Source organism: Vibrio sp. Vb1018 (assembly GCF_033338775.1).
GTDB classification, from domain to species: Bacteria; Pseudomonadota; Gammaproteobacteria; order Enterobacterales; family Vibrionaceae; genus Vibrio; species Vibrio alginolyticus.
Map to the genome: position 1 here is coordinate 1 of NZ_JAWOTI010000025.1, position 57671 is coordinate 57671.

50 protein-coding genes and 1 tRNA gene are annotated in these 57671 nt (G+C 46.2%); 32 read left to right on the plus strand and 19 right to left on the minus strand.

Going from position 1 to position 57671, the window contains the following annotated elements:
* Positions 1-2: 2 nt before the first annotated feature.
* Positions 3-75, minus strand: a tRNA-Gly gene (locus tag R7Z10_RS20385).
* Positions 76-231: 156 nt separating this feature from the next.
* Entirely contained in the window at positions 232-777 is a 546-nt protein-coding gene (orn, locus tag R7Z10_RS20390; RefSeq protein WP_017635574.1) for an oligoribonuclease, read from the minus strand.
* Between the two features lie 129 nt (positions 778-906).
* Between orn and rsgA the strand changes: the two genes are divergently transcribed.
* From rsgA to R7Z10_RS20410, 4 genes are all read left to right on the plus strand, one after another.
* Positions 907-1971, plus strand: coding sequence for a small ribosomal subunit biogenesis GTPase RsgA (gene rsgA / locus R7Z10_RS20395; RefSeq protein ID WP_005386419.1), 1065 nt, complete (start codon positions 907-909; stop codon positions 1969-1971).
* 116 nt (positions 1972-2087) lie between these two features.
* A complete protein-coding gene (gene asd, locus R7Z10_RS20400; RefSeq protein ID WP_318105792.1) occupies positions 2088-2945 on the plus strand; it encodes an archaetidylserine decarboxylase in 858 nt (285 codons plus the stop codon).
* 166 nt (positions 2946-3111) lie between these two features.
* Positions 3112-4527 carry an SLC13 family permease gene (locus R7Z10_RS20405; protein WP_318105798.1) on the plus strand — a complete coding sequence of 472 codons (1416 nt, stop codon included), beginning with the start codon at positions 3112-3114 and terminating at the stop codon, positions 4525-4527.
* Between the two features lie 132 nt (positions 4528-4659).
* Entirely contained in the window at positions 4660-5547 is an 888-nt protein-coding gene (locus R7Z10_RS20410; protein WP_005381469.1) for a DMT family transporter, read from the plus strand.
* An 82-nt stretch (positions 5548-5629) separates the two neighbouring features.
* On the opposite strand, the gene gpmM is transcribed toward R7Z10_RS20410, so the two are convergent.
* Positions 5630-7162, minus strand: a complete 1533-nt coding sequence (gene gpmM, locus R7Z10_RS20415) for a 2,3-bisphosphoglycerate-independent phosphoglycerate mutase (protein ID WP_318105801.1) — start codon at positions 7160-7162, stop codon at positions 5630-5632.
* Between the two features lie 547 nt (positions 7163-7709).
* On the opposite strand from gpmM, the gene R7Z10_RS20420 reads away from it, so the two are divergent.
* The 5 genes from R7Z10_RS20420 to R7Z10_RS20440 all read left to right on the plus strand — a co-directional run bounded on the left by R7Z10_RS20420 (position 7710) and on the right by R7Z10_RS20440 (position 12140).
* Positions 7710-8144, plus strand: coding sequence for a rhodanese-like domain-containing protein (locus R7Z10_RS20420; protein ID WP_005386415.1), 435 nt, complete (start codon positions 7710-7712; stop codon positions 8142-8144).
* A 225-nt stretch (positions 8145-8369) separates the two neighbouring features.
* Entirely contained in the window at positions 8370-8834 is a 465-nt protein-coding gene (gene secB / locus R7Z10_RS20425; RefSeq protein WP_005386410.1) for a protein-export chaperone SecB, read from the plus strand.
* A 195-nt stretch (positions 8835-9029) separates the two neighbouring features.
* Positions 9030-10067, plus strand: a complete 1038-nt coding sequence (gene gpsA, locus R7Z10_RS20430; RefSeq protein ID WP_005381474.1) for an NAD(P)H-dependent glycerol-3-phosphate dehydrogenase — start codon at positions 9030-9032, stop codon at positions 10065-10067.
* A gap of 78 nt (positions 10068-10145) precedes the next feature.
* Positions 10146-10967 carry a serine O-acetyltransferase gene (cysE, locus tag R7Z10_RS20435; RefSeq protein ID WP_005381475.1) on the plus strand — a complete coding sequence of 274 codons (822 nt, stop codon included), beginning with the start codon at positions 10146-10148 and terminating at the stop codon, positions 10965-10967.
* Positions 10968-10994: 27 nt separating this feature from the next.
* The gene (locus tag R7Z10_RS20440) at positions 10995-12140 is read left to right on the plus strand and encodes a murein hydrolase activator EnvC (RefSeq protein ID WP_213870376.1); all 1146 of its coding nucleotides are present in this window, start codon (positions 10995-10997) and stop codon (positions 12138-12140) included.
* Positions 12141-12215: 75 nt separating this feature from the next.
* Here R7Z10_RS20440 and R7Z10_RS20445 read toward each other — a convergent pair whose 3' ends face one another.
* The 4 genes from R7Z10_RS20445 to epmA all read right to left on the minus strand — a co-directional run bounded on the left by R7Z10_RS20445 (position 12216) and on the right by epmA (position 15329).
* Complete coding sequence (locus R7Z10_RS20445; RefSeq protein WP_213971900.1) at positions 12216-13172, minus strand: DHH family phosphoesterase; 957 nt, start codon at positions 13170-13172, stop codon at positions 12216-12218.
* 144 nt (positions 13173-13316) lie between these two features.
* Positions 13317-13952 carry a TetR/AcrR family transcriptional regulator gene (locus tag R7Z10_RS20450; protein WP_005381480.1) on the minus strand — a complete coding sequence of 212 codons (636 nt, stop codon included), beginning with the start codon at positions 13950-13952 and terminating at the stop codon, positions 13317-13319.
* A 21-nt stretch (positions 13953-13973) separates the two neighbouring features.
* On the minus strand, positions 13974-14348 hold the full coding sequence (locus R7Z10_RS20455; protein ID WP_017635567.1) for a VanZ family protein: 375 nt from the start codon (positions 14346-14348) through the stop codon (positions 13974-13976).
* Positions 14349-14357: 9 nt separating this feature from the next.
* The gene (gene epmA, locus R7Z10_RS20460; RefSeq protein WP_213971899.1) at positions 14358-15329 is read right to left on the minus strand and encodes an elongation factor P--(R)-beta-lysine ligase; all 972 of its coding nucleotides are present in this window, start codon (positions 15327-15329) and stop codon (positions 14358-14360) included.
* A 435-nt stretch (positions 15330-15764) separates the two neighbouring features.
* Between epmA and frdA the strand changes: the two genes are divergently transcribed.
* The 4 genes from frdA to frdD are packed head-to-tail and all read left to right on the plus strand — an operon-like array spanning position 15765 to position 19097.
* The gene (gene frdA, locus R7Z10_RS20465; RefSeq protein ID WP_005381487.1) at positions 15765-17564 is read left to right on the plus strand and encodes a fumarate reductase (quinol) flavoprotein subunit; all 1800 of its coding nucleotides are present in this window, start codon (positions 15765-15767) and stop codon (positions 17562-17564) included.
* Entirely contained in the window at positions 17564-18322 is a 759-nt protein-coding gene (locus R7Z10_RS20470; RefSeq protein ID WP_318105808.1) for a succinate dehydrogenase/fumarate reductase iron-sulfur subunit, read from the plus strand. Before frdA ends, R7Z10_RS20470 begins: the two co-directional genes overlap by 1 nt.
* Before the next feature lie 2 nt (positions 18323-18324).
* On the plus strand, positions 18325-18708 hold the full coding sequence (gene frdC, locus R7Z10_RS20475) for a fumarate reductase subunit FrdC (RefSeq protein ID WP_005381491.1): 384 nt from the start codon (positions 18325-18327) through the stop codon (positions 18706-18708).
* Between the two features lie 11 nt (positions 18709-18719).
* The gene (gene frdD, locus R7Z10_RS20480) at positions 18720-19097 is read left to right on the plus strand and encodes a fumarate reductase subunit FrdD (RefSeq protein WP_005381493.1); all 378 of its coding nucleotides are present in this window, start codon (positions 18720-18722) and stop codon (positions 19095-19097) included.
* Between the two features lie 102 nt (positions 19098-19199).
* On the opposite strand, the gene R7Z10_RS20485 is transcribed toward frdD, so the two are convergent.
* Together R7Z10_RS20485 and efp are read right to left on the minus strand one after the other, a co-directional pair.
* Positions 19200-20603 (minus strand): SPFH domain-containing protein, encoded by a 1404-nt coding sequence (locus R7Z10_RS20485; RefSeq protein ID WP_042523712.1) that lies wholly within the window; start codon positions 20601-20603, stop codon positions 19200-19202.
* A gap of 267 nt (positions 20604-20870) precedes the next feature.
* The gene (efp, locus tag R7Z10_RS20490) at positions 20871-21437 is read right to left on the minus strand and encodes an elongation factor P (protein WP_005381500.1); all 567 of its coding nucleotides are present in this window, start codon (positions 21435-21437) and stop codon (positions 20871-20873) included.
* 32 nt (positions 21438-21469) lie between these two features.
* Between efp and epmB the strand changes: the two genes are divergently transcribed.
* Together epmB and R7Z10_RS20500 are read left to right on the plus strand one after the other, a co-directional pair.
* The gene (epmB, locus tag R7Z10_RS20495; RefSeq protein ID WP_053307395.1) at positions 21470-22492 is read left to right on the plus strand and encodes an EF-P beta-lysylation protein EpmB; all 1023 of its coding nucleotides are present in this window, start codon (positions 21470-21472) and stop codon (positions 22490-22492) included.
* A 95-nt stretch (positions 22493-22587) separates the two neighbouring features.
* A complete protein-coding gene (locus tag R7Z10_RS20500) occupies positions 22588-23085 on the plus strand; it encodes an MgtC/SapB family protein (protein WP_005381504.1) in 498 nt (165 codons plus the stop codon).
* A gap of 100 nt (positions 23086-23185) precedes the next feature.
* On the opposite strand, the gene R7Z10_RS20505 is transcribed toward R7Z10_RS20500, so the two are convergent.
* The 3 genes from R7Z10_RS20505 to R7Z10_RS20515 form a co-directional block, all read right to left on the minus strand.
* Positions 23186-23749: a hypothetical protein gene (locus R7Z10_RS20505; protein WP_005381507.1), complete on the minus strand. Its 564-nt coding sequence runs from the start codon at positions 23747-23749 to the stop codon at positions 23186-23188.
* 313 nt (positions 23750-24062) lie between these two features.
* Complete coding sequence (groL, locus tag R7Z10_RS20510) at positions 24063-25709, minus strand: chaperonin GroEL (protein ID WP_005381509.1); 1647 nt, start codon at positions 25707-25709, stop codon at positions 24063-24065.
* A gap of 77 nt (positions 25710-25786) precedes the next feature.
* Positions 25787-26077: a co-chaperone GroES gene (locus R7Z10_RS20515; protein ID WP_005381516.1), complete on the minus strand. Its 291-nt coding sequence runs from the start codon at positions 26075-26077 to the stop codon at positions 25787-25789.
* Positions 26078-26317: 240 nt separating this feature from the next.
* On the opposite strand from R7Z10_RS20515, the gene R7Z10_RS20520 reads away from it, so the two are divergent.
* Positions 26318-27700, plus strand: a complete 1383-nt coding sequence (locus R7Z10_RS20520; protein WP_017821828.1) for an MATE family efflux transporter — start codon at positions 26318-26320, stop codon at positions 27698-27700.
* 90 nt (positions 27701-27790) lie between these two features.
* Here R7Z10_RS20520 and pfkA read toward each other — a convergent pair whose 3' ends face one another.
* The 3 genes from pfkA to R7Z10_RS20535 form a co-directional block, all read right to left on the minus strand.
* On the minus strand, positions 27791-28753 hold the full coding sequence (pfkA, locus tag R7Z10_RS20525; protein WP_005381521.1) for a 6-phosphofructokinase: 963 nt from the start codon (positions 28751-28753) through the stop codon (positions 27791-27793).
* Between the two features lie 283 nt (positions 28754-29036).
* Positions 29037-29945 (minus strand): CDF family cation-efflux transporter FieF, encoded by a 909-nt coding sequence (gene fieF / locus R7Z10_RS20530; protein ID WP_031781038.1) that lies wholly within the window; start codon positions 29943-29945, stop codon positions 29037-29039.
* Positions 29946-30056: 111 nt separating this feature from the next.
* Positions 30057-30569, minus strand: coding sequence for a CpxP family protein (locus R7Z10_RS20535; RefSeq protein ID WP_005386388.1), 513 nt, complete (start codon positions 30567-30569; stop codon positions 30057-30059).
* A gap of 190 nt (positions 30570-30759) precedes the next feature.
* Between R7Z10_RS20535 and R7Z10_RS20540 the strand changes: the two genes are divergently transcribed.
* The 4 genes from R7Z10_RS20540 (at position 30760) to trmL (ending at position 34242) form a co-directional block, all read left to right on the plus strand.
* Positions 30760-31449: a response regulator gene (locus R7Z10_RS20540; RefSeq protein WP_042523708.1), complete on the plus strand. Its 690-nt coding sequence runs from the start codon at positions 30760-30762 to the stop codon at positions 31447-31449.
* Positions 31449-32843, plus strand: coding sequence for an envelope stress sensor histidine kinase CpxA (cpxA, locus tag R7Z10_RS20545; protein WP_318105811.1), 1395 nt, complete (start codon positions 31449-31451; stop codon positions 32841-32843). Before R7Z10_RS20540 ends, cpxA begins: the two co-directional genes overlap by 1 nt.
* A 174-nt stretch (positions 32844-33017) precedes the next feature.
* Entirely contained in the window at positions 33018-33626 is a 609-nt protein-coding gene (locus R7Z10_RS20550; protein WP_005382382.1) for a superoxide dismutase, read from the plus strand.
* A 136-nt stretch (positions 33627-33762) separates the two neighbouring features.
* Positions 33763-34242: a tRNA (uridine(34)/cytosine(34)/5-carboxymethylaminomethyluridine(34)-2'-O)-methyltransferase TrmL gene (gene trmL, locus R7Z10_RS20555; RefSeq protein WP_025768811.1), complete on the plus strand. Its 480-nt coding sequence runs from the start codon at positions 33763-33765 to the stop codon at positions 34240-34242.
* Positions 34243-34312: 70 nt separating this feature from the next.
* Here trmL and R7Z10_RS20560 read toward each other — a convergent pair whose 3' ends face one another.
* Positions 34313-34831, minus strand: coding sequence for an FxsA family protein (locus R7Z10_RS20560; protein ID WP_005386383.1), 519 nt, complete (start codon positions 34829-34831; stop codon positions 34313-34315).
* Between the two features lie 431 nt (positions 34832-35262).
* On the opposite strand from R7Z10_RS20560, the gene aspA reads away from it, so the two are divergent.
* The 4 genes from aspA (at position 35263) to R7Z10_RS20580 (ending at position 41015) form a co-directional block, all read left to right on the plus strand.
* On the plus strand, positions 35263-36714 hold the full coding sequence (aspA, locus tag R7Z10_RS20565) for an aspartate ammonia-lyase (RefSeq protein WP_005382379.1): 1452 nt from the start codon (positions 35263-35265) through the stop codon (positions 36712-36714).
* 176 nt (positions 36715-36890) lie between these two features.
* Complete coding sequence (locus R7Z10_RS20570) at positions 36891-38198, plus strand: anaerobic C4-dicarboxylate transporter (RefSeq protein ID WP_005382378.1); 1308 nt, start codon at positions 36891-36893, stop codon at positions 38196-38198.
* Positions 38199-38358: 160 nt separating this feature from the next.
* Complete coding sequence (locus R7Z10_RS20575) at positions 38359-40191, plus strand: protein-disulfide reductase DsbD (protein WP_318105814.1); 1833 nt, start codon at positions 38359-38361, stop codon at positions 40189-40191.
* Between the two features lie 194 nt (positions 40192-40385).
* A complete protein-coding gene (locus tag R7Z10_RS20580; RefSeq protein WP_005382375.1) occupies positions 40386-41015 on the plus strand; it encodes a response regulator transcription factor in 630 nt (209 codons plus the stop codon).
* Here the strand turns inward: R7Z10_RS20580 and R7Z10_RS20585 are convergent.
* Positions 41012-42763 (minus strand): potassium/proton antiporter, encoded by a 1752-nt coding sequence (locus R7Z10_RS20585; RefSeq protein WP_005382374.1) that lies wholly within the window; start codon positions 42761-42763, stop codon positions 41012-41014. The two genes, R7Z10_RS20580 and R7Z10_RS20585, sit on opposite strands and share 4 nt — an antisense overlap.
* 520 nt (positions 42764-43283) lie before the next feature.
* Here R7Z10_RS20585 and R7Z10_RS20590 point away from each other — a divergent pair.
* The 5 genes from R7Z10_RS20590 to R7Z10_RS20610 all read left to right on the plus strand — a co-directional run bounded on the left by R7Z10_RS20590 (position 43284) and on the right by R7Z10_RS20610 (position 47859).
* Positions 43284-43547: a DUF4212 domain-containing protein gene (locus R7Z10_RS20590; RefSeq protein ID WP_005382373.1), complete on the plus strand. Its 264-nt coding sequence runs from the start codon at positions 43284-43286 to the stop codon at positions 43545-43547.
* A 12-nt stretch (positions 43548-43559) separates the two neighbouring features.
* On the plus strand, positions 43560-45287 hold the full coding sequence (locus R7Z10_RS20595; RefSeq protein ID WP_005382372.1) for a sodium:solute symporter family protein: 1728 nt from the start codon (positions 43560-43562) through the stop codon (positions 45285-45287).
* Positions 45288-45396: 109 nt separating this feature from the next.
* Positions 45397-45879, plus strand: coding sequence for a hypothetical protein (locus R7Z10_RS20600; RefSeq protein ID WP_005382371.1), 483 nt, complete (start codon positions 45397-45399; stop codon positions 45877-45879).
* A 199-nt stretch (positions 45880-46078) separates the two neighbouring features.
* Positions 46079-46456, plus strand: a complete 378-nt coding sequence (locus R7Z10_RS20605) for a hypothetical protein (protein WP_318105817.1) — start codon at positions 46079-46081, stop codon at positions 46454-46456.
* A gap of 17 nt (positions 46457-46473) precedes the next feature.
* Positions 46474-47859 (plus strand): lyase family protein, encoded by a 1386-nt coding sequence (locus R7Z10_RS20610; protein WP_005382369.1) that lies wholly within the window; start codon positions 46474-46476, stop codon positions 47857-47859.
* Positions 47860-47950: 91 nt separating this feature from the next.
* Here R7Z10_RS20610 and R7Z10_RS20615 read toward each other — a convergent pair whose 3' ends face one another.
* Positions 47951-51382 carry a PAS-domain containing protein gene (locus R7Z10_RS20615; RefSeq protein WP_042523702.1) on the minus strand — a complete coding sequence of 1144 codons (3432 nt, stop codon included), beginning with the start codon at positions 51380-51382 and terminating at the stop codon, positions 47951-47953.
* A gap of 135 nt (positions 51383-51517) precedes the next feature.
* Positions 51518-52705 carry a 3-phenylpropionate MFS transporter gene (locus tag R7Z10_RS20620; protein ID WP_042523701.1) on the minus strand — a complete coding sequence of 396 codons (1188 nt, stop codon included), beginning with the start codon at positions 52703-52705 and terminating at the stop codon, positions 51518-51520.
* 233 nt (positions 52706-52938) lie between these two features.
* Here R7Z10_RS20620 and R7Z10_RS20625 point away from each other — a divergent pair, with 233 nt between their 5' ends.
* The 3 genes from R7Z10_RS20625 (at position 52939) to acs (ending at position 57618) form a co-directional block, all read left to right on the plus strand.
* Positions 52939-54765 carry a DUF294 nucleotidyltransferase-like domain-containing protein gene (locus tag R7Z10_RS20625; protein ID WP_318105821.1) on the plus strand — a complete coding sequence of 609 codons (1827 nt, stop codon included), beginning with the start codon at positions 52939-52941 and terminating at the stop codon, positions 54763-54765.
* Between the two features lie 33 nt (positions 54766-54798).
* Positions 54799-55428 carry a 3'-5' exonuclease gene (locus R7Z10_RS20630; RefSeq protein ID WP_005382363.1) on the plus strand — a complete coding sequence of 210 codons (630 nt, stop codon included), beginning with the start codon at positions 54799-54801 and terminating at the stop codon, positions 55426-55428.
* Positions 55429-55665: 237 nt separating this feature from the next.
* Positions 55666-57618, plus strand: coding sequence for an acetate--CoA ligase (gene acs, locus R7Z10_RS20635; RefSeq protein ID WP_005386359.1), 1953 nt, complete (start codon positions 55666-55668; stop codon positions 57616-57618).
* Positions 57619-57671: the final 53 nt, after the last annotated feature.

The following is a 57671-nucleotide window of genomic DNA, read 5'->3' on the forward strand; positions in this document are numbered from 1 at the left end:
GGAGCGACACACGAGGTTCGAACTCGTGACCTCAACCTTGGCAAGGTTGCGCTCTACCAACTGAGCTAGTGTCGCATCAACAACGTTTCCGCTGTTTAGGGCTGCGAATTATAAGAGCATTTTTTTGTGATGCAAGTCCTTCCTTCAAAAAAACTTTATTTTTTTACTGAACGACGAAAAAGCAATCAAAAGCGATATAAATTACAACAATTTGGATCGCAACCTTAACAGTTAAATCTTGAAAATAGTACCTCGATAGTACTTAAGTTCTGCGATGGACTCACGAATGTCGTCCAAGGCCAAATGTGTTCCCTGTTTTGTGAACCCATTTAGCACCTCAGGTTGCCAGCGACGTGCTAGTTCTTTAAGAGTACTAACGTCAACATATCGGTAATGGAAGAACTCTTCCAACTCAGGCATATGCTTGTATAAAAAGCGGCGATCCTGCCCAATGCTGTTACCACATATTGGCGACGCCCCTTTTGGCACCCATTTTTCTAAAAATTCAATGGTTTGTGCGACTGCGTCTTGTTCTGAGATTTGACTGTTTCGAACGCGCTCCACCAAACCGCTTGCCGTATGCGTATTAGTACACCAGTCGTCCATTTTCGCCAGTTCTTCTTCCGGCTGATGAATCGCTAACACTGGACCTTCAGCCAAAATATTTAGTTCGCTATCCGTGACAATAGAAGCAATTTCGATGATTTTGTGCGTTTCAGGATCAAGCCCTGTCATCTCTAAATCAACCCAAATTAGGTTTTGATCGCTAAAGGACATGGTTACGCCGCCTATTTGTTTATCGATAAAAGAGGTACTATACCTCAAAATACGAGAAACACGATACTCATACACGGAGCCAAGAGTACGGCTCAACCATTTGAGTAAATTCACATAAAGTACAGAATTGTGGCAAAGAAGAAAAAGTTAACCAAAGGTCAGGTGCGACGCGTACGTAGCAACCAACAAAAGCGTTTGAAGAAGCAAGAAGATTCCATCCAGTGGGATGAAAACATGCTAGGCGCCAGCAAGCAAGGTCTCGTGATCACTCGTTTTGGTCAGCACGCGGACATTGAAGACCTTGAAACAGGCGAAATTCAACGCTGTAACCTCCGCCGTGGTATTGAGTCTCTAGTATCTGGCGATCGTGTTTTATGGCGCGAAGGATTGGAGTCTATGGCGGGCATCTCTGGTGTTGTTGAAGCGGTAGAACCTCGCTCTTCAGTGCTCACTCGTCCAGATTATTACGATGGTCTAAAACCCGTTGCAGCCAATATTGATCAAATGGTCATTGTCTCTTCGGTATTACCAGAGCTATCGCTAAATATTATTGACCGCTATCTCGTTGCATCAGAAACACTGAATATTGCGCCATTGTTGGTCTTAAATAAGGTCGACCTTCTAGAAGCCGATGACCGTGCAATGTATGAAGAATGGCTCAAAGAATATGAACGTATTGGCTATAAAGTGCTTCTGGTCAGCAAGAAGTCTGGAGAAGGCATTGCTGAACTAGAAACCCTACTGCGTGATCGAATTAATATCTTTGTTGGTCAATCAGGCGTAGGGAAATCCAGCTTAGTCAATGCGTTAATGCCGGAACTAGAGAGCGAAGTGGAAGAAGGCGAAGTCTCTGAGAACTCTGGCTTGGGCCAACACACCACGACGGCTGCACGTTTATACCACATTCCAACGGGTGGCGATTTGATCGACTCACCTGGAGTACGTGAATTTGGTCTTTGGCATTTGGAAGCAGAAGAAGTAACAAAAGCATTCGTTGAATTTCGACCATATTTAGGCGGTTGCAAGTTCCGAGATTGTAAACACAATGATGACCCAGGCTGCCTTCTACGCGAAGCTGTCGAGAACGGGGAAATTAACGAAACTCGCTTTGAAAACTATCATCGCATTTTGGAAAGCATGGTTGAAAACAAAGCAAATCGTCAGTATTCACGTAATAAAAAAGCCGATCTGTAATTGAGTTAAGGCTGTAACTGTGTAAAAAGTCTTCACCTAATACTGACAAGCAAATTAAATTTCAGTAACATCACTCGCCCTAAAGCGCGAATCTAACAGAAGTATCGGAATTAAAGATGGACAAGTTTAAAGTTGGACTGCAGTACTGGATCCCACAACACGGCCTCACTCGCCTAATGGGTAAACTGGCTTCAGCAAAAGCTGGCGGTCTAACAACAGCAGTTATTCGTTGGTTTATCAAACAATACAATGTGAATATGGATGAGGCAAAGCACTCAGATCCTAAGCATTTTAAAACGTTCAACGAGTTTTTCGTTCGTGAGCTAAAAGAAGGCGCACGCCCAATTTCTGAAGGCGAAAACGTCATCACTCATCCAGCCGACGCTTGTGTTAGCCAGTTTGGCCCTATTGAAGATGGTCAACTTATCCAAGCAAAAGGTCATCACTTCTCAGCACAAGAATTGCTGGGCGGTGACGCGAATTTAGCGGACGAATTTAAAGATGGTTCTTTTGCCACATTGTATCTATCTCCGCGCGATTACCACCGTGTACACATGCCATATGACGGCACTCTGCGCCAAATGATTTACGTACCAGGTGACCTGTTCTCAGTAAACCCTCTGACAGCAGAAAACGTACCGAACCTATTTGCTCGTAACGAGCGTGTGGTGTGTATCTTCGATACTGAGTTTGGTCCAATGGCACAGGTGCTTGTTGGTGCGACAATTGTTGGTAGCATTGAGCAAGTATGGGCTGGCACTATCACTCCGCCTCGTGGAAACACTGTCTACAAATGGGATTACCCAGCAGAGGGTGACAAGGCCGTGATCTTGAAAAAAGGCGAAGAGATGGGCCGCTTCAAACTGGGTTCTACTGTTATTAACCTGTTTGCCAAAGACGCGATTGAGTTTGACGCAAGCATGGAAAACGGTAAGCCAACCGTTATGGGCACACCTTACGCCTTGAAAAAATAAGTAAAACACCGTTAAAGAGCCCTTTATTAAGGGCTCTTTTTATTGATAAAAAGCAAAACTCCGTTCGAAATTTAGCCTCTATTTCTCAAACTCATACCTGCCTCTAAGACCCTCATTCCACAATCAATTATCCTGCGCTTAGAATGAATATTTAGAGGGGCAGCCAATGCCAAAGATGAGTGTAAACACGTTGGCGAAATTGCTGGTGTGCTTTTTAATTCCGCTCGGTGTTTTGATGATGCCGATCGATGCTATTCCTATTGACGATCTCACTTTAATTCAGCATCGCCTGTTAGCTATTTTTCTTCTTGCTGCCCTACTTTGGGTTCTCGAGCCGGTTCCCGTTTTTGCTACGTCCATTCTTATTATCGCTCTTGAACTGATCATGATATCGGATAAAGGTTTGCATCTATTTCGCAATCCACCAGCGGGGCATGATTTAGGAGAGTTAATTGCTTACACCGATATTTTCTCGGCCTTCTCTTCACCGATCATTATTCTTTTTATGGGTGGTTTTGCTCTCGCGATTGCGGCTTCCAAATACGAGCTCGACAACAACCTCGCCCGAGTACTATTAAAACCATTCGGCACCCAACCTAAGTTCATCATGCTGGGCTTGATGTTAATTACCGCCGTTTTTTCAATGTTTATGTCCAATACTGCCACGACCGTGATGATGCTAGCCCTGCTTGGCCCCATCGTCGCTTCAGCACCTAAAGGGGATTTAGGCATTAAAGCGCTGGTGCTGTGCATTCCAATTGCCGCGAATACAGGCGGCATTGCGACTCCGATAGGCACGCCACCTAATGCGATAGCGCTTCAATATCTCACTGGAGAAAACGCGATAGACTTCCTATCGTGGATGACAATGGGTCTACCCTTTGTGTTGGTACAACTCACTGTAGCTTGGTTCTTGTTGCAAAAGCTGTTTCCGTCTAGCGAACCAGAAATGAAACTAAAGCTAGATGGTACATTCAAAAGGAGCTGGCGCGCGATCGTCGTCTACATCACTTTTGCACTAACCATTGTGCTTTGGATGACGACAAAAGTGCACGGCATGAACACGTATGTTGTTGCGATTATCCCGCTTGCGGTCTTCACCTTAACGGGCATTATGGGCAAAGAAGAACTCAAGCTGATTAACTGGGATGTTTTATGGCTGGTTGCCGGTGGTATAGCAATTGGTATTGCCTTAGACAAAACGGGCTTAGCCGAAACATTAGCGCACGCCATTGATTACAGCCTGCTATCACCATTTGCCGTTGTTTTAGCCCTATCGGTAGTGTGCTGGTTAATGGCGAACTTTATGTCTAATACCGCAACGGCAAACTTATTGATGCCTATTGCTGCCGCTATTGGTACATCCATGCCAAGCCTTATTGCGGTTGGTGGCCTACAAGGTTTACTGGTTGTCGTCGCCTTCTCCGCATCACTTGGCATGATCTTACCGGTTTCCACACCACCAAACTCTTTGGCTTATTCAACAGGCCTCATCGAGAGCAAAGACATGGCGAAAGTAGGCCTGATTCTCGGTTTGATTGGTCTAATTATCGTGTATGGCGCAGTTTTGGTACTGTTTTAATCGAAGAGCTCCATGAAAAAGCGTGTTGTCATGGAGCTGCTCTCCAGCTACTGCCCTTACAGAGCGGCTTTTACATCCCATAAATTTCGTGCATATTAAGACTCCTCTACTCTACAAGGACGTCGACACATCATGGGTTACGAATGGCTTGCTTTATGCGCCGCTTTTCTGTGGGCAGTTTCTAGCCTAATTTCGGTCATTCCTGCACAACACCTAGGCGCATTTTCTTACAGCCGCTGGCGTATGGGCTGCACAGCCGTGATCTTATCAACAATGGCCTGGATAACTGGCGGCTGGTTAACGGTTTCTTGGGAACATGTAACGCCAATGATGGCCTCAGGACTGATTGGTATTTTTATTGGCGATACCGCTCTATTCGCGTGTTTGAATCGTATGGGGCCAAGACAAGCCGGGTTACTCTTCTCTTGCCACGCCGTGTTCTCTGCCATCTTGGGCTACTTCTTATTTAGCGAAGTCATGACCACAATAGAACTACTGGGCGCATCATTGGTATTTAGCGGCGTGGTGATGGCGATATTCTTTGGCCGAAGAGGTCAAGTGAATAACGTCTTGGAAGACATTAAAGGTAACATCTGGGTAGGTATTGGACTTGGCTTAACCGCAGCAATGTGCCAAGCATTGGGAGGCATTATCGCCAAGCCAGTAATGCAAACCAGTATTGACCCAGTTGCGGCTTCTGCTATTCGAATGATCAGTGCCTTTTTCGCCCACAGCATGTTGTTAGTTCTAGGGGTCAAAGTCGCTCGCTCGACGCAACACATTACTTGGCGCGTATTTGGTATTACTGCCCTTAATGGTTTCTTGGCGATGGCCGTCGGCATGACGCTAATCTTATACGCACTGCAAGAAGGAAATGTAGGTATGGTTGCCCTTCTATCTTCAACCACGCCAATTATGTTGCTACCACTGCTCTGGATTTACACTAAACGCCGACCAAACCGATTTGCATGGTTGGGCGCAGCCCTAGCTGTGATTGGTGCTGGCATTTTGGTTCAGTAACCTTACAGACCAGCCCTTACTGCCAGATACAAAAAAGCCCGAGTTTAAACTCGGGCTTTTGTCATTCGGAGCCGTTAGTTAATTATTTAACTAGTACTTCACCCGTCATTTCTGCTGGGATTTCTAGACCAGCTAGAGAAAGCATGGTTGGTGCAAGGTCAGACAGTTTACCGCCTTCTTTGAATTCAACCGCTTTGTCACCTACATAGATTAGAGGTACTGGTAGGTTAGTATGAGCAGTGTGGATGCCGCCAGTTTCAGGGTCGATCATCATTTCTGCATTACCGTGGTCCGCAGTGATCAATAGTTGACCGCCAACTTCTTTGATTGCTTCAACCACTTTACCCACACTTTCATCTAGAGCTTCGATTGCTTTCTCAGCCGCTTCATAAACGCCAGTGTGACCAACCATATCTGCGTTCGGGTAGTTACAGATGATGGTATCGAACTTACCAGACTTGATAGCCGCAACCATCTTATCTGTTAGTTCTGGAGAGCTCATTTCAGGCTGCATGTCGTACGTTGCAACTTTTGGAGAAGCAACCAACTGACGCTCTTCGCCTTCGAATTCGTTCTCAACACCACCGTTGAAGAAGAAAGTCACGTGTGCGTATTTCTCTGTTTCAGAGATACGTAGCTGAGTTTGACCTTGTTTAGATAGCCACTCACCGTAAGTGTTTTCTAGAGACGCAGGTGGGAATGCGATAGCTAGAGGGATATCAGCCGCGTATTGAGTCAGCATCACAAAGTTGATTGCTGGGAATACTGCACGCTCAAAGCCGTCAAACGCAGGAACGAATGCACGAGTGATTTGACGTGCACGGTCAGCACGGTAGTTCATGAAGATAACCGCATCACCATCTTGCATGATTGCGTCTTCTTGACCTTCCGCTTTGATAGCTGTTGCTTTAACGAATTCGTCGTTTTCTTCACGAGCGTAAGCCGCTTCTAGACCTGCAACTGCCGTTTCTGCTGTGAACTCAGCTTTAGCTTGAGTTAGAAGATCGTAAGCAACTTGGACGCGATCCCAGTTGTTGTCACGGTCCATTGCGTAGTAACGACCTACTAGAGAAGCAACGCGGCCTTTACCTAGTTTCGCAAATAGGTCTTGGAAACGTTGTAGTGAGTTTTCAGCACTACGTGGTGGTGTGTCACGGCCGTCTAGGAAGCAGTGTAGGTAGATTTTCTCTGCGCCACGCGCCGCTGCCATTTCAACTACAGCGTAAATGTGGTCTTCGTGAGAGTGAACACCGCCTGGAGACATCAGGCCCATGATGTGTACTGCTTTTTCAGCTTTCACTGCAGAGTCGATAGCTTCAACTAGCGCAGGCGTTTCTTCGAACTCACCATCCGCAATTGATTTAGTGATACGAGTCAGGTCTTGGTATACAACGCGGCCTGCACCAATGTTAGTGTGACCAACTTCAGAGTTACCCATTTGACCATCAGGAAGGCCAACATCCATGCCTGAAGCAGAGATTAATGTGTGTGGGTTATTCGCAATCAGAGCATCCATTACTGGTGTTTTCGCATTCGCAATTGCGTTACTTGCTGTGTCTTCACGGTAACCGTAACCGTCAAGGATAACTAGAGCCAGTGGCTTCTTAGCTGACATAGTGATGACCTCATCAAATTTAAGTAACTTTTGGCGTAGGGCCTCGCTGCCCTATCTAACCTTGAAACAAAACTAGCGTAATTTTACTACACTTTTTAACCAAAACTGTAGGTTAAGATCAAATAATGTTTGCGATTTATTGTTGCTATCTTACAAGTTAAGCGAACAACGAGTCAGTGCCAACAAACGTGTTCCACAAGCATAGTCATTTCTAATACGCTTTGTACACCCCAGTCTAAGTTCGGTTTTCTTACGCTTCTCATTCTTATTTTTGCACTTGAAACAGTGCTAATTTAAAGCAACATCAAACAAGATGGGTTAATACCTATTGTTCTCTTTTCTCAGTAAAACAGAAGTCACTTAAACCGATAAGTCCAATAGGCCAAAGCAATCAAGCTACCAGAGCGAAATGTACGGATAGTAAGGGCATAACGGGTTTATAGAGATCTCAATTATTCGTTAGAAAATTTTAACCCTCTCGCCTAAGAGCCGTAACCTCGCTATACTCCTGCTTTATTTTTCCGCCAACAGCGTAAGAGCTCAAGACATGCAAGAGTACATTGAATTTTTCCAACAGAACATGATTCTATCTTTGGTTTGGGTAGGTCTTCTTGTCGCCTTTATCATGAACATCGTGAAGTCAGCGACAGCCGCATACAAAGAAATCAACGTAAACCAACTGACTCATCTTATGAACCGTGAAAACGGCGTTGTAGTGGATATCCGTACCAAAGACGAGTTCAAAAAAGGTCATATCACCGACTCACTTCACATTTTACCGTCAGACATCAAAGCGGGTAACTTGGGTAGCCTTGAAAACCACAAATCAGACCCAATCATTGTTGTATGTAAGACAGGACAGACCGCTCAAGAAAGCGCAAACCTACTAGTAAAAGCTGGCTTCGAAAACGTGAGCCTACTAAAAAATGGTTTGATTGCGTGGAACGAAGCGAACCTGCCGTTAGTTCGCGGTAAGAAGTAGGAACGTGGCAAGAACGAAAGTTCGCGTTTAAACGCGCTTTTACCAAGCCTCGCGGACAAAAAACTGAGCAAATTGAAAGCAGTTGGAGCACTAAGTTGTGACGCTTTGCACGTAATACACGCTTCATCTAGTCAAGGTAGATTGGCTCAGTTAGTCTCAGGACATACCAGTTTTCTGAGCTTAGACGTTTCTAGGCTCAACAAATATTGATTTAAGGATTAAAAAATGGCTGAAGCAGCACCTCAAGACGCACAACAAAACTTCGCAATTCAACGCATCTTCCTAAAAGACGTTTCTTTTGAAGCGCCGAACTCTCCAGTAATTTTCCAGAAAGAGTGGAACCCAGACGTTAAACTAGACCTAGACACTCAAAGCCGTGAGCTTGGTGAAGGCGTGTACGAAGTTGTTCTACGTCTAACCGTTACTGTGAAGAACGAAGAAGAGACTGCGTTCCTATGTGAAGTTCAACAAGGTGGTATCTTCACTGCTGAACAAATGGAAGCTGGTCAACTTGCACATTGCCTAGGCGCATTCTGCCCGAACATCCTATTCCCATACGCTCGTGAAACTATCTCAAGCCTAGTCGTTAAAGGTACGTTCCCTCAACTGAACCTAGCGCCAGTAAACTTTGACGCGCTATTCATGAACTACCTACAACAGCAAGCTCAACAAGGCGAAGCTGAAGCGTAATTCACGTTTTATAAGTGACGAATAGCCACAGTGCTGACGTCACCGAATCAAATAAAATGCACAGAGCGTCTACCATCCGATGCAATGTGCATTTTTTATTTCTGACAAAAGTTCCTAGTTCCTAATCGCCAGAAGGCGTAAAATTTGACGATTAGGAACTAGATTCTACTAGTAGCAAGACAATTAGGCGGTAGCATGACACAAGCAAATACAAACAATGCTTACGGTAAAGACATCGCAATGACTGTGATTGGCGCAGGCTCATACGGCACCTCTTTGGCAATCTCACTCGCTCGTAACGGCGCGAACGTTGTCCTTTGGGGACACGAGCCAGAGCACATGGCTCGCCTAGAAGCAGACCGAGCTAACCATGCCTTTTTACCAGGTGTTGATTTCCCTGAAAGCTTGATCATTGAATCGGATTTAGAAAAAGCCGTTCAAGCAAGCCGAGATTTGTTGGTTGTGGTTCCAAGCCATGTCTTTGGCATCGTGCTAAACAGCTGTAAACCATTCTTGCGCGAAGACTCTCGCATCTGTTGGGCAACCAAAGGGCTTGAACCTGAAACGGGGCGCCTACTGAAAGACGTCGCTTATGACATTATCGGTGAAAACTACTCACTAGCAGTATTGTCTGGCCCAACGTTTGCGAAAGAGCTCGCAATGGGTATGCCGACTGCAATCTCTGTTGCGTCTCCAGATTCTGAATTTGTTGCGGATCTACAAGAAAAAATCCACTGTAGCAAAACCTTCCGCGTATATGCCAATAGTGACTTTATTGGTATGCAATTGGGTGGCGCTGTGAAAAACGTTATTGCGATTGGTGCGGGTATGTCTGATGGTATCGGTTTTGGCGCCAATGCCCGTACTGCATTAATTACTCGTGGCTTGGCTGAAATGAGTCGCCTTGGTGCTGCGCTGGGTGCACAGCCAGAAACCTTTATGGGCATGGCGGGTTTAGGCGATCTTGTCCTGACATGTACCGATAACCAATCACGTAACCGACGCTTTGGCTTGGCATTAGGCCAAGGTAAAGACGTTGATACGGCTCAAGAAGAAATTGGTCAAGTGGTTGAAGGTTACCGCAATACAAAAGAAGTATGGCTACTTTCTCAACGTATGGGTGTTGAGATGCCGATAGTTGATCAAATTTATCAAGTATTGTATCAAGGAAAAGATGCGCGCTTAGCAGCGCAAGATTTACTTGCTCGTGACAAAAAAGCCGAAGGAAAGTAGCAATCTACCGCCCTTTGCAGCTCATCTGAGAAAAATTGAAGTTGTCGGGTCACGGAAGAACCACTCTGGATATTGAGAATGAAACACTGCGAAAAACAAAAAGTCTGGAACAAAATTGTCTCAGAAGCCCGTGAAATGTCAGAACAAGAGCCTATGCTGGCAAGCTTCTATCATGCCACCATTATCAAGCATGAAAGTTTGTGTGCCGCTCTGAGTTATATTCTGGCTAACAAATTGAACACCGCTTCCATGCCAGCGATGGCTGTGCGTGAAGTGGTTGAAGAAGCCTTTGCGGCTGATCCAACCATCACTGACGGTGCGGCTTGTGATATTTGTGCCACGGTCAATCGCGACCCTGCTGTTTCAATGTACTCAATGCCATTGCTGTACCTAAAAGGCTATCACGCACTGCAAGGCTACCGAGTAGCAAACTGGCTGTGGAAGCAAGGTCGTCACGCTCTTGCGACTTACCTACAAAATCAGATTTCGGTAGCATGTCAGGTCGATATTCACCCTGCAGCGCGCATTGGTAGTGGTATCATGCTCGACCATGCAACAGGCATCGTGATTGGTGAAACTGCCGTGGTCGAAAACGACGTGTCTATACTGCAAGATGTCACCCTTGGTGGTACTGGTAAAGAATGCGGTGATCGTCACCCGAAAATTCGCGAAGGCGTAATGATCGGCGCTGGTGCAAAGATTCTTGGCAATATCGAAGTCGGTGAAGGAGCGAAAATCGGATCTTGCTCTGTGGTATTGCAAGCCGTGCCTCCTCACACAACGGTGGCTGGCGTGCCTGCAAAAATCGTCGGACGTCCAAAAACGGACAAACCCTCTCTCGATATGGATCAAGGCTTTAACGGCAAGTCGCAAAGCTTTATCCATGGGGATGGTATTTAATCGTCAACAAACCTTTTTGACAACAACGTGGTAGGTAACTCTCAAGTGCGAAAACAAAATCACCCTGTTCTACGCTCGGCTATTTTATTAACTTGTGCTTTATCTGCCACTTATCCCATTACCTCCTCTGCTGTGAGTCAGCAAGAGCTCAAAGGCGTATCCAGTGAGATAAGCCGTCAGCGCAAATCGCTCTCTTCCCAAGAAAAGCAGCTCAATGAGTTACAGAAGTCACTGAAAGATCAAGAGCTTGGTATTTCTAAGCTTGAGCGTGAAATACGACAAACCAAGTCTAACCTCGCACAAGCAGACAAAAACATAGAAAACCTGGAAGAGAAAATTGCCTTGCAAGAAGCACAGCGTCAAGAGCAAGAAGAAGAACTCAAACAGCTGCTGCAAACGTATTACGTAACCGAGCGAGCGAAGGCCAATGGGCACTTGTTAAATCAAGGTGTGGAAGAAGATCGCATGAGCCAATACTTCCAGCATTTAGCTAAAGCACGTGCTGAAGTGATTGATGCGATCACCAAAATAACCCAAGAATTAGCGCACAACAAAAACCAGCTCGAGCTAGAAAAAGAGCAAATCGAGACTCTGCTCAAGCAGCAATCCGAAAAACGTACAGCGCTAGCGAGTACACAATCCAAGCGTAAGCAAACCCTGAATAAAATTCAGAGCAGTATCAAGAATGACAAACGCTACTTAGCCGAGCTGCAACGCAACGAAACCCGTTTAAAAGCAGAGATCGCCAAAGCAGCGAAGCGTAATGCGGTGCCAATGGACGGACTCGGCAAACAGCGCGGTAAGTTGCCTTGGCCACTCAAAGGCAGTGTGTTACACAACTTTGGTACGCGACAAACTGGGCAGGTAAACTGGAAGGGCATGGTGTTGTCTGCCAACTATGGTCAACAAGTGAAAGCCGTTTATCCTGGTACTGTCGTATTTGCTGAGTATCTGCGCGGATACGGTTTAGTGGTACTGCTCGACCACGGAAAAGGTGACATGACCCTCTATGGTTACAACCAAGCGTTGACGAAAAAAGAAGGCGATCGAGTCACCGCAGGCGAAGTGATTGCTCTCGCGGGTGATACTGGCGGGCAAGATCGCGCATCACTCTACTTCGAAATTCGCCGCAACAGTGAAGCGCAAAACCCGAAATCTTGGTTGAAGCGCTGATTATTAGACTGATTACTCGCGGTAAAAACAAAGGAGCCGATTGGCTCCTTTGTTGTATTCAGATTTAGGAAAGTATTATGCGTAGTACGTTTCTACCGCATCAATAAAAGCACTTACATCATCTTTGCTTAAGGCATTGATGCCTGCCGCCGCTTCTCGGCCGCCACCAGTTGGAAACTGCCCACACACGGCAACGGCGCCTTGTTTGTTGTTCAACGGGGCGCGTAGAGAGACCGTGTAAGTGCCATCTGCATTTTCGGTGAGTACTGCATGAGCAGAATCTGGATTTTGATTTGCCAGCCAATTGCCATAAACACCACTGATTCGACGTGATGCGGCCGTGTTTGGTAGTTCGAACAGCTTCAGCTTACCGCTCTCATGCGTGGCAGGCACTGCCAGAGCGGCATCCATATCTTGTTGGTAAGCAGACTGCAGTTGGTAGTAAGGTGAGGTTTTATCTTCAATAGCGTCAAATGGCGACGCGTACTTCAGCAAAGCTTGGTACAAATCCGCTGGATGGAAATGTAAGTCATCCACTTTCGAACCGTAACCGTTGTAATTAATCAAAGTGCCCAGCTCTTTTAGCTGCGCTTTCTGATCGTGTGACAATCCGACCTTGTCAGCCAATTCATCTGCTTTCGCGATCATGTTATCGCCATAAGCCGCCGTAATCGCCCAGTCATGAAAACGCCCATCAAGCAACTTATCGACAATCAACGCCGTGCACATGTTGGCATCGAGATCGATGTGCGCATCCAAATTACCATGCTGAGGAATGTCGCCCGCTTTGTGATGATCGGCGTAAAAGACGTGCGCGCCTTGAGCCAAAGCTTGCTCTAGACCTGCCATGTTCTTTTCCATCGAAATGTCTAACACAGTCAGCTCATCACCCGCTTGCACGTCTACTTTTTCCACCAGTTTGATGTCGCGCTTTACACCGGTTATTAACTGGGCATCGACAGGATCAGCCAAACGCAATTGTAGAAGAGCAATGATGCCATCAGCATCACCATTAAAAATGTCGTAATTCATGGGGCGATAGTTCCTTTATCGAGAATCTTATCCCTGCAAGGGTTTTTAGCGTATGGGACTATTGTGCGTGGCATATTTGACAAGTCAACTCGAGCCACGACTCGAAAATGAGAGTGACTCTCGAAATATTAAGCAGTTTGACGTTTAACTGTGTAGATTGCTAACCGCATCTTCTAATAACAGTAGCTGCTCTAAGCCCTGCTCAGTTGCTAATGGCTTAACGACATTAAGCATCTGCAACATCCCTTGCTTCACCATTTGCTCGGTAATGTTGGTTTTTGAAGCCATCGCGGATTGATACGCCAACCAACTACACGCAATCAAGTGCAATGTACATACCAATGACTTCAACTGTTGTTGATCGACATTCAACAGCTTCATCGTTACGAACTCTTGCATAATAGCAATGAGATTCGCTTGCAGCTTCTCTTGCACATCGATGTACTGCTCGTGTAGCTGTTCATCTCGTGACAAGATTTCTGGTAGGTTTGCGTAGAAAAAGCGGTATTTCCACATCAAGGTAAAAATAGAGTCTAGGTAGCTCTTCAGCATAGTCAGGCTCTCTTGCGAGCCTTGAATAGGGGTAAATCTTTCTAAAAGTTCTGCTGAATAAAGCGCAAAGATCTCACGAACGATTTCTTGCTTATTGCGGAAGTGGTAATACAGATTACCAGGGCTAATTTCGATGTGATCGGCAATGTGATTGGTGGTGATGTTGCGCTCACCATGTTGGTTGAACAACTCCAGTGCCGCGTAGACGATTTTGTCGCGCGTTTTCATTGTTATCGTGTTCCCTCTTCATTAACGAATCGAGTATAGCGACTTCACCAACCTAGGTCGATAGAGGCTCCAAATACGGTAACATAACAGACCAGTTAAGATGCCAGTTGAGTTGGCGACAAGGTCTAACCAAGAAGTTTGTCGCCCTACATACCCTTGCAACCACTCAATAACGGCGCTGAATAGCAAAATACTAATCGCCACCGCCCAACGTTGACGCCAACGCCACACACAAAAACAACCTAAAAACGCAAAGCCGCTATACGCCATAGCGTGCTGCATTTTGTCGAGATACGCGATATTGCCCCAGTCTTGCAGTTCACCTGAACTCAGAGATAAAAAAGCGATCAATATGGCGTAGCTAAAGATGACGAAACGTGCAGCCGTCAGGTTCATTGGACGTCCTTATGCAATTGGAAATGGAAAGGCCGTCACTTGATCAATGTGGTCACAGCCTAGCGCCAGCATGATCAAACGATCGATACCCAACGCGACCCCTGCACAATCTGGCAACCCTGCTTCCAGTGCAGAGATCAGATGATAATCGATCGGCTGTGGTTTTAAACCCATTTCGATACGCTTTGCGTTATCTTGTTCAAAGCGCGCTAATTGCTCTTTCGGGTTATCCAGTTCATGAAATCCGTTCGCCAGCTCTATCCCCTTAAAGTACACTTCAAAACGATCCGCGACGCGATGATCTTGAGGATTGATTTTCGCAAGCGCCGCCTGTGATGCAGGGAAGTTGTACACAAAAGCCGGCACGTCCTGACCAATTTTGTTTTCTACTCCCACGCTAAATAGCAGTTGCAGCAGCGTATCGCGATCTTCTTCTGGCTCAGCAATGTCACTCAAACCCAGCTTGCTTGCCGCCGCTTTCAGCTCAATCATCGAGCCTTCCAGTGGACACACACCCAACACATCAATGAAGGCTTGCTGATACGTCATGCGCTGCGCTGCGCCACACTTCAATACCAGCTGCAACAGGTCATCCATTTCATCCATCAATTTATGATGGTCAAAGCCAACGCGATACCACTCCAACATCGTAAACTCAGGATTGTGGTAGCGACCATTCTCTTCATTACGAAATGCTTTGTTGATTTGATAAATACAACCGCTACCCGCAGCCAAAAGGCGCTTCATATGGAATTCTGGGCTGGTCATAAAAAACAGCTTACTGCCATCGGCATAGCCTGGGCCAACAAACTCGGTTTGGAAAGTATGCAAATGAATGTCAGTCACGGTTGCGTGACTCATGGTTGGCGTATCGACTTCCATCACCTGTCGGTCAGCGAAGAATTGTCGAATCGACGCGATTAACGTCGCACGTTGACGAAGTTGGTCAATGGAAGCAGTAGGTTGCCAGTTGGTTTGCATAACAAGTCTCTCAAACTTTAATTCAGCGAGGAAAGTCTCATTCTACATGCTTTTTACTCTTCAAGAAGAGAGGAATATCCCTTCTTCTTTTTACTAATGTGCTCGCCAATTTGAGGCAAGCATTACTCGTGCCGCAGAACAAAAAACACTCAGTTAAAATCCTATTATCCATGCGGTTAATGTCGCGCAACACAGGTTTAACATCCCTAATGTTAATGCTTGAGGGCCAAAACCTCGATGCCGTGATAGCAGTCACATAACCTATAAATTCTATGCCCTTAAGTGCATTACCGAAGCAAAAACCCAATTACATCAATTTTTCTGCCATGTGGCTCATCTACACTAACCCTACTACTTTTGGGGAGTTCTTTTTAAGGAGCGCCTCGTAATGACAATAACAAGCGGATTTCCGCAATCACACACTGGAGGATAACTGTGCAAATTATCACCACAGATATCGCAGTCATCGGCGCAGGCGGCGCTGGTCTTCGTACTGCTATTGCAGCGGCTGAAGCAAACCCAGACTTAGAAGTCGCTCTGATTTCTAAAGTTTATCCAATGCGCTCCCACACGGTCGCTGCAGAGGGTGGCTCAGCAGCAGTTATCAAGGATGAAGATAGCTTAGACAACCACTTCAACGACACTGTTGGCGGTGGTGACTGGCTATGTGAACAGGATGTTGTTGAATACTTTGTAGAGAACGCGACTCGCGAAATGATCCAAATGGAGCAATGGGGTTGCCCATGGAGTCGTAAAGAGAACGGTGAAGTCAACGTACGCCGCTTTGGTGGTATGAAGGTTGAACGTACTTGGTTCGCTGCAGACAAAACTGGCTTCCACATGCTTCATACGCTATTCCAGACATCAATGAAGTACAGCAACATCAAACGTTTTGATGAGTACTTTGTGGTGGATCTGCTTGTTGATGAAGGCGAAGTTCAAGGTCTGATTGCTATTCACATGTCTGAAGGCGAGCTTGTTACTATCAAAGCAAAATCTGTTGTTCTAGCAACAGGTGGCGCGGGTCGTGTTTACCACTGTAACACCAACGGCGGTATCGTAACGGGCGATGGTATGGCAATGGCTTACCGTCACGGCGTTCCTCTACGTGATATGGAATTCGTTCAATACCACCCAACCGGTCTTCCTGGCACAGGTATCCTGATGACGGAAGGTTGTCGTGGTGAAGGCGGTATCATCGTTAACAAGAATGGCTACCGTTACCTACAAGATTACGGTATGGGCCCTGAAACTCCAGTTGGCCAACCGAAGAACAAATACATGGAACTGGGTCCTCGTGACAAAGTTTCTCAAGCTTTCTGGCACGAACAACAGAAAGGCAACACCATCAAACACCCACTGGGTGACGTGGTGCACCTAGACCTTCGCCACCTTGGTGAAGAGTACCTACAAGAACGTCTACCGTTCATCTGTGAGCTAGCAAAAGCTTATGTAAACGTGGACCCTGCAAAAGAGCCAATTCCAATTCGTCCAACCGTTCACTACACCATGGGTGGTATTGAAACGGACGGCGGTTGTGAAACTCGCATTAAAGGCCTATTCGCGGTGGGTGAATGTGCATCTGTTGGTCTTCACGGTGCAAACCGTCTAGGTTCAAACTCACTGGCTGAGTTCGTGGTATTTGGCCGCGTAGCGGGTGAAAATGCAGTGAAACGCGCAGCAGAATTCAAAGGTTGGAACGACGCGGCAATTGACGCGCAAGTCAAAGCCGTTGAAGAGCGCATCGCGAAACTGATGAACCAAGAAGGCGACGAAAACTGGGCAGAAATCCGCACAGAAATGGGCCACACCATGGAAGCAGGCTGTGGTATCTACCGCCAAGAAGATTTGATGCAAGCGACTATCGACAAAATCACTGAGTTGAAAGAACGCTACAAACGCATCAGCATCAAAGACAAAGGTAAAGTGTTCAACACAGACCTTCTATACGCAATCGAAGTGGGTTACGGCCTAGAAGTCGCAGAAGCGATGGTTCACTCTGCGATTCTACGTAAAGAGTCGCGCGGCGCGCACCAACGTCTAGACGACGGTTGTACAGAACGTGATGACGTGAACTTCCTAAAACACTCACTTGCTTTCTACAAGCCAGAGTCAGCACCAAGTATCGATTACAGCAATGTGACCATCACTAAGTCACAGCCAAAAGCTCGTCTATACGGTGAAGCAGCAGAAAAAGCAGCGGCTGAAGAGAAGAACGCAGAGGAGCAAGCATAATGTCAGCAAATCGCATTCAAAAAGTAGACATCCTGCGTTACGACCCAGAAAAAGATGCAGAACCATACAAGCAAACATTCGAAGTCCCATTCGATGAAACCATGTCTGTACTTGACGCACTTGGTTACATCAAAGACCACCTAGACAAAGATCTGTCTTACCGTTGGTCTTGCCGTATGGCGATCTGTGGCTCTTGCGGCATCATGGTGAACAACGTACCGAAACTTGCTTGTAAGAGCTTCCTACGTGACTACCCAGACGGTGTGACTATCGAGCCTCTAGCGAACTTCCCAATCGAGAAAGACTTGATTGTTGATATGACGCCATTCATCGAGCGCCTAGAAGCAATCAAACCATACATCATTGGTAACGATCGTAAACCAGAAGACGGTACGAACTTGCAAACGCCAGAACAGATGGCGAAATACAAGCAGTTCGCTGGCTGTATCAACTGTGGTCTGTGCTATGCAGCATGTCCTCAGTTTGGTCTTAACCCAGAGTTCATCGGTCCTGCTGCACTAACGCTAGCCCACCGCTACAACCTAGACAACCGTGACAACGGTAAAGATGAGCGCATGAAGCTTATCAACGGTGAAAACGGTGCTTGGGGTTGTACGTTTGTTGGTTACTGTTCTGAAGTTTGTCCGAAGAACGTTGACCCAGCAGCGGCAGTAAACCAAGGCAAAGTGGAGTCTTCTATGGACTTCGTGATTGCTATGTTGAAACCTGATGGTTCACCAAAGAAAGTGGAGGCATAAGGATGAGCAATCGTAAACCTTACGTTCGAGAAGTAAAACGCACTTGGTGGAAGAACCATCCTTTCTACCGCTTCTACATGCTACGTGAAGCGACGGTGCTTCCGTTAATCCTATTCACTCTGTTCCTAACTTTCGGTTTAGGTTGCTTGGTGAAAGGTCCTGAAGCATGGCAAGGTTGGTTAGCGTTCATGGCGAACCCAATCGTAGTCGCAATCAACATCGTTGCACTACTCGGTAGCCTATTCCACGCTCAAACTTTCTTCAGCATGATGCCACAAGTAATGCCAATTCGTTTGAAAGGCAAACCCGTGGACAAGAAGATCATCGTATTGACTCAGTGGGCCGCGGTTGCGTTCATCTCACTGATCGTTCTCATCGTGGTGTAAGGAGCTGAGCAATGAAACCGAATTATAGTGTAAACACATCACCAAAACGTTCTGATGAGCCAATCTGGTGGGGTCTGTTTGGCGCAGGTGGTACTTGGTTCGCGATGATCACGCCAATCACGGTATTGGTGCTGGGCATCTTGGTCCCACTAGGCGTGATTGATGCAGAAGCGATGAGCTACGAGCGTGTCTCTGCCTTCGCAACCAGCATCATCGGTGCGCTATTCATCATTGGCACGCTAGCATTGCCAATGTGGCATGCAATGCACCGTGTACACCATGGCATGCACGACCTTAAATTCCACACTGGTGTGATTGGTAAAATTGCATGCTATGCATTTGCAGGCCTCATCACTGCACTAGCAGTTATCTTTATCTTCATGATTTAAGAGACTGACCAAAAAAGAAAAAGCTGGCTAAATGCCAGCTTTTTTATTGCTTTGGGTTACCCATGATCTTTTTGCTTTTTAAGCTTTTGACCACCCATGATCTTATTGCTGTGCGACCTTCTTTGTCTGGTCCATAAGACCCAGAGCACCAAAGCCAGTAATCACATCTAGGTTTGTTTTCAAGCCCGTTTCGTCACTTCCACCAATGTAATTTTGTGGCATCTGAACTTGGAAGTTTTGCAAATTGTTGTACAGCGAGTTCGCTACGTCTCGATTCAATTCTGCCAAGTAAACTTCACGGTTTGCTCCTAACGCCGCATACTTACCTTTTAGGACTTCAGATTCTGCGCGACCTTTCGCTAATATCGCTTTCGCTTCAAACTCAGCAGAAAGTGCGTTCGCCTTTTGAATCGCTAAGTTAGCCTCTGCGATAGCTAGCTCTTTCTCCTTCTCGACTTCAGCAAGTCGTTTGGTTTTTTCCACTTCAACGATTTCACGCTCTGCAATCTGACGCGCCACTTCCACTTCTTTTTGTTGAGCAATAATTGCGAGTTCTTTACCACGCTGGGCGTCTTGCACCTCACGTGTTCGTTGAATCTCTTTGCGTAACTGCTCGGTCTCTGCCTGTGCTTTCGACGTTTCTTGTTCCTGAATCGCGCGAATACGATCCGCCACTAAACGCTTTTTATCTGCCAATAGCTGATCTAATTGCTTTTCTGGCTGCGGGTCACCAATGGTCACCTGCGTCACTTGAATACCGTATTGTTGTAACGGATTGTCTTGACGAATTGGTTGCCCGGTTTTGTCTACGACTGGCACAGTTTTCCATACCAGTTGATTGGTGCGCTGTAATTGGTTCGGATTAGCTTGATTCACCCCAACAGGCGCAAGATCCAACTCTTCCACTTCAACCTGACGTCGCTCTGTTAGATAAATCCCCTCTCGTAACTGATCGCCAAGTTTCGATTTGAACTGGTTCAAACCACCTTGGAAAAACTCTTCACCCGTGTATTGGGTTGCGGTAATCACCGTTACGTTACGTGCGTTCTTTACAAGCAGCGCATCGATCAAGTTACTGTTATTGCGGAACTCTTTATGCATCTTCTTCACCGCTTCAGGGTCATTACTGAGCTTAAAGCGGAATGTTACGGGGATCTGACCAATATAGGTGTCGGCAAATCGAACCTGAATCGCATCAAGACGTTGATAAAAATCTTCGCCCTTGCTGTTACCGAATGACACGGTGATCACTTGGTCATACTTGGTGATTTTGGACAGAAATGGCATACGAAAATGAATGCCAGGTTCAGTAAACACATCCAACTCACCAGTAATATTATTCTGATGCACGTAGCTGTAACCCGCATCGGTCATCAGCACCGAGCTATTAATCGTTAAGCCTATTGCCAACAGCGGTACGCCAAATACGGCTGCTTTTAATCCTTTATGTAGTAACTGACGTCTTTCTTCCACCTTTAAACCCCTTCCTAAACCTCTGCTTTCCATTTTGTTCTCCTTTTTTGGATTGTTACTGAGTTAAATCGATAAAAATCAGATTGCTATGCAACTCAGCAACAAGTGCTAATGTATCAAAATGTTACATTAAGGAATAATCGACAGATTCATGGAATAAATAAGATTTTTACGAATAATACAAAATCATCAAAAATTTGCGGAGGATATCGATGTTTTACGCAGAGGGATTAAAAGAGAAGAATCACAGGCAATAAAAAAGGCCGCCGAAGCGACCTTTCTAACAATCATATAAAGTGCTTACTTCACACGACCTACGTATTCAGCAGTACGAGTATCTACGCGAATCACTTCACCAATTGAGATGAACAGAGGAACACGAACAACAGCGCCAGTTGATAGCGTCGCTGGTTTACCGCCAGTACCTTGAGTATCACCTTTCAGGCCTGGATCTGTGTCTACAACTTCTAGCTCAACGAAGTTTGGTGGAGTAACAGTAATTGGGTTACCGTTCCAAAGAGTGATCATACAAGTGTTGTTTTCTACCAACCACTTAGCGTTTTCACCTACCGCTTTTGCATCCGCTGCGATCTGTTCAAACGTTTCACTGTTCATAAAGTGGTAGAATTCGCCGTCTGAATATAGATAATCTAGGTCGATATCCATTACGTCTGCCACTTCACAAGTGTCACCAGACTTGAATGTTTTCTCTAGCACTTTACCAGAAAGAAGTTTACGAATTTTAACACGGTTGAACGCTTGGCCTTTACCTGGTTTAACGTATTCGTTTTCCAGAATTACACAAGGCTCGTTATCAAGCATTAACTTAAGACCGCCTTTAAATTCATTGGTGCTAACTGTAGCCATTTTTTCCTCTTACATTCTTAGAGCTAAATTCAATGCCGCACATAATAACCCGAAAAGTCGAATCTGTTGAGCAAAACTGGCTCAAACAGTTGGCGAATGGGATCTCTGATCCTGCAAAATTGCTCGAAATACTGGAAATTGATCCTTCACCGTGGCAAGACGGGTTTGCCGCGCGCAAGCTGTTTGCACAGCGTGTACCGCAAAGTTTTGTCGATAGGATGGAGAAAGGCAACCCTAAAGACCCTCTTTTACGTCAGGTTTTACCACTGAGCGACGAATTTGAGGTGCATCCGGGTTACTCCAATGATCCATTGGAAGAGCAGGACAATGAAGTCCCTGGCCTGCTACACAAGTATCGCAACCGCGCCCTGATGATTGTCAAAGGTGGCTGCGCGGTAAATTGCCGTTACTGCTTTCGTCGTCACTTCCCTTATCAAGAGAACAAAAGCGGGAAACAAGCATGGACCAAGTGCTTAGAGTACATGGCTCAACAACCAGAGTTGAACGAAGTCATCTTCTCAGGTGGTGATCCATTAATGGCAAAAGACGATGAGATTCATTGGCTTTTAGAGCACATTGCTCATATTCCTCACATCAAACGTCTGCGTATTCATAGCCGTTTACCTGTGGTGATTCCAGCTCGAGTCACTGATGAACTATGCCAACTTCTGCAAGCATCAAGGTTACAAATCATCCTCGTCACTCACATCAACCATGCCAACGAAATCAATGACGAATTTGCTGAACAGATGTTCAAGCTCAAAAGAGCGGGCGTTACGCTTCTAAACCAAGGCGTTCTGCTGAAAGGCGTGAATGATTCGGTAGAAGCTCAAGTGGCGTTAAGTGAGGCCTTATTTGACGCGGGTATCTTGCCTTATTACCTCCACGTTCTTGATAAGGTGCAAGGCGCAGCGCACTACTTTATTTCGGACGAAGAAGCGAAAGCTATTATGCGCGGACTCATCACGCGTGTATCGGGTTATCTGGTACCAAAACTCACACGAGAAGTTGGTGGCAGGCCAAGTAAAACGCCGTTGGATTTGCATTTAGAATAAGCTCTGACACTCAATTAAATTTGTCGTCTAGATTGATTATTTTTGTTCGCTTTGCACGGTAAGTCTATGCATACTCCGCACTTTTGGAGGTCAAGATGCATACAGCATTCGAACAAATTTTCGATCTTGGCCCATTCAGTTGGCCTGCCCTACTATGCTGCGCCATTAATGGGCTCATGATCGGTATAGAGCGCCAAACTCGTGGTAAACCGGTTGGCATTCGCACAGCAATATTAATTATTTCAGGCACCTACCTGTTTATGTCGATGGCAGTGTCGTTATCGCCAAATACACTTGATCAAGCACGAGTGCTTGGTCAGATCATTACTGGCGTCGGCTTCTTAGGCGCTGGCGTTATGATGACACTTGATGGAAAAATCCATGGCGTAACATCCGCGGCTGTAATATGGGTGCTAGCAGGTTTAGGTTTGATGATAGGTTTGGGTTATTTAACGCAGTCGGTGGTTATTACTCTCCTGACATTAACCGTGTTGTTAGGTGTGGATAAAGCAGAAAACCACATCAAAGCATTACGCCGCGGTGTTCATCAAAGAATTCAACAACGCAAAACTTCATCACGATTAATTAAATAGTTAACGCTCCGAGAAACTCGCTTCATCTCATCAGCAATTAAAGAGCCCTCGACGAACATCGAGGGCTTTCTGTATATAAAGATTCTGACTTTCTCAGGGATTACTTAGCAAAGTTGATGAGTGGGAAACACTTGAAGAAACCGTTATCCGCACAGTTCAAAAGACCAATTTGCACACCATCGATTTGATCGGTCATGTTGAAGAAACCAAACTGGAAATTAGACTTCTTAGAGATACTCGCTAAGCCCACATCCGCCATGGTGTAGCCTTCAGAATAGTTCACCGCGCTCCAGTTCAAGCCTTTTACGTTGTTCGTAATGTTAACAGCACCCAAGTTAACACCCGTCGTCTGACCTTGGTTCCAGTTAACTAAGCCTAAAGACGCGCCTTTCATTTCTTGATTTACTTTTGCTGCGCCAAAAAACAGACCGAAGTTCACACCTGTCGTACGATCCGTTTCTGACATACCAAGCAGTGAAAAGTCGACACCTTTAACCTCATTTACCTGCCCATGCAACACAGCTAAACGAACGCCACCTACTGAAGAATTAGAGGGTGCGTTTGTGTTATCGATAGTAGAGAACATCACAGGTGTACTGTCGGCAAAAGCAACAGGTGATGCGATAGCGGCTGCAACCGCCAATGACGTCATAAGCTTTTTCATTTTCATCTCCATGATGGGAAGCAACAATTTACAACATAGTGTAATGTTCAGATTTTGCTCTGTCCCCGTTCAAAAAGTGTTAGCAATAGGTCAGATTTAACCATCTGACTCAAAAGAAAAAATATTTCTCTTCGATTTTTTGCTTCTGAAATGGCGCTTTTTACGCTCAAAAATTTCATGATAAGCCACACCAGAACGTCATGTTTCTCAGGTGACACGCATAAAAAAGTCGAGGCATCTGCCTCGACTTTTAAGGGTTTGGTCGGTTATCTTTCCGCTATAAGGTTTCCCTAGAGCGATGAGATAAGCTGGCTTACATCATGCCGCCCATACCGCCCATGCCACCCATGCCGCCCATGTCAGGCATCGCTGGCGCGTCTTTTTGCGGTAGGTCAGTAACCATCGCTTCAGTTGTGATCATCAGACCTGCAACCGATGCTGCGAATTGTAGTGCAGAACGAGTAACTTTAGTTGGATCTAGGATACCCATTTCTAGCATGTCGCCGTATTCGCCTGTTGCCGCGTTGTAACCGTAGCTACCTTCACCCGCTTTCACGTTGTTCGCAACAACTGAGTCTTCCTCACCTGCGTTCTTCGTGATTTGACGGATTGGCGCTTCCATTGCACGTAGTGCAACGCGGATACCAACGTTTTGTTCTTCGTTGTCACCCGTTAGGTGAGCAATCTTAGATGCCGCGCGGATAAGTGCAACACCACCACCAGCAACAACACCTTCTTCAACCGCTGCGCGAGTTGCGGCTAGCGCATCTTCTACACGGTCTTTCTTCTCTTTCATTTCAACTTCAGTCGCAGCACCAACTTTGATTACTGCAACACCGCCAGCCAGTTTAGCTACGCGCTCTTGTAGTTTCTCTTTGTCGTAGTCTGAAGTTGCGTCTTCGATTTGTTGACGAATCTGAGCAACACGGCCAGAGATCATCTCTTCTTCACCGATACCATCGATGATAGTCGTGTTTTCTTTCGTGATAGAAACACGCTTCGCTTGACCTAGATCTTCTAGTGCAACTTTTTCTAGCTCTAGACCGATCTCTTCAGAAATCACAGTACCGCCAGTTAGGATAGCGATGTCTTGTAGCATTGCTTTACGACGGTCACCGAAGCCAGGTGCTTTCACAGCTGCAACTTTTACGATGCCACGCATGTTGTTCACAACCAATGTTGCTAGCGCTTCGCCTTCCACATCTTCTGCAATGATAAGCAGTGGACGAGATGCTTTCGCGACAGCTTCTAGCGTTGGAAGAAGCTCACGAATGTTTGAGATCTTCTTGTCTACTAGAAGAATGAATGGGTTTTCTAGATCAACACTGCCTGATTCTTGGTTGTTGATGAAGTAAGGAGACAGGTAACCGCGGTCGAACTGCATACCTTCTACTACGTCTAACTCGTCTTGTAGCGCCTGACCTTCTTCAACCGTGATAACGCCATCACGACCCACACGCTCCATTGCTTCTGCAATGATATTACCTACGCTTGCGTCTGAGTTTGCAGAGATAGTACCAACCTGCGCGATCGCTTTTGTGTCGTTACATTCAACAGAAAGCTCTTTTAGTTGCTCAACTGCCGCGGCAACAGCTTTGTCGATACCACGCTTAAGATCCATTGGGTTCATGCCCGCTGCGACTGCTTTTAGACCTTCGTTAACGATAGATTGTGCTAGTACCGTTGCTGTTGTTGTACCGTCACCCGCTGCGTCGTTTGCTTTAGACGCAACTTCTTTAACCATTTGTGCGCCCATGTTCTGGAATTTATCTTCCAGCTCGATTTCACGCGCTACTGATACACCATCTTTAGTGATAGTTGGTGCACCAAAAGATTTGTCTAGAACGACATTACGTCCTTTAGGACCCAGTGTTACTTTTACTGCGTCAGCCAGAACGTTTACACCTTCCAGCATTTTAACTCGTGCGTCATTACCAAATTTAACGTCTTTAGCAGCCATCTTTGATTTCCTTTCTAAAATTCTTTGTGTGTAATTTCGTAATTGAATCTGAGCAAAAAATTACTCAATGATTGCTATTATTCAACGATCGCCATGATGTCGTTTTCAGACATGACAAGCACTTCTTTACCGTCGATTTTTTCAGTTTTTGTACCGTAACCTTCAGCGAAGATAACGGTATCACCGACTTTAACGTCTAGTGGCAGTACGGTGCCGTTTTCTAGGATGCGGCCTTTACCCACAGCTAGAACAACACCGCGAGTCGATTTTTCTGCAGCAGAACCAGTCAGAACGATGCCACCAGCAGACTTAGATTCAACTTCTTTACGTTCAACGATAACTCGGTCATGTAATGGACGAATGTTCATCGGTCGTCTCTCCTGAAAATTTCCATGTTTATTTGATAATTGTCCTTAGGGATTGTAGCCCCAGACACGTGATCCCTATATAAGGGGTCGAAGCAGCGATCCCAAGGGGGTGGCACAAAATTTTTGTGACTTAGTTAAAATAACGAACAACTAGGCAACGGTTTGCGTTAGAAATGCTCACTCGCTCGGCATCTCGCTTTCTTGTATCCTTGCAGTTTGCTCACCAGATAGTTGTCACACATGCAGGAAAATAACAAGCTGGAACCCCAAGCGACCGATAAGCATGGTTTGTTGACCGCACCCATTCCTGAAACGCTGCGGAAAATGACCGTACCCATGACCATGGGCATGATCGCAATTTTGATGTTTAACTTGGTGGACACGTTTTTTATCTCGTTGCTTGGCACTCAAGCGCTAGCGGCTATCAGCTATACCTTTCCTGTAACCTTTGCGGTTAACTGCATTACGATGGGGATTGGGATGGGACTATCGACCAATATTGGTCGCTTGCTTGGGCAAGGTCATGCACCACAAGCTGCTCGGTTCACCACCCACGGTTTGTTGTTAGCCGTGTTACTTGTGGCTATCGCGTCTTCTATTGGCTTTACCACCATTGCGCCATTGTTTCGTTTTCTTGGTGCGTCTGATGATCTCATCCCTCTTATTGAGCAATATATGCAGGTCTGGTATCTCACCATTCCTCTGCTAGTTATCCCAATGGCGGGCAACAGTGCTATCCGAGCTACTGGCGACACAAAAACACCAGCAAAAGTCATGATGTTGGCTGGTTTGATTAATGGCATGCTCGATCCATTGTTGATTTTCGGTTATGGCCCTTTTCCGGAACTTGGCATTCAAGGCGCAGCCATAGCAAGTGCCTTTAGCTGGTTAGGTGCTTTGTGTGGCTCATTCTATGTGCTAATTAAACGGGAAAAATTGCTTGCTCAACCCCAATGGGCTTTGCTGAAACAAGACTGGCAACAGACACTAAAAATTGGTACCCCTGCAGCGCTATCAAACGCGATGAATCCGTTGTCCGGTGCCATTCTGATGATGCTGTTATCCAACCACGGTACGGCGGCGGTTGCTGCTTACGGCGCAGCGCAGCGTATTGAGTCCATATTGATTTTAGTATTGATGTCGCTGACCTCTGCCCTCACACCGTTTATGGCACAAAATTTAGGAGCCAAACAACCGCAACGAGCCTTTTCCGGTTTATTTATTAGCATGCGTTTTGCAGTGGTATTCCAAGGGTTTATCTTCTTGATGATGGTACCGCTGAGCATTCCTCTGGCTGCGCTATTTTCTCAGGAAGATGCTGTGAAAAACCTGCTTTGGCATTATTTACTGGTGGTGCCATTTAGTTATGGCTTCCAAGGCATCGTAATGATGTTAGTCAGTGGTTTGAATGCGATGCACAAGCCATTGCGTGCATTCCAGTGGAGCTTTATGCGGCTGTTCATTTTTACCTTGCCATCGGCGTGGATCGGGAGCCAAATCTACAGTATTGAAGGCTTGTTTATCGGTATCGCGGTTGGAAATACGTTAGGTGGGCTACTGGGCTACTTGTTTGCGCTGCGCGAGCGCAAATTAACGCTCATAGAACAGAGCAGCGTGTCTTAACACTCGTCTATCACTAGTTTCTTTTTGTTGATTCTCAAATACAAAAAAACCGCGGAAAGCCGCGGTTTTGTTTATCTATTTCAAGCTTGCTTAGAACAACTCTTCAGCAACTTTGTATAGATCGTTGCGTACTGGACGCTTCATGTTTTCGATTGCGTCGATGATATCGTGGTGAACAAGTTGCTCTTTCACGATACCTACACAACGACCACCATGACCTTCGATCAATAGGTGAACAGCGTAGTTACCCATACGAGATGCTAGTACGCGGTCAAATGCAGTTGGACGACCACCACGTTGGATGTGACCAAGTACTGTTGCACGAGTTTCACGACCTGTCGCGGCTTCGATGTCACGTGCTAGTTCATTAGCATCCATCATTAGCTCAGTAAGCGCGATGATCGCGTGTTTCTTACCTTTAGCGATACCATCTTGGATGTTGCTGATCAGCTTGTCTTTGTCTAGACCAGTTTCCGGAGTGATGATGTATTCACAACCGCCCGCAATTGCAGACATCAGAGTCAAATCACCACAGTGACGGCCCATGATTTCTACAATTGAAATGCGTTGGTGAGATGAAGAAGTATCACGTAGACGGTCGATTGCATCGATAACGGTGTTTAGTGCACTTAGGTAGCCCACAGTGTAATCCGTACCTGCGATATCGTTGTCGATTGTGCCCGGAAGACCGATACATGGGTAACCCATTTCAGTCAGTTTCTTCGCACCCATGTACGAACCATCACCACCGATTACCACTAGTGCATCGATACCATGTTTTTTCAGGTTCTCAATCGCTTTTTCACGAACTTCCACTTGTTTAAATTCAGGGAAACGTGCAGAACCTAGGAACGTACCACCTTTGTTGATCACATCTGAAACGCTAGAACGATCTAGCTTCTCGATGCGGCCTTCGTATAGGCCTAGGTAGCCGTCGTACACACCGAATACTTCCAATCCTTCGGATAGTGCTGTACGTACTACGCCGCGTATCGCAGCGTTCATACCAGGTGCGTCACCGCCACTTGTTAAAACACCGATCTTCTTAATCATGCTCACCCTCGATCTTTGGCAATCAATTATTTAATTTTCTTTTAGGCCCCTTGTTACCAAGCAACCTGCATAATCCAGAACTGTGCGTTATGTTACATTTCCTCTACAGGATTACCAATGAAAACGCACTTTTTTATGTAACTTTTCTACTTATGTAAGAGTATTACAGTTTCTCTATGAAACTTTGTTGATTCATATCAGGATCACGAATCTTAATAAGTATTGATGGAAAGATAGTCAATAAGTACCTGTTTGTCGTCGGGCACTGATGGATTTTTCAAGCCTACCAATGTTGCGCTTTTTGCTCTTTCTCTGGTCCGAAAACGACAGACAATGGATCTTGATGGATCAATACGTCCGCATCAGGAAAAAGAGCCAATAAATTATCTTCCACTTTATCAGCGATGTAATGCGCCTCAATTAATCGTAAGTTATCGTCTAGCTCTAAATGCAACTGTATAAAGCGCGTCGGTCCGGACATTCGCGTGCGTAACTGATGCACACCCAATACCCCTTTTACGCTCAAACAAGCTTGGTTAATTTGCTCAAGTTCTTCATCGGGCAACTTTCTATCAAGTAAGGTTTGAATCGCTTCGCTGACCATTTTGAAAGCGCTATAAAGAATGAAGACACCAATACCAATCGCAAACACAGCATCCGCTTGAGTCACTCCAAAATAACTGAGCCCCAGAGCCACCATGATCGCAGCATTCATATACAAGTCAGTCTGATAATGCAGAGAATCCGCCGCTATTGCTTGGCTCCCCGTCACGCGAACCACATGTTTTTGGAACATCACCAAGCCAAGTGTGACCACAATCGCAAACAGCGATACATACACACCTAACTCCGGTGCGTGTAAAGCATGTGGGCGGAAAAATCGGTCAATCCCGTTAAGAATCAAAAATACTGCCGAGCCCGAAATAAACATTGCTTGGGCTAGGGCCGCTAAGGACTCAGCTTTACCATGTCCAAACGTATGTTCGCGGTCTGCCGGTTGTAAGGCGTAACGAACCACCACAAGATTCACAACCGAAGCCGCGATATCTAACATGGAGTCAATCAATGACGCCAATAAGCTCACTGAGCCGGTTACCCACCACGTGATGACTTTTACTATCAGAAGAAGCGTCGCCACAATGGTTGCAGTCCAAGCGGCGGTCGTAACTAAACGTGCGTATTGCTGTTTCATAATCAAAGAGTTAACTAAAACCATACGTTGAGTATATTGAATGACCATGAAATAACCAGATCAAAAAGAGGCAACCAATGGCTGCCTCTTTATATAACATCAATTCATGACTTAATTATTGCGCGACTTTTCCATGCGCTTGTGCATTCTGTCGCCACACTCTTGCATACGTTCATTTTGTAGCTCAACAAATTTCGCTTTCTGCTCAGGTGTTAATACGCTAAGCATTTGGTGCTTTCTTTCTAGCATTTGCACGCGACGTTCCGTTTGGCGCTCAACCATCTCTTTTGCTAATTCGCTAGCTTGAGCTTCATCAAAGTTATCCGCCAGCAAAAGCGATTGTACTTTTGCGTGATGCGCTTGACGCTCAGCCATACGTGCTTCTTTGCCATCAGCGAATTTTGCTTTCATTTCTGCTTTGTTTGCTTCACGCATTTCTTTTAGCTGATCTTTTTGTGCATCAGTCAGGTCTAGTTGACGCATGACACCTCGGTCCATACCCATGCCGCATTCGTCACGAGGACCTTTATGATGGTTTTTACCACCGTAAGCGAATGCGCTTGCGGCGCCAAGAGTAAGAGGTAGAACAACAGCAGCTAACACAAGTTTTTTTGCAGACTTCATAATACGATTCCTTACACAGGTGAGTGGTTCTTCTGAGCTGTTCTCACAGCGCTTGAGTATAGAATACGACCCGCTAGGTAAAGCGACGTATAGGAAGCGTAAAGAATCGTAAAGAGTGATTTTTCTCCTCTTCGTTGCGCATCATTCCAATGTAATATTAGGCTATCGGTAACTTACTATAGGTGCCCCCATGGCAAACATTCTTTTAATCGATGACGATATCGAGCTAACTAGCTTATTAAAAGAAGTACTCAGTTTCGAAGGGTTTGAGGTCAGCGAAGCAAATGACGGTGAAGCCGGCTTAGCCGCGATCAATGATAAGATTGATTTGATTTTGTTGGATGTCATGATGCCAAAACTCAATGGCATGGAAACGCTGAAACGCTTACGTGAAAATTGGGAAACTCCCGTCTTGATGCTGACCGCTAAAGGGGAAGAAATTGATCGCGTGATCGGCTTGGAACTGGGCGCGGATGATTATTTACCAAAACCTTTTAGTGACCGAGAGCTGTTAGCGCGAATCCGCGCGATTTTACGCCGCACTAGCAGCACACAAAAAAATACCAAAAACAGCGATTGCATTGAGTATCAAGAAATCCGCCTCTATCCCGGTAAGCAAGAAGCGTATTGTGAGCAACAGTTGCTCGATCTCACGGCAACCGAGTTTGCGCTACTCACCCACTTCGTACAAAACCCAGGACAAGTGCTGACCAAAGAGACACTGAGCTTAGATGTGCTTGGTAAACGACTCGCTGCTTTTGATCGCGCTATCGATATGCATGTCTCGAACTTACGTAAAAAATTACCAGATCAAAGCAATGGCAAGCCGCGAATCAAAACCCTGCGTGGTCGTGGCTACATGCTGCTTGAGGAGGATTAATGCACCTATCACGCATCAAACTGCCAAACATCAATAGCCTGTATGGACGCATCTTTGCCATTTTTTGGTTCACCATGTTATTAGTATTGATAGCCGTGCTATCACTGCCACATTTGGACCCACGCAAAGCTCGCGATATTCCAGAAGAACACTACAAACGTATGGTAGAAACGCGTGACTCAATCCAACAAAAATACAGCCAGCAAACTGATTTAGGCCGCATACTTTTTCGTATCGAGGGCAACCGCCACGGCAAGCACGACCCTCGCCCACGAGTGTTTTTTTCTGACTACAGCGGTAATGTTCTTACGACAGAAAAACGCAGCAATTTTCAATTGCGTGCCATGCAAAACTTTGTCACCAGTATCGAAGATTACAATAATCCAAAGCAGAAGCTGTATGGTCGATACATGATTGCGGGCCCAATTCCTATCACTTTGGCAGATTCCGATATCTTGATGTACGTGGGCTTCAAGTGGAATGAGCCACCACCTCTACTCCTGCGTCTGTTTGATCACCCATTCCAGCTCTTGCTTGCGGTCATGCTGGTTAGTACACCATTGCTGTTATGGCTTGCTTGGGCTTTGAGTCAACCAGCACGTCGTCTTGAAGCCGCTGCTCAACGTGTGGCGAAAGGTGAATTTGTCACAGACCCAAATTTAGAAAAAGGCACGGCGGAGTTTCGTCAAGCAGGTAGCAGCTTCAACCAGATGGTCGAAGCGGTTAATCAGATGATTTCAGGACAACAACGTTTGCTATCCGATATCTCTCACGAGCTGCGCTCACCTTTAACTCGTCTGCGCATGGCAAGCGCATTAGCGACGCGTAAACAAGGCGAAAGCCCAGAACTGACTCGTATCGATACCGAAGCGCAGCGCTTGGAACAGATGATCAGCGAACTACTAGAGCTTTCTCGCATGCAGGCGAACAGTCATATGACTCGCGAAACACAGCCATTAGAAAGTTTATGGGAAGAGATCATTAAAGATGCGCAGTTTGAAGCAGAGCAAATGGGCAAACAGCTACACTATTCAGAATTACCTAAGCGCAATATTTCCGGTAACCCTAAACTGCTGATGAGTGCGGTGGAAAATATCGTTCGTAACGCCATTTACTACGGAAAAGATGAGGTACAAATCGACATCAAAGCCGATGACGATACGCTTCGTATCACGGTTGACGATAATGGAGAAGGTGTACCAGAAGAGGAACTGGCCGCGATTTTTCGCCCGTTCTATCGCGTTTCCACGGCACGCGATCGCCACTCTGGCGGCACAGGTCTCGGCCTAACCATTACCGAAAGTGCCATTCGCCAGCACAGTGGCACGATCGCAGCCAGCCGAAGTCCTTTAGGCGGATTGCGTATGAGTATCACCTTACCGATCAATTGTTAGTCTCAATTTGATGAACTAACAATAATTCGCACCATATTTCTAGAGTGAGTGATTAACAGCCCCACCCTCACTTTAGAAATTGGTGAGGCTTCTTAGAATACCCTTACAAAGATCAAAGTTGATAATAATTATCGTTAGCATTAAAGTAAATTTTCCAATTAAGGAGGATTTACTATGTCACATACATTTCCCGCTCTGCCTTACCCGTACGATTCACTAGAGCCGTACATCGACGCGAAAACCATGGAAGTGCATTACAGCAAACACCACAAGACGTACTTTGATAAGTTTGTAAATGCCGTTGAAGGGAGCGAGCTCGAAACTCAGTCATTAGACGAGATCTTTGACAATATCTCTAAGCTCAGTCCAGCAGTACGTAATAATGGTGGCGGCTATTACAACCACATCATTTATTGGAATTGCATGTCACCAAACGGTGGCGGAGAGCCTCAAGGCGCGCTTGCTCAAGCAATTAACGATAAATTTGGTAGCTTTGCGCAATTTAAAGAGGCGTTTGCCCAAGCTGCCATCAATACCTTTGGGTCTGGCTTTGCATGGCTGATCGTAAAAGATGGTGAGATTCACATTACGTCCACCAGTAATCAAGACAACCCTCTGATGGACGTAGTGGATGTGCGCGGTGAACCAATCCTCGCATTAGACGTATGGGAGCACGCGTATTACATCAGTTACCAAAACCGTCGCCCAGAATATATTGATGCGTGGTGGAACGTCGTCAACTGGCGAGCAGTTGAAGAAAATTATGCTCACGCTCTCTTATAAAGAGCATCGATACTTACGGTATTAACATCCGCGCTAATGCCTGCTTTCATACCCAGGTCAATTTTGCTGAATCTCGCATCTCTCGGTGACTTGGGTATATACTGCCCCTCTCTTTGACCAACTCTATTTCAATACCATGTTTGATATCGCTTTATACGAACCAGAAATCGCGCCGAACACCGGCAACATCATTCGACTATGCGCCAACTGCGGTGCAAACCTTCACTTAATTGAACCTCTGGGTTTCGATCTTGAAGAGAAAAAAGTCCGCCGCGCTGGTTTGGATTACCATGATTTAGCTCGCGTAACGCGTCATAAAAACTATCAAGCGTTCTTAGAATATTTAGAGAAAGAGAAGCAAGGTAACTACCGATTGTTTGCCTGCACCACCAAAACCACAGGTCACCACGTTGACGCACAATACCAAACGGGTGATGTTTTGATGTTTGGTCCAGAAACTCGTGGTTTGCCTGCTGAAATCATCGATAGCTTGCCAATGGAGCAGCGTATTCGTATTCCAATGATGCCAGATGCGCGCAGCCTAAACCTTTCGAATGCCGTTGCGATCATTGCTTTTGAAGCATGGCGTCAAATGGGCTTTGAAGGCGCATTGTAAGCAGCACGAATTCCAAATACAGAAAAGGGCGCTTGGTGCGCCCTTTTGTTTTCTTTACTATCTAACTCAATCAGTTGAGCTTGTTGCGATCATCATCGTCTTTACGCTCGTATTCCCCTTCGAAGGTCTTGCCATTATCTGACTGGGAATCAAATGGGTCACGACGGAACGGGTCTTGCTCAAATGGCCCCTGGTTAGAGAAACCACCTTGGAAGCCACCGCCATGCATGGTTTTCACCACCATTTTGCTCATCAAGTATTTAGCTATCGCGGCGCGTGGCGCAGGAAGCAACACCAACATACCAAGGGCATCGGTCATAAAGCCCGGGGTTAACAGTAGCACGCCAGCCACCGCTAGCATTACGCCTTCAAAAATTTGCTGGGCTGGAATTTCACCTTGTTCAAGACGCCCCTGTACTGACATCAGTGTTTGTATACCTTGGCTACGAACCAACGACGCACCAACAAATGCAGTGATTAAGACTAGTGCAATGGTCGGCCATAAACCTAAAAAGCCGCCCACCTGAATAAATAAGCCGATTTCAATGATCGGAACAAAAATAAACGCTAATAATAAGATAGGAAACACACGCCCTCCTTTGTTTAATTCAGTGTAATGGTAAAAGCAGACTAAGCTCAAACGAATCGTTGTAAAAAAGCGTGTTCATACTGGTCTCCTTCTTTTTTAGACAAAGTAGCGGGAGCGCGTTTCATTCAATTGCATACCGATTTTTTCGTGCTTTTAAAGTGCTAATTTCGAACTCTAAAAACTCATGTTTGTCGAGGAAAATCGAGTACCCATAAAGGGTTATTAATAACCCGTTCATACTTTGCAAATTATTGACTCATGAAAAACGAAAAAGGTGATCTAGTTACTATTTTTATGCGCTAGGTGCAGTATCATGTGCCACATAAGTCAGGACGGATTTTCCAGCCAAAAATTCTGATGAATGGATTCTAGATTGCAGAAATGGCTAATAAATAACTTTATTATCAGAATTATCATCTAAGGATCCTGCTATGGCTACCCTATCTGATGCTCCAAAAACAGCAAACCCAGCCACTCGTATTGAAGAAGATCTATTAGGTCAACGTCATGTCCCTGCAGATGCGTACTACGGTATTCATACGCTACGTGCGATCGAGAACTTCAACATCTCTAATATGACCATCTCTGACGTACCAGAATTTGTACGCGGCATGGTAATGACCAAAAAAGCAGCAGCGTTAGCAAACAAAGAACTTGGCGCTATTCCAAAAGACGTTGCAAACTACATCATCGAAGCGTGTGATTTGATCCTAGAAACTGGCAAGTGTATGGATCAGTTCCCATCAGACGTATTCCAAGGCGGTGCAGGCACTTCAGTTAACATGAACACGAACGAAGTGATCGCAAACGTCGCGCTTGAGTTGATGGGTAAAGAGAAAGGCCAATACGAATTTGTTAACCCAAATGACCATGTAAACAAGAGCCAATCAACCAACTGTGCGTACCCAACAGGTTTCCGTATTGCAGTATACAACAGCGTACACAAGCTAATGGAAGCAATTGAGTACCTAAAAGGCGCATTCGAACTTAAAGCCGTTGAGTTTAAAGATGTACTGAAAATGGGCCGTACTCAGCTTCAAGACGCAGTACCAATGACAGTAGGTCAAGAGTTCCATGCGTGGGCGGTAACACTAAACGAAGAGATTCGTGCTCTAGATTACACATCTAAACTCCTCCTAGAAATCAACCTAGGCGCAACCGCAATCGGTACTGGTCTAAATACACCAACTGGCTACCAAGCGCTTGCAGTAAAACACCTAGCGGAAGTAACAGGCCTTGACGTTGTTGCAGCAGAAGACCTTATCGAAGCAACGTCTGACTGTGGTGCATACGTAATGACTCACGGCGCGCTAAAACGCCTAGCAGTGAAACTATCGAAGATCTGTAACGACCTTCGTCTACTTTCTTCTGGTCCTCGTGCGGGTCTAAATGAATTGAACCTACCTGAAATGCAAGCAGGCTCTTCAATCATGCCAGCTAAAGTAAACCCAGTTATCCCAGAAGTAGTAAACCAAGTTTGCTTCAAAGTTCTCGGTAACGACAACACGGTTTCTTTCGCAGCAGAAGGCGGTCAGCTACAGCTAAACGTTATGGAACCTGTGATCGCACAAAGTGTGTTTGAGTCTATCTCTCTACTACACAACGCGTGTGTGAACCTACGTGATAAATGTATCGACGGCATCACTGTGAACAAAGAAGTTTGCGAAAACTACGTTTACAACTCTATCGGTATCGTCACTTACCTAAACCCATACATCGGCCACCACGAAGGTGACATCGTAGGTAAAATTTGTGCAGAAACTGGTAAGAGTGTTCGTGAAGTCGTGCTAGAGCGCGGTCTGCTTACAGCAGAGGAGCTTGATGAAATCTTGTCAGTAGAAAACTTCATGCATCCTACTTACAAAGCAAAACGTTACGAGTAATAACGAATCCGAAGGGGGCCACTCAGGCCCCTTTTTTAGGCTCTCATACGGTTAACCACATTTTTTATATGCTTTTATTGCCGCTAAACCACTAGGTTCTCATTCTCTGAGCATTTACTCCTGTTCCTGAGTGTTCAAAAAATCAGAATCAAATAAAAAACTAAAGAGGTATCAATATGGTCATGGTCGAACTCTTCGTGGTTCTGCTCTTCATCTATTTGGGGGCAAGAATCGGTGGTATCGGCATTGGTTTTGCCGGTGGTGCTGGGGTCATTGCGTTGTCTTTGATCTTGGGCGTACCAACAAGCCAAGCTTACATTCCCGTTGACGTAATTTTGATCATCATGTCTGTAATCACCGCTATCGCAGCAATGCAGGTAGCGGGTGGTTTAGACTGGATGGTGCAAGTTGCTGAAAACTTTTTGCGCAAGCATCCTGAGCGCATCACCTTTTATGCGCCTATCGTAACTTACCTAATGACATTAATGGCGGGTACTGGCCACACGGCATTCTCTACTTTGCCAGTGATTGCAGAAGTAGCGAAAGGCCAAGGCGTACGCCCTTCTCGTCCACTGTCTATCGCGGTCGTAGCATCGCAAATCGCTATCACCGCATCACCAATCTCAGCGGCTGTTGTAGCGTTCGCGGCAATGCTGCACCCATTTGGCGTTGACTACCTAACACTACTAGCAATCTGTATCCCAACGACGTTCATCGCGTGCATGATCGGTGCGTTCGTGGCGAACTTCATGGGCTGTGAGCTAAAAGACGATGCTGAATACCAAGAGCGTCTAGAAAAAGGCTTAATCAAGCTAAATACAGAAGCAAAACGCGAAATCCTACCAACAGCGAAGAAAGCAACATTCATCTTCCTAGGCGCAATCGCATTTGTCGTGTGTTACGCAGCAGCAATTTCTGGCTCTGTTGGCCTTATCGAGAACCCTGCTCTAGGTCGTAACGAAGCTATCATGACGGTAATGCTAGCAGCTGCGGCAGCTATCGTAATGAGCTGTAAAATCGATGCTGGCAAAATCCCAGCAGCAGCAACATTCCGCTCTGGTATGACAGCATGTGTGTGTGTTCTTGGTGTGGCATGGCTAGGTTCTACGTTCGTTAACGCGCACGTTGACGGCATCAAAGAAGTTGCGGGTGCGCTACTAGCAGACTACCCATGGATGCTAGCACTCGTTCTATTCTTCGCTTCAATGCTGCTTTACTCACAAGGTGCAACCACTGTTGCGCTGATGCCAGCAGCACTTGCTATCGGTGTGGCACCACTTACCGCAGTTGCATCTTTCGCAGCAGTAAGTGCGCTATTCGTGCTGCCAACTTACCCAACGCTTCTAGCAGCGGTTGAGATGGACGACACGGGTTCAACTCGTATCGGTAAGTACGTATTCAACCACCCATTCTTTGTACCTGGTGTGGTAACCATCGCTTCTGCGGTAGCACTTGGCTTCGCATTCGGTGGTCTACTGATCTAGTAGAAACAGAGTCTTACTCGGGGAGCTTCGGCTCCCTTTTTTATTGCCCGTTGTCTTGATTTATGCTCAATAAATCTTCTTTTTCATGAAACTTATTGACTCGCCTCCGGGTCTGATTGAGTTACACTAACGGCAATTATCTAAGATGAATTGACTCTTTATGCGCGCATTACTTTCCGTTTTACTCTTAGGGCTCATTACCTTTTCCACTCCGTCTTTAGCTTTATTTGGCAAAGACCAGTTTAACAATAGCCAGAACAACAGTTTTGGTAGCAGCAGCGACAGCTTTGTTCCGGTTGATCAGGCGTTTCCATTTAACTTCTACCAGCAAGATGACAAATTGATGCTCGATTGGCAGGTACGTGACGGGTACTACCTATATCAAGAGCGCTTGTCTGTAGCTGGTGAGAAAGTATCGCTAGGCGAACTGCAAATGGAAGACGGCACACCGCATAAAGATGAATTCTTTGGTGACGTGCATATCTATACTCAACCTCTCTTCGTTAATGTACCAATGCATGATTGGCAAGACGGTGCGCGCGTGGTGGTGCAATACCAAGGTTGTGCGAAAGCAGGCTTCTGTTACCCGCCAGAAACTCGCGTGATTCCTATCAGCGCGTTTACTTCGTCGAACTCAGATTCAACAGCGGCGACGACAATACCAAAAGCAGAACAAGCACCAACAGCAACGCCACCAGCGGCGCAATCATCTACGTCTGATGACACATCATCAGCGCCAGTAACACAGCAAGATAGCCTTGCAGCCAACCTTGCTGATAACTGGTGGACACCACTTCTGTTCTTGGCGCTTGGTGTGGGCTTGGCGTTTACACCTTGTGTGCTGCCGATGTACCCAATTCTGACCAGCATCGTGCTTGGCAGTGGCAAACTGAGTCAGCGCCGTGCGCTAGGCTTGTCGTTTGTCTATGTACAAGGCATGGCGCTGACTTACACCCTACTCGGCCTTGTGGTGGCATCTGCAGGTATGCAGTTCCAAGCAGCAATGCAACACCCTTATGTGCTGATTGGCTTGAGCGTACTGTTCATCGCACTCGCTTTGTCTATGTTTGGTCTGTACTCATTACAGCTACCAAGCAACGTTCAAACATGGTTGAATAACTTAAGTAATAAGCAACAGGGCGGCAGCAGTGCAGGCGTATTCGCCATGGGGGCGATTTCTGGACTGGTGTGCTCACCATGTACCACGGCACCTCTGTCTGGTGCGCTACTTTACGTGGCACAAAGCGGCGATTTGCTTACCGGTGGTATCGCGTTATACGCGCTGGCGATGGGCATGGGTATTCCGCTGATCCTTGTAGCGGTATTTGGCAACAAGTTGCTACCAAAAGCCGGCGGTTGGATGGACCGCGTGAAAACGCTGTTCGGCTTTATTCTGCTTGCCGCACCTATCTTCTTACTAGAACGCATCATGCCAGAAATGTGGTCAACGATTCTGTGGTCAGCACTGGGTATTGCTGCTTTTGGTTGGCTATACCACATCAAAAACAGTCTAGAGTTTGGTGGCTGGAAACAAAGTGCCGTGGGCATAATCGCCGTCTTAGGTTTGCTAGCCGCAGCACAACCTATCTTAAATTACTGGTTTGGCAACAGCACAACACAAACTCAGCAAGCCACTGTTAGCTTTACTCGCATTGCTAACGTGGCGGAGCTTGAAGAACAACTGGCACTTGCGAAAGCGGCAGGTAAACCCGTCATGCTCGATTTCTACGCCGATTGGTGTGTAGCATGTAAAGAGTTTGAAAAGTACACCTTCCATGACCCAAGCGTCGAAGCAAAACTGCAAGACTTCGTTCTTCTGCAAGCGGACGTGACCAAAAACCAAGTGCAAGACATCGAACTACTGAAGCACATGAGTGTGCTTGGTTTACCAACAATTGAGTTTTGGGATGCCAGTGGCGAACACGTTTCAAACGCTCGTTTGACGGGCTTTATGCAAGCCGAGCCTTTCTTAGAGCATATCAAGCAGTTCTGATAACCAGATATTCAAACGCCAGTGATGTCCACTGGCGTTTTTTATTGCTCAGATTTGAATAAGAACATTGCGTTTATATGCAATTTTCCTAATAAAAGTCGATTTGGTTCAGACTTTTAGCGAATAAATATTGTCCACTCTCTCAAAGCTGGACAATAATAAATTTAACGAAATAGTCAAAAGTGTTTAACGTCATGGATTCGACCTACACCATCATTATTGCAGATGATCACCCACTCTTCCGGAATGCCTTGTTTCAATCTATCCACATGGCTATTAGTGGTGCAAATTTGCTGGAAGCGGACTCACTCGACGCACTTCTGGCTTTGTTGGAGCGAGAGGAAGAGCCAGATTTAGTGCTATTGGATCTCAAAATGCCAGGAGCAAATGGTATGTCTGGCTTGATTCATTTGCGAGCAGAGCATCCAGATTTACCTATCGTCGTCGTTTCAGCGAGTGAAGAGCCGGCGATCGTGACGCAGGTGAAAAGCCATGGTGCGTTTGGTTTTATTCCCAAGTCCAGCGACATGCGCGAATTAGTGAACGCGCTCAATCAAGTGCTGAATGGCGACCCATATTTCCCTGAAGGGTTGATCACCAATAACGCGGCATGTAATGACTTAGCGGAAAAGATTGCTGCGCTAACACCGCAGCAATATAAAGTGTTGGGAATGTTGTCCGATGGCTTGCTGAACAAGCAAATCGCTTACGAATTGAATGTTTCAGAAGCCACCATAAAAGCGCACATGACAGCGATTTTCCGTAAGCTCGGTGTAAAGAACCGCACGCAAGCCGTGATTATGCTGACGGAAATGAGCGACTAGATTGACGTCTTATCGTCAGACTTACTTTTTTCGTTTGGCAATCGGATACCGACTTTAGTGACCTGCTGATCAACAACATCAGCGACGATCCAATGTAAACCTTGCCACTCGAAATGGTCTCCCAATACTGGCGTGCTACCTAATTGCTCTTCGACAAGGTTTCTCAAACTTTTATCCAGCGGTTCATCCCCCAGATTCAAACCATACATCACGGCAATATCGGCAAGCTTCACTTCAATATCGAGGAAGAAGTCACCGAAGAATCGCGCTAGCGACGCTTTCTCTGGGGCTTCACTAAACAGTAAGCTCAGTGCATCTAAATCCTTTTCTTGTGCTAATACACACAAGGTATCATCTTCCTCAAGACGCGTACTGCCGGATGGGTGCAATAGCTCTTTACTGCGAAATACAGCGGCGATACGCGTTCCTTCCGGCATCGAAAGACTACGTAATGGCTCACCAATGCACCATTTATCTGCTTTAAGTCTATAGATAAACAGCTCCCACTCACTGGTCGGGTAAATCTCTACACCCGTACGCGAAATTGGCTCAGGCTTAGAAGGTAGCTCGACCTTTGCAAGAGACATCGCCTTAGTCAACGTGCCCCCTTGTACTATCAAAGACACCATTACTACAAAGAATGCCAAATTGAAGTACAGTTGAGCATCTGGCAACCCTGCCATCATTGGAAATACCGCGAGGATGATAGGTACAGCGCCACGCAATCCTACCCAAGAGACAAACCACTTTTCACGTGGCGTGAAACTCTTGAATGGCAGTAAACCAATCCAAACTGAGATTGGTCGGGCAAACAAAATCATCCCGAAAGCAAGCGCAAGACCTGGCAACGCAATAGAGAGTAAATTGGATGGTGTAACCAACAAACCAAGCACCAAGAACATACCAATTTGAGCTAGCCACGTCATACCATCTAAAACATGAAGAATAGAGTGGCGGCTGCGTGTTGGACGGTTACCTAATAAAAGACCAACAAGGTAAATCGACAAAATACCACTGCCACCCAAAGTGTTAGATAAAGCAAAAATAAGCAAGCCACCACTGACCGTTAAAATAGAATACAGCCCATCTGGTAATTGATTGCGATTGATAACTTTCCATAAGATCCAGCCACCAGCGAAGCCAAGTAACGCGCCAATACCAAACTGCTTAAGAAAACTGAACGCCAAAAAGCCCGCACTTAAATCTGCGCCAGGGTTCGCTAAAATAGCAATCAGAGTTACGGTCAGAAACACCGCCATAGGGTCATTGGTGCCGGATTCAATTTCCAGCGTTGAACCAACACGTTCGTTCAGGCTACGACCTTTGAGTAGAGAGAAGACCGCGGCAGCATCGGTGGAACCAACAATCGCACCAACCAATATGCCTTGCAATAAATCTAAGTCGAATAACCACGTTGCCATCAGCCCGGTCAAAATGGTGGTGATCGCAACGCCAAATGTCGCCAAAGAGACCGAGGGCCATAACGCAACCCTAAAGCTGGCGACCCGCGTTCTCATCCCACCATCAAGCAAAATGATGGCTAATGCGAGGTTACTAACCAAATAAGCGATGGAAAAGTTATCGAATAAAATGCCGCCTAAGCCGTCTTCCCCCGCCAGCATTCCAACGGCTAAAAATACCAAAAGAATTGGGATCCCCAACTTAGAAGACACTGGGCTTAAAAGAACGCTAAGTGCGATTAACAACGCACCTATTAGAAAAAAACTGTTAATGGTGTCTGCGTCCATTCTCACCCTCCCTTAATGAAAAACGATAATAATTGTGATGAGCAAGGCTACTTCGTTAATGAGGTAATGCCCTAATCTGCCTCCCCTTTACACCGTCTCAAAATGCGAGGTTGTACGAGAATGACTCAGTTATATTACTTTATTGTGCGTTAAAACGGTGATTTGATGCGAAAACTTTATGTAAATAAATTACTTGAGAGCTTTCTTATCTACGCCTTCTCTCTTTAAGAGCCACAAGATCACCACCAATATTTACACAGCATCTCCAAGTTCAATGAAGAAAAGATTAATGGCCAGTCTTAATCATGCTTGTTTATCCAATCAACCTTTAGACCTTTGGCTAACTTAACAGTTTATTAACATAACATTTTACCCCTTTGTTCGCTGAAAAAGCCCATAATATGGGGATTCTTCATTTTTAACACCCCGACTAAAGTTGAAAAGAGTTATTGCCAACACCTTGCTAATGTACATATTGAAACATTTCATTAACAACAATACCAATCGTAAGGAGACGGCAATGGCATTTGAAAGCGAAGAAAGAGCCAAAGCCTATTGGGACAAAAACGTGAAGCTCATGATCGGCCTAATGGTCATCTGGTTCGTCGTGTCTTTCGGCTGCGGCATCTTATTTGTCGACGTACTAAATCAATTTCAACTAGGCGGCTACAAACTCGGTTTCTGGTTTGCTCAACAAGGCTCCATCTATGCCTTCCTAGGAATTATTTTCTATTACGCATGGAAGATGCGCCAAATTGACCGTGAATTCGGCGTGGACGAATAAGGAGTCACTCAGATGGATTTGAAAACTATTACCTACCTGGTCGTTGGCGCCACGTTCATCCTGTACATCGGGATTGCTATTTGGGCTCGCGCCGGCTCAACCAAAGAGTTTTATGTTGCTGGTGGCGGTGTAAACCCGATTGCAAACGGTATGGCAACCGCAGCCGATTGGATGTCCGCAGCGTCGTTTATCTCAATGGCAGGCTTAATTGCCTTCATGGGCTATGGCGGCTCAGTATTTCTAATGGGTTGGACTGGTGGCTACGTTCTGCTTGCGCTGTTGCTAGCGCCTTACCTACGCAAATTTGGTAAGTTTACGGTGCCAGAGTTTGTTGGTGAACGCTTTTACTCCAACACAGCACGTATCGTAGCGGTTGTTTGTCTTATCATCGCATCAGTGACTTATGTTATCGGTCAGATGAAAGGCGTAGGTGTTGCGTTTGGTCGCTTCTTAGAAGTGGATTACTCCACCGGCCTATTAATTGGTATGTGTATCGTTTTCATGTACGCGGTTCTTGGCGGCATGAAAGGCATCACTTACACGCAGATTGCTCAATATTGCGTACTCATTCTTGCTTACACTATCCCTGCAATCTTTATCTCTCTGCAACTCACTGGTAACCCAATCCCACAAATTGGTCTGGGGAGTACCATGGCTGGTACCGATGTCTATCTACTCGATCGGCTTGACCAAGTGGTGACCGAACTCGGATTCAGTGAATACACGACCCAAGTACGTGGCGACACACTTAATATGTTTGTCTACACCATGTCACTGATGATTGGTACTGCCGGTCTACCACACGTAATTATCCGTTTCTTTACCGTGCCGAAGGTTCGCGACGCACGTACATCAGCAGGCTGGGCTCTGATCTTCATCGCAATCCTTTACACTACTGCACCAGCGGTATCAGCGATGGCTCGCCTCAACCTAATGAATACGGTAAATCCAGCTCCGGGTCAGCACCTAGCGTATGACGAGCGTCCTGCGTGGTTCAAAAACTGGGAAACAACTGGACTACTCGGTTTTGACGATAAAAATGGCGATGGCAATATCCAATACACTTCAGATGCGTCCACCAACGAACTGCGCGTTGATAACGACATCATGGTATTGGCTAACCCTGAGATCGCTAAACTACCAAACTGGGTGATTGCACTTGTGGCAGCAGGTGGTCTTGCAGCTGCACTATCTACCGCAGCAGGTTTACTACTCGCCATTTCTTCAGCTATTTCCCATGACTTAATCAAAGGGGTTATCAATCCGAACATATCCGAGAAAAAAGAGCTACTTGCTAGTCGAATATCAATGGCAGTAGCGATAGCAGCCGCAGGCTATCTCGGTTTAAATCCGCCTGGATTTGCCGCAGGTACGGTAGCACTCGCCTTTGGTCTTGCCGCTTCATCCATCTTCCCTGCATTGATGATGGGCATCTTCAGCAAGAGCATCAACAAAGAAGGCGCAATCGCCGGTATGATTGCGGGTATCAGTATTACGCTGTTCTACGTATTCCAACACAAAGGCATTCTTTTCGTTGCTGATTGGAAATATCTAGAAAGCTGGGGAACAAACTGGTTCCTAGGTATTGAGCCAAACGCGTTTGGTGCTATCGGCGCACTATTTAACTTCATTGTTGCATTCGCTGTATCCAAAGTAACTGCAGAAACGCCACAAGAAGTAAAAGACCTAGTCGAACACGTTCGCGTACCAGTAGGTGCTGGTAGTGCAGTGGATCACTAAAAAACTAATCAAAACCACAAAAGCCCCGTTTGGAACCAGCCGTCCGGGGCTTTTTTATTCTCACTTTTCAGTTACCATATTCGCAGTATGTCGTTGCAAGGAAGCCAAGATGTTCAAAAACAAGCACTTTATTCTCGCTCTACTGATTGCGCCAGTTCTCTCTTTGATCGCTTACTTCGGTACCGATATGGCCCTCAGCGAGAAACCCCACGCGGCGCAAGAAGGGGAAACTTACAAACTCGCGAGTAAGTCTAATTGTCGTTACACCAGTGGTCTGTGTGATATGGAAAATGGCGATTTTAAAGTGAAATTTCGCTCGGAAAAACTCACTAAAAATAACTTAGAATTGTCACTCAACGCCGCTTACCCACTAGAAGGGGTTAAAGTTTCTATTGTGAGTGACAAAGAGAAAAACGCTCAACCGATTGATATGAAGCCCGCCGATCAAGCAGGCCAAAGCTGGTACATCACCTTACCAAAGCCTGCATCTGCAGAAAGCTGGTTAAGAGTCGTCATTCAATCAGGCGGCACACTATATTATGGTGAAACACAAACCGCATTTGTGAAGTACGAAACCTTATTTACTGAATAACGGTGACAAGCTAATTCACCGGTCTTCAAACGACATTGAATTAGTTTCACTTAGCATAAATGAATTCCTACTCAGCCGACGCCTTTGCGTCGGCTTTTGTTTCCGTAAGTCTTTCTTCAACAACCTCTTACTCTAAAAAGGGTTGCCAACCCACAAGTTAATTGATAATAATTATCATTACATTCAATGAGAGGTGGTTATGGACAACAAACGGGACATCTTTAACGCATTTTTTAAAGCCCAAGATAGATTCCTTCTCGCCGCACCACATGGCTTTGAGCCAGACGTGATTCATGACTATATTCATTGGGGAATGGTGTTGTCTTCCTGTTATGAACACGATGCCGATGAAGAAAATCTATTGTTGTGTGAGCTGTTTTTACGTCAGGTTTATTTCTATTTACTAGACGCAATTCAAGACTCAACTCGCAGTCGTATCTTCCGTCGTGTCTGTCTCGATTCTATCCATACGCCATTATTCTGCCTCAAACGCTATTACTACCAGTTTGAACAAGGCGACGTGAAATTTCTCGCACTACAACAACAATTACGCCTGATTCAAATCTCACTCGATTAACCAAAAGGATCCCTACCATGAGCACCGAATTCCGCATAGAAACTGACAGTATGGGCGAAGTAACGGTCCCTGCAGATGCTCTCTACCAAGCCCAGACTCAACGCGCCGTCGATAACTTCTCATTCAGTCAACATAAAATGCCATCTGGTTTTATCAAAGCGTTAGCACACATCAAGCAGACTGCGGCACTCACCAACGCACAGCTAGGGCTGCTTGAAGGAGATATTGCCAACGCGATTGCTGACGCAGCTCAAGCAATTATCGAAGGCAATCATATTGAGCAATTCCCAATTGACGTGTTCCAAACGGGATCAGGCACTAGCTCAAATATGAATGCGAATGAAGTGATTGCAACACTGGCCTCCCAGCATCTAGGCGGCACTGTCAGCCCTAATGATCACGTCAACATGGGGCAAAGCAGCAACGATGTGGTACCGACGGCCATTCAAGTTAGCGCAGCATTAGCCATTGAAAAACAGCTCTTCCCGGCACTGTCACACCTCAGCCAAACACTAGAGTCTAAACAGCAAGCATTGAAAGATGTTGTAAAAACCGGTCGCACCCACTTAATGGACGCGATGCCAATTACCTTTGCTCAAGAACTTGGCGGTTGGCAGTTCCAAATCGAGCACGCAAAACAAGCGATTGAACAAGCACTTCCTGCTGTAAAAGCCTTAGCCCAAGGTGGTACGGCGGTTGGAACGGGGATCAATGCCGATCCACGCTTTGCAGACTTATTCGCTAGCAACCTAACCCAGTCAACTCGTATTCAGTTCACGGCCAGTGATAACTTCTTTTTCAATTTAAGCAGTCAAGATGCGATCGTCGCTCTGTCGGGACAGCTCAAAACAGCAGCAGTTGCGATCATGAAGATCGCAAATGATCTTCGTTGGATGAATTCAGGCCCATTAGCTGGTTTAGGTGAGATTGAATTACAAGGCTTGCAACCGGGTTCTTCCATCATGCCTGGCAAAGTAAATCCTGTGATCCCAGAAGCCGCAGCTATGGCATCAGCGCAAGTCATTGGTAATGACACCACCATTACCGTCGCAGGCCAAACGGGCAACTTCCAGCTTAACGTCATGCTGCCAGTTATTGCTCATAACGTATTGGAGAGCATCGAGTTACTCTCTAACAGCGCAACCGCTTTAGCTGACAAAGCCATTGCGACGTTTGAAGTTCGCCAAGATAACTTGGATGTAGCACTCGCCAAAAACCCTATTTTGGTCACGGCTCTCAACCCTGTCATTGGTTACCTAAAAGCGGCAGAAGTCGCGAAAAAAGCCTACAAACAGGGACGCGCGATTATTGATGTCGCGGAAGAAGAAACTGATTTGGATAGAGCCACACTAGAGCGATTGCTTAATCCAGCCAAACTGACTCAAGGCGGCGTCGCAGAATAAGCGGCAAACTCAGCCTATCAACTAAGATTACAAACATCGAGACCTCCATTCGGAGGTCTCTTTTTATAGCGATTTTTCAAACACTCCAATCCTAAGCGACTCGATTGAGCACCGAACGCAGCTTAAGCGGCTTAACTGGCTTAGCAATAAAGCTGAACCCATTTGCTTTGATGCCATCAAGCATATCATCGGTACGATCTGCACTGATGATGACGCCTTCAAAGCTGTGGCCTAATCTCAGGCGGCATTGCTGTAGCACTTCTAAACCAGTACGACCATCATCAAGTCGGTAATCGGAGAAAATTACATCCGGAATCCAACCATCCTCAAGCGCTTGTAGACTTTCAACTAAATCAATCGCAACTCGTATATCGCAACCCCATCGGGAAAGTAAGTTTTCCATGCCGACTAGAATGTCAGGCTCATTATCGACACAAAGGATTCTCAGATGACCAAGTTCAGATTGCTTACTCATTGCCACGTGAACTGGATGAGGCTGAACATGATCAGCTTTATCTAGGGTGATGGAAAAAACACTGCCTTTTCCAACCCAAGAGCGCATCGAAATTTCATGCCCAAGTACCTGAGCAATTCCTTTCGAAATCGCCAAACCAAGTCCGAGACCTTGGTCGGAACGAACTTGAGTTCCGCGATTAAACTCTTCAAAAATCTCTTGCTGCTTCTCTTCTTCAATACCCACTCCATTATCCCATACATCAATACGCACTCGCCCTTTCACGCGGCGAACACCGAGTGCGACTTTGCCATTCGGGTTATAACGAAACGCATTGGTCAGGAAGTTTTGCACCACACGGCGCAGCAGTTTGGGATCCGACTTAACCATGAGTGAGGACGGAATCATGGTGAACTCTATGCCTTGCTGTTTGGCTAACGCACTAAACTCAGCATTCAAATTCGATAACACATCATTTAACGCAAAGCCATGCACGTTGACTTCCAACTTGCCCGATTCCAAACGCGAGATATCCAGCAAATCTCCAATTAAGTCTTCGGCAGCCTCTAAAGCACTTTCAATGTGTGCTGACAGCTTTTTGGCTTCGCTGTCTTTGGCGACTTCCGATAGTGAAGATGCAAATAGACGCGCCGCGTTGAGCGGTTGCATCAAGTCATGGCTTACTGCCGCCAAGAACCGTGATTTGGACTTCGATTCCAAATCCGAGCGCTGCGTCGCTTCCACCAGCTGCTTGTTAAGTTGTTCTAATTCTCGAGTCCGCAGACGTACCCTTTCTTCCAATGTCTCGTTGGCGTCTTTCAGTGCTTGCTCTGCATCACGGAATACGGTGATGTCGGTAAAGCTCATCACAAAGCCACCACCTGGCATTGGGTTACCTTGCACCTCTATCACGCGACCATCGGGACGAACCCGAGAAGAGGTGTGCCGAGTCCCTTGCTCAAGGTGATAAACACGGCGACGGACGTGGTCATCAGGGTCACCAGGGCCACACAACCCCTGCTCTGCATTGTGCCGAATCACATCCGCAATCGGTCGACCTACTTGAATCAGGCCTGGCGGAAATTCAAAGAGTTCTAAATAGCGTTGGTTCCACGCTACCAAGCGTAGTTGCTTATCGACGACCGCAATACCTTGTCCAATATGCTCAATCGCGCCTTGGAGTAAACCCCGACTAAAATCGTACAGTTCAGAGGCTTCATCGACGATAGTCGCCACCTCTTCAAGCTGCATGTTTCTTCCTTGCAGAGCGGAAGTAAGTACTAACTTAGCAGAAGATGCTCCAAATACCCCTGCTAGCACACGCTCCGTATGCCGAATCAGAGAAGATGGCGCTTGTTGATTCGGCATCAACTCTTCTCGTTGCTGGCTCCAGTAGGCTTGAAACGCCGCTTTAACTCGCGTTCGTCCTACAAATCTAGACGCTAGCATTTCCAGTTCTGCAACCGTAACGCGGCTCTGGTACAGACTCATATTTTCGCTTTCAGGCAGCGGTGTACCAACGAATGATGCCGATTGTAAGCGCTCACTTAGGCTTGGTCGGGTAGCCATAGAAACCACAACAAAACACACTGCATTAGCGACCACACTGAGGATCATCCCCCAATCTGAAATCGCGATATCAAAACTAGCCAATACCTCTGGTGGCGTAATCAACCAGATCAGGAAGTTATTACTGGCGTCTCCGGCAAGCATGTCTGTTTGGCTCATTAACGTAATCAACCAGGTAGCAAAACCCACCGCGAGGCCAACATACACACCTTTCTTATTCCCTTGACGCCAATACATACCGCCAACCAGCGCAGGAGCGAATTGCGTGATAGCCGCGAACGAGAGAAAGCCGATAGCAGACAGTGAATGAATAGTGTCCAACGCTTGATAGAAACACCACGCGCCAATCAACAAAACTAATATCAAACCACGGCGGATCCGCAGTAATAATTCAGAAAAATGGTGATGGTTACGCTGCGTCAGTCGCATGCGACGCAATAGCAATGGCATAACCAAGTCATTCGAGACCATGATCGCTAAGGCAATCGTCGATACGATAACCATGCCACTTGCCGCTGAAGTACCGCCTAGAAACGCAAGTAAGGCGATTTCACTCGCCCCTACCGACATCGGCACACTGATGACATAAGTATCAGGCGAAGCGCCACTCAAGAGACCTTGCCCTACCCACGCAATAGGTAAAACAAAAATCCCCATTAAGATCAGATAAATGGGGAACAACCAACGAGCCACGTGCAAATCTTGAGCACGTTCATTTTCCACAACCATCGTATGGAATTGTCGCGGAAGGCAAACGATCGCCAGCATCGTGAGTACAGTATGAATCAATATAGTCGGGATATTTGGTGACTGATACGTCTGTGCGGCAACATCAATTAAGCTCAAATTCTCGGTGTTCATCGCCAACCAAACAATGAAAACACCAACCACTAAAAAAGCCAGCAGTTTGATAATGGATTCGAAGGCAATTGCCATCATCATCCCACGATGGTGTTCCGTGTTATCAATGTGGCGGGTACCGAATAGCATCGTAAAAATCGCCAATGCGACCACAACAAACCACGACACGCTATCGTTTTGATAACCAAAATCAGTAGCCAGCTCCGGAGCAATGATTTCAAGCCCCATAGTGATACCACGCAGCTGTAAAGCGATGTACGGCAAAATTCCCGCAACCGCTATGAGCGTAACAACCACGGCCAAACCTTGGGATTTACCGTAGCGTGCTCCGATAAAGTCAGCAATCGACGTGATGTGTTCCCGTTTAGCAATCAAAATAAGCCGAGCTAAAACGCGCCATCCGATGGTAAACACTAAAATGGGAGCAATATAGATAGGCAAGAAAGACCAAGGATTACTGCTGGCCTGCCCGACCGTGCCGTAGAAGGTCCACGATGTACAGTACACCGCAATGGAAAGGCTATAAATCCAAGGCCGCCAGCGCGCTAGCCACCTTTTCTGAATGTCGCCGTACCACGCGATGATAAATAAAGCTCCCAAATACGCTAAAGAAACGGGAACCACCAGCCATCCTTGCATCCGATATCCTTTCTTGCCTTTCTTGCTACTTTTAAAGCAAGAGAATAAAAAAACCTCTCCATGAGGGAGAGGTTTCATTTAACACTGCTTTGATAACGGAGACAAAGCTTAGTTTTTAACCTTTGTTACATAAGTCTAATTCTGTGTTTCAAGTGGCTTGTCTGATACATCAACCACCTGATGTGGGTCTTGCGAATCAAGCTTGATGAACAGAGCCAATAACCCCATCGCGGCCATGCCCCAGAACACAAGCGATCCCCAGTGCTCATAACCCCAGCCACTCAATACGGTCATCAACGCGATAAATGCGCCCAACGGAATCGCGTTATACAACGCTTGCAACGCTACGATCTTATTTTCTTCGGAGTTTTGGATATATTGGATCGCGGCAATGTGTGCGGTAGCGAAAGTCACACCATGCAATAGTTGAACAACCACCAAAGCAATAATTGATGTTGTCGACGCCGTAATACCCCAACGCATCATTACACCAACGGCAGCAGCAATAAACAGCGCGCGTATTGACCAACCTACGAATAAGCGCTTACTCAATGCAAACACTGCCACTTCTGCGGCCACTCCTAAGCTCCACAAGTAGCCAATGACATCTTCCGAGTGACCAGCGGCCTTCCAGTGAATCGCACTAAAGCCGTAGTAAGCCGCATGACTGCCCTGAATTAGTGACACCAACACTAAGAATTTTAGTATCGGCTTGTCGGTCAAAAGAGCGGTCAGCTTTGGACGTTCTGCGCTTTGCCCACCGTGCGTTACAGGCATTGGGTTAGTCGGTCGCATAGCAAACAGCAACGAGATAAACACGCCGAACATCGCAGTGTACAAGATCATATCGGAGCCAAATTCAGCCACCAGGTAGCCCACTGCCGTCGAGCCTGCGATAAAGGCGATCGAACCCCATAGCCGCGTGCGGCCATAATCGAGCATTTTCAGGCGAGCGTAGTAATTTGCCATCGCGTCCGACAACGGAATAATCGGTCCACAACAAAGATTGAACAACACTGTCGCTAGTGCCATTAACCAAAAGCTACCACCCGTAAAAAAGTGAAATCCAACAAAAAGGAGGGCAGCGAAACTCAACCAACGTAAAGCAGGCATAAGATGTTCGACTTTGTGTACTCGTGGGGTGATCACGATATTGGCAACACAACGTGTCGCAAGGCCTAACCCGACCAGCAAACCGATATCTGTCGAAGATACGCCCTGATCCTTAAACCAAAGTGACCAAAATGGCAGATACACGCCATACGCAAAGAAGAATCCGAGAAAGTACTGGGAAATCCAGCCATACGGAGAAGGTTTCAACATTACTAATATCCTAAAACGGGAACACCAACGTTCGAGCCGGGAATTATGGATCGCCATGCGTATTACAAAAAGGGAAGAATAAGAAACTTATCGTTTCCTCGATGGAATACTAACTTTGCGACATTTGGCATCTTCAAGCGAAAACATCGTAATTTAGACCAAAGTCGTCTGGCTTCCGGTAAGAAATTTGTCAGACTTAGAGAGTGTTCCTTCCATCATTATTGGGTGTTCTCATGCCTGACAAATTTAACATGCAATCTCCACCGTTCGATCGCTTAACTGAAGCACAACAAACGCGACTGCGATCGTCTCTGGACGTCGCCTACTATCGAGCTCGAGATGTTATTTTATCCTGCGGACAGAAGAACCCCCACTTATATATTCTGATCAAAGGCGCGGTAGAAGAGCGCTCCAACGATCAACAGGAAGTGTTCGCACATTATGCCAACGACGATATGTTCGATGTACGCTCGTTACTTGAAGACAAGGTACGTCATCACTACATCGCGCTTGAGGACACGCTCTCTTACCTACTGCCGAAAGAAATTTTCCTTGCCCTTTACAACGAAAATGGCCAGTTTGCAGCCTATTTCGATAACAATTTATCGAAACGGCAAGAGCTCATCGAAGCGGCCCATCAACAGCAAAACTTAGCGGAGTTTATTCTCACTAAAGTTGACCGCAGCATTTATCACCCACCGATGATCCTTGAACCAAATACACCAATTAACGAGGTAACACGTTCCTTAAAAGAAAATGGGATTGACGCTGCATTGGTTCAACTCCATGGCGATGATCCACGATTGGAAAAATGGCCATCAGCCCACCCGTACGCAATAGTGACTCGTACTAATATGCTGCATTCTGTGATGATAGATGGTTGCGCGCTCGACACACCAGTGGGTGAGATCGCGAGCTTTCCTGTTTATCACGTTGATGATGGTGACTTTCTATTCAACGCCATGATCACAATGACCAGAAACAGAATGAAACGCCTCATGGTATGTGAAGGCAACAGAGCCGTTGGCATGCTGGATATGACCCAAATTCTTAGCGCGTTCTCAACCCACTCTCACGTGTTAACGCTCAGTATTGCTCGAGCAAGCAGCGTGGAAGAGCTCGCTTTGGCCTCAAACCGCCAACGTCAATTGGTCGAGAGCTTATTGAAAAACGGCATCCGCACTCGCTTCATCATGGAGCTGATCTCAGCCGTAAACGAGCAAATTATCGAGAAAGCGTTCGAGTTAGTAATACCACCAGCCTTGCACGACCATTGTTGCTTGATCGTACTCGGCTCTGAAGGCCGAGGAGAGCAAATTCTCAAAACCGATCAAGACAATGCCCTGATTATTCAAAATGGTCTGGAATGGCCTCATTGCGAACAAGTGATGCAATCCTTCACACACACCCTACAACAGCTCGGTTATCCACTTTGCCCTGGTAAAGTGATGGTTAACAACCCGAAATGGGTCAAAACACAGCAAGAATGGATAAGCACCCTAAACCACTGGATAGCTAAAGCCGAACCAGAACAAATCATGGACTTAGCCATTTTCAGTGACGCCCATGCTGTTGCTGGGAATTGCGAGCTGCTGGCCCCAATTGCGGCACATCTTCGTGACACAATGAAAGATCGCATGTTGATATTGTCTGACTTTACTCGCCCTGCCTTGCAGTTTTCGGTGCCCCTAACTCTATTTGGCAACGTAAAAAGTGCTAAAGACGGATTGGACATTAAACGCGGCGGTATTTTCCCAATTGTACACGGCATTCGCGCCTTGTCTTTGGAGTATGCCATTGAAGAGAAGAACACGTTTGAACGCATTGAAGCTCTGAGAAATAAGCGCATCTTAGAATCCGAAACGGCAGATAATCTCAACGAAGCACTGAAATTGTTCTTTAAACTTCGTCTTAATCAGCAACTCAAAAAGCAAGAAGCGTTGAATAACATTGATATTAAACAACTGGATAGAACTGAGCGTGATTTGCTTCGCCACAGCTTACATGTGGTGAAGAAATTTAAGCAATTTTTAGGCTTCCATTATCAAATTCGTGATTAACCCTGATTTTCATAAATCACAGAGGCGTAAGCAATGAACTGGTTACAACGCAAATACTGGCATTACAAATTGAAAGGCTCGCCTTATCAGTCGCTGTTTTGCACGCCAGATAAAACAGAATACGTCTCTCTTGACTGCGAAACCACCAGCCTTGACCCAAATCGCGCCGAGCTGGTGACTATTGCAGCCACCAAGATCATCGACAACCGCATCATCACCAGTCAACCATTTGAAGTCCGCTTACGCGCGCCGCAATCGCTCGACTCTGGCTCGGTCAAGATCCATCGAATTCGCCACCAAGACTTAGTCGATGGCATCAGTGAAAAAGAGGCGCTGCTCGAGCTGCTCGACTTTATCGGCAACCGACCACTTGTGGGCTATCACATTCGTTACGATAAAAAGATCTTAGACCTTGCTTGTCTGAGGCAACTTGGCTTCCCACTTCCTAACCCACTCATCGAGGTCAGTCAGATTTATCACGATAAGTTGGAACGACATTTGCCGAATGCCTATTTCGACTTAAGTCTGGATGCCATTTGTAAACACCTCGAACTTCCTATCCAAGACAAACACGACGCCTTGCAAGACGCGATTTCTGCCGCTTTGGTCTTTGTCCGCTTAACGAAAGGCGATTTACCCAACCTAACCGCACCGTATACATAAAAATCAGTTGACCTAGCTCCCAGAAATACTTTTGTTTCAGCGATTTCCCGGCGCTTCTATCACTCTCATCCTAAAGTCTAATTGTGGAAATACGCGCGGTGACTGACAGTTATAAGCACAACGTCGTCATTACCACGACCAAGTTATTTAGAACCAAAAAACAGCCCTACAAAAATATATTCAAAATCTTATCTAGATTGGTGTAAGGCCGAGAAATAAGGCACAAGGAGAGAAGCCATGAGCGAAGCCCACGTTTATCCGGTAAAAGAAAATATTAAAACTCATACACACGCGGATAATGATACTTACTTAGCCATGTATCAGCAGTCGGTAACCGATCCAGAGGGCTTCTGGAACGAACACGGCAAAATCGTTGATTGGATCAAACCTTTCACCAAAGTAAAAAGCACTTCTTTCGACACTGGCCATGTTGATATTCGCTGGTTTGAAGATGGCACACTGAACGTCTCGGCTAACTGTATTGACCGTCATCTTGCAGAACACGGGGATGACGTCGCCATCATTTGGGAAGGCGATGATCCAGCCGACGACAAAACACTCACTTTCAACGAACTGCACAAAGAAGTGTGTAAATTCTCCAACGCATTGAAAGAGCAAGGCGTACGCAAGGGCGACGTGGTGTGTCTATACATGCCAATGGTGCCAGAAGCTGCAGTGGCTATGCTCGCTTGTACCCGTATTGGTGCGGTTCACACCGTAGTATTTGGCGGTTTCTCACCAGAAGCGCTATCCGGCCGTATCATCGACTCTGACGCTAAAGTCGTGATCACCGCAGACGAAGGCGTACGTGGCGGACGCGCTGTTCCACTGAAAAAGAACGTGGATGAAGCACTAACCAACCCAGACGTAAAAACCATCAATAAAGTCGTCGTGCTTAAACGTACAGGTGGTGATGTTGAATGGCATGAACACCGTGATGTTTGGTGGCACGAAGCAACAGCCAACGTTTCTGACGTTTGCCCACCAGAAGAGATGAAAGCCGAAGACCCGCTGTTCATCCTCTACACATCTGGCTCGACAGGTAAACCTAAAGGCGTACTACATACTACAGGCGGTTACCTTGTCTACGCGGCAATGACCTTTAAATATGTCTTCGATTATCAACCAGGAGAAACCTTCTGGTGTACCGCGGATGTGGGCTGGATTACAGGCCATACTTACCTAATTTATGGTCCACTAGCGAACGGGGCCAAAACCATTCTGTTTGAAGGTGTTCCAAACTACCCAAGCACGGCTCGTATGAGTGAAGTGGTTGATAAGCACCAAGTGAACATTCTCTACACTGCGCCAACCGCTATTCGTGCACTAATGGCAAAAGGTAACGAAGCGGTAGCAGGGACATCTCGTTCAAGCTTACGTGTGATGGGTTCAGTAGGTGAGCCTATCAACCCTGAAGCGTGGGAGTGGTACTACAAAACGATTGGTAACGAGAGCTCGCCTATCGTTGATACTTGGTGGCAAACAGAGACCGGCGGTATCTTAATTGCACCACTACCAGGCGCAACAGATTTAAAACCAGGCTCAGCAACTCGACCATTCTTCGGAGTCCAACCTGCACTGGTTGATAACATGGGCAACATCATTGAAGAAACCGCAGCAGAAGGTAACTTGGTGATCCTTGATTCATGGCCAGGTCAGATGCGTACTGTTTATGGCGACCACGAGCGCTTTGAACAGACCTACTTCTCAACCTTTAAGGGAATGTACTTTACTAGTGATGGGGCTCGTCGTGACGAAGACGGTTACTACTGGATCACGGGCCGTGTTGATGACGTACTAAACGTGTCGGGTCACCGCATGGGTACCGCTGAAATAGAATCGGCTCTTGTCGCACATCATAAAATTGCTGAGGCCGCTATTGTGGGCATTCCGCATGATATCAAAGGCCAAGCTATCTACGCTTACATTACCTTGAACGATGGTGAATTCCCGTCAGCAGAGCTACACAAAGAAGTGAAAGATTGGGTGCGTAAAGAAATTGGTCCAATTGCAACACCAGATGTACTGCACTGGACGGATTCCTTACCGAAGACTCGTTCTGGTAAGATCATGCGTCGAATCCTGCGTAAAATTGCAACGGGTGATACCAGCAACCTCGGAGACACATCAACGCTTGCCGATCCGAGCGTTGTAGATAAACTTATCGCAGAGAAAGCAGAATTGGCATAAATTCAACCAACTGTTTTAAAAGCACTTTAAAAACCGCCATCACTCATGGCGGT

Bases quoted from the DNA above. Each gene is read 5' to 3' on its own strand.
- orn (WP_017635574.1), bottom strand. From the start codon at position 777: ATGTCCTTTAGCGATCAAAACCTAATTTGGGTTGATTTAGAGATGACA.
- asd (WP_318105792.1), top strand. From the start codon at position 2,088: ATGGACAAGTTTAAAGTTGGACTGCAGTACTGGATCCCACAACACGGC.
- R7Z10_RS20405 (WP_318105798.1), top strand. From the start codon at position 3,112: ATGCCAAAGATGAGTGTAAACACGTTGGCGAAATTGCTGGTGTGCTTT.
- R7Z10_RS20410 (WP_005381469.1), top strand. From the start codon at position 4,660: ATGGGTTACGAATGGCTTGCTTTATGCGCCGCTTTTCTGTGGGCAGTT.
- gpmM (WP_318105801.1), bottom strand. From the start codon at position 7,162: ATGTCAGCTAAGAAGCCACTGGCTCTAGTTATCCTTGACGGTTACGGT.
- R7Z10_RS20420 (WP_005386415.1), top strand. From the start codon at position 7,710: ATGCAAGAGTACATTGAATTTTTCCAACAGAACATGATTCTATCTTTG.
- secB (WP_005386410.1), top strand. From the start codon at position 8,370: ATGGCTGAAGCAGCACCTCAAGACGCACAACAAAACTTCGCAATTCAA.
- gpsA (WP_005381474.1), top strand. From the start codon at position 9,030: ATGACACAAGCAAATACAAACAATGCTTACGGTAAAGACATCGCAATG.
- cysE (WP_005381475.1), top strand. From the start codon at position 10,146: ATGAAACACTGCGAAAAACAAAAAGTCTGGAACAAAATTGTCTCAGAA.
- R7Z10_RS20445 (WP_213971900.1), bottom strand. From the start codon at position 13,172: ATGAATTACGACATTTTTAATGGTGATGCTGATGGCATCATTGCTCTT.
- R7Z10_RS20450 (WP_005381480.1), bottom strand. From the start codon at position 13,952: ATGAAAACGCGCGACAAAATCGTCTACGCGGCACTGGAGTTGTTCAAC.
- R7Z10_RS20455 (WP_017635567.1), bottom strand. From the start codon at position 14,348: ATGAACCTGACGGCTGCACGTTTCGTCATCTTTAGCTACGCCATATTG.
- epmA (WP_213971899.1), bottom strand. From the start codon at position 15,329: ATGCAAACCAACTGGCAACCTACTGCTTCCATTGACCAACTTCGTCAA.
- R7Z10_RS20470 (WP_318105808.1), top strand. From the start codon at position 17,564: ATGTCAGCAAATCGCATTCAAAAAGTAGACATCCTGCGTTACGACCCA.
- frdC (WP_005381491.1), top strand. From the start codon at position 18,325: ATGAGCAATCGTAAACCTTACGTTCGAGAAGTAAAACGCACTTGGTGG.
- frdD (WP_005381493.1), top strand. From the start codon at position 18,720: ATGAAACCGAATTATAGTGTAAACACATCACCAAAACGTTCTGATGAG.
- R7Z10_RS20485 (WP_042523712.1), bottom strand. From the start codon at position 20,603: ATGGAAAGCAGAGGTTTAGGAAGGGGTTTAAAGGTGGAAGAAAGACGT.
- efp (WP_005381500.1), bottom strand. From the start codon at position 21,437: ATGGCTACAGTTAGCACCAATGAATTTAAAGGCGGTCTTAAGTTAATG.
- epmB (WP_053307395.1), top strand. From the start codon at position 21,470: ATGCCGCACATAATAACCCGAAAAGTCGAATCTGTTGAGCAAAACTGG.
- R7Z10_RS20500 (WP_005381504.1), top strand. From the start codon at position 22,588: ATGCATACAGCATTCGAACAAATTTTCGATCTTGGCCCATTCAGTTGG.
- R7Z10_RS20505 (WP_005381507.1), bottom strand. From the start codon at position 23,749: ATGAAAAAGCTTATGACGTCATTGGCGGTTGCAGCCGCTATCGCATCA.
- groL (WP_005381509.1), bottom strand. From the start codon at position 25,709: ATGGCTGCTAAAGACGTTAAATTTGGTAATGACGCACGAGTTAAAATG.
- R7Z10_RS20515 (WP_005381516.1), bottom strand. From the start codon at position 26,077: ATGAACATTCGTCCATTACATGACCGAGTTATCGTTGAACGTAAAGAA.
- R7Z10_RS20520 (WP_017821828.1), top strand. From the start codon at position 26,318: ATGCAGGAAAATAACAAGCTGGAACCCCAAGCGACCGATAAGCATGGT.
- pfkA (WP_005381521.1), bottom strand. From the start codon at position 28,753: ATGATTAAGAAGATCGGTGTTTTAACAAGTGGCGGTGACGCACCTGGT.
- fieF (WP_031781038.1), bottom strand. From the start codon at position 29,945: ATGAAACAGCAATACGCACGTTTAGTTACGACCGCCGCTTGGACTGCA.
- R7Z10_RS20535 (WP_005386388.1), bottom strand. From the start codon at position 30,569: ATGAAGTCTGCAAAAAAACTTGTGTTAGCTGCTGTTGTTCTACCTCTT.
- R7Z10_RS20540 (WP_042523708.1), top strand. From the start codon at position 30,760: ATGGCAAACATTCTTTTAATCGATGACGATATCGAGCTAACTAGCTTA.
- cpxA (WP_318105811.1), top strand. From the start codon at position 31,449: ATGCACCTATCACGCATCAAACTGCCAAACATCAATAGCCTGTATGGA.
- R7Z10_RS20550 (WP_005382382.1), top strand. From the start codon at position 33,018: ATGTCACATACATTTCCCGCTCTGCCTTACCCGTACGATTCACTAGAG.
- trmL (WP_025768811.1), top strand. From the start codon at position 33,763: ATGTTTGATATCGCTTTATACGAACCAGAAATCGCGCCGAACACCGGC.
- aspA (WP_005382379.1), top strand. From the start codon at position 35,263: ATGGCTACCCTATCTGATGCTCCAAAAACAGCAAACCCAGCCACTCGT.
- R7Z10_RS20570 (WP_005382378.1), top strand. From the start codon at position 36,891: ATGGTCATGGTCGAACTCTTCGTGGTTCTGCTCTTCATCTATTTGGGG.
- R7Z10_RS20575 (WP_318105814.1), top strand. From the start codon at position 38,359: ATGCGCGCATTACTTTCCGTTTTACTCTTAGGGCTCATTACCTTTTCC.
- R7Z10_RS20580 (WP_005382375.1), top strand. From the start codon at position 40,386: ATGGATTCGACCTACACCATCATTATTGCAGATGATCACCCACTCTTC.
- R7Z10_RS20585 (WP_005382374.1), bottom strand. From the start codon at position 42,763: ATGGACGCAGACACCATTAACAGTTTTTTTCTAATAGGTGCGTTGTTA.
- R7Z10_RS20590 (WP_005382373.1), top strand. From the start codon at position 43,284: ATGGCATTTGAAAGCGAAGAAAGAGCCAAAGCCTATTGGGACAAAAAC.
- R7Z10_RS20595 (WP_005382372.1), top strand. From the start codon at position 43,560: ATGGATTTGAAAACTATTACCTACCTGGTCGTTGGCGCCACGTTCATC.
- R7Z10_RS20600 (WP_005382371.1), top strand. From the start codon at position 45,397: ATGTTCAAAAACAAGCACTTTATTCTCGCTCTACTGATTGCGCCAGTT.
- R7Z10_RS20605 (WP_318105817.1), top strand. From the start codon at position 46,079: ATGGACAACAAACGGGACATCTTTAACGCATTTTTTAAAGCCCAAGAT.
- R7Z10_RS20610 (WP_005382369.1), top strand. From the start codon at position 46,474: ATGAGCACCGAATTCCGCATAGAAACTGACAGTATGGGCGAAGTAACG.
- R7Z10_RS20615 (WP_042523702.1), bottom strand. From the start codon at position 51,382: ATGCAAGGATGGCTGGTGGTTCCCGTTTCTTTAGCGTATTTGGGAGCT.
- R7Z10_RS20620 (WP_042523701.1), bottom strand. From the start codon at position 52,705: ATGTTGAAACCTTCTCCGTATGGCTGGATTTCCCAGTACTTTCTCGGA.
- R7Z10_RS20625 (WP_318105821.1), top strand. From the start codon at position 52,939: ATGCCTGACAAATTTAACATGCAATCTCCACCGTTCGATCGCTTAACT.
- R7Z10_RS20630 (WP_005382363.1), top strand. From the start codon at position 54,799: ATGAACTGGTTACAACGCAAATACTGGCATTACAAATTGAAAGGCTCG.
- acs (WP_005386359.1), top strand. From the start codon at position 55,666: ATGAGCGAAGCCCACGTTTATCCGGTAAAAGAAAATATTAAAACTCAT.